At 64.3% G+C, this 55,258-nt stretch carries 56 protein-coding genes and 2 pseudogenes (2 of these 58 running past the window's edge); 29 read left to right on the forward strand and 29 right to left on the reverse strand.

Annotation, left to right across the window (positions count from 1 at the left end; genetic code table 11):
• Positions 1-175: the 3' end of a DUF922 domain-containing protein gene (locus FJW08_RS06840; RefSeq protein WP_246682240.1), read on the forward strand. 464 nt of this gene lie to the left of the window's left edge; only the last 175 of its 639 coding nucleotides appear in the window; its start codon lies beyond the left edge, outside the window; it ends in the stop codon at positions 173-175.
• Between the two features lie 53 nt (positions 176-228).
• Here the strand turns inward: FJW08_RS06840 and FJW08_RS06845 are convergent, their stop codons facing one another.
• Complete coding sequence (locus FJW08_RS06845; protein WP_140809851.1) at positions 229-1,764, reverse strand: acid phosphatase; 1,536 nt, start codon at positions 1,762-1,764, stop codon at positions 229-231.
• Between the two features lie 211 nt (positions 1,765-1,975).
• On the opposite strand from FJW08_RS06845, the gene FJW08_RS06850 reads away from it, so the two are divergent.
• From FJW08_RS06850 to FJW08_RS06860, 3 genes and pseudogenes are all read left to right on the forward strand, one after another.
• Positions 1,976-3,211: a cytochrome-c peroxidase gene (locus FJW08_RS06850; RefSeq protein ID WP_246682268.1), complete on the forward strand. Its 1,236-nt coding sequence runs from the start codon at positions 1,976-1,978 to the stop codon at positions 3,209-3,211.
• 205 nt (positions 3,212-3,416) lie between these two features.
• A complete protein-coding gene (locus tag FJW08_RS06855) occupies positions 3,417-5,819 on the forward strand; it encodes an EAL domain-containing protein (protein ID WP_246682242.1) in 2,403 nt (800 codons plus the stop codon).
• Between the two features lie 28 nt (positions 5,820-5,847).
• Positions 5,848-6,096 (forward strand): annotated as a pseudogene (locus FJW08_RS06860) (cytochrome-c peroxidase); the annotation flags it as partial.
• A gap of 245 nt (positions 6,097-6,341) precedes the next feature.
• Here the strand turns inward: FJW08_RS06860 and FJW08_RS06870 are convergent.
• Positions 6,342-7,046, reverse strand: a complete 705-nt coding sequence (locus tag FJW08_RS06870; protein WP_140809855.1) for an SDR family oxidoreductase — start codon at positions 7,044-7,046, stop codon at positions 6,342-6,344.
• Positions 7,047-7,171: 125 nt separating this feature from the next.
• Positions 7,172-7,789: an XRE family transcriptional regulator gene (locus FJW08_RS06875; protein WP_140809857.1), complete on the reverse strand. Its 618-nt coding sequence runs from the start codon at positions 7,787-7,789 to the stop codon at positions 7,172-7,174.
• A 136-nt stretch (positions 7,790-7,925) separates the two neighbouring features.
• On the opposite strand from FJW08_RS06875, the gene FJW08_RS06880 reads away from it, so the two are divergent.
• Positions 7,926-9,059, forward strand: coding sequence for an FAD-binding oxidoreductase (locus FJW08_RS06880; protein WP_140809859.1), 1,134 nt, complete (start codon positions 7,926-7,928; stop codon positions 9,057-9,059).
• 269 nt (positions 9,060-9,328) lie between these two features.
• Here the strand turns inward: FJW08_RS06880 and FJW08_RS06890 are convergent, their stop codons facing one another.
• Together FJW08_RS06890 and FJW08_RS06895 are read right to left on the reverse strand one after the other, a co-directional pair.
• Positions 9,329-9,892 (reverse strand): cytochrome b, encoded by a 564-nt coding sequence (locus tag FJW08_RS06890; RefSeq protein ID WP_140809861.1) that lies wholly within the window; start codon positions 9,890-9,892, stop codon positions 9,329-9,331.
• A gap of 243 nt (positions 9,893-10,135) precedes the next feature.
• The gene (locus FJW08_RS06895; RefSeq protein ID WP_246682244.1) at positions 10,136-10,651 is read right to left on the reverse strand and encodes a MarR family transcriptional regulator; all 516 of its coding nucleotides are present in this window, start codon (positions 10,649-10,651) and stop codon (positions 10,136-10,138) included.
• Between the two features lie 101 nt (positions 10,652-10,752).
• On the opposite strand from FJW08_RS06895, the gene FJW08_RS06900 reads away from it, so the two are divergent.
• The 3 genes from FJW08_RS06900 (at position 10,753) to FJW08_RS06910 (ending at position 14,178) form a co-directional block, all read left to right on the forward strand.
• Positions 10,753-11,568 carry a p-hydroxycinnamoyl CoA hydratase/lyase gene (locus FJW08_RS06900; protein ID WP_140809863.1) on the forward strand — a complete coding sequence of 272 codons (816 nt, stop codon included), beginning with the start codon at positions 10,753-10,755 and terminating at the stop codon, positions 11,566-11,568.
• Between the two features lie 38 nt (positions 11,569-11,606).
• Positions 11,607-13,109: an AMP-binding protein gene (locus FJW08_RS06905; RefSeq protein ID WP_246682246.1), complete on the forward strand. Its 1,503-nt coding sequence runs from the start codon at positions 11,607-11,609 to the stop codon at positions 13,107-13,109.
• A gap of 109 nt (positions 13,110-13,218) precedes the next feature.
• On the forward strand, positions 13,219-14,178 hold the full coding sequence (locus tag FJW08_RS06910) for an arginine deiminase family protein (protein WP_140809867.1): 960 nt from the start codon (positions 13,219-13,221) through the stop codon (positions 14,176-14,178).
• Positions 14,179-14,275: 97 nt separating this feature from the next.
• Here FJW08_RS06910 and FJW08_RS06915 read toward each other — a convergent pair whose 3' ends face one another.
• A complete protein-coding gene (locus tag FJW08_RS06915; protein ID WP_140809869.1) occupies positions 14,276-15,832 on the reverse strand; it encodes a CoF synthetase in 1,557 nt (518 codons plus the stop codon).
• Entirely contained in the window at positions 15,823-16,866 is a 1,044-nt protein-coding gene (locus FJW08_RS06920; RefSeq protein ID WP_140809871.1) for a hypothetical protein, read from the reverse strand. Before FJW08_RS06920 ends, FJW08_RS06915 begins: the two co-directional genes overlap by 10 nt.
• A gap of 374 nt (positions 16,867-17,240) precedes the next feature.
• On the opposite strand from FJW08_RS06920, the gene FJW08_RS06925 reads away from it, so the two are divergent.
• Positions 17,241-17,435 (forward strand): hypothetical protein, encoded by a 195-nt coding sequence (locus tag FJW08_RS06925; protein ID WP_181178825.1) that lies wholly within the window; start codon positions 17,241-17,243, stop codon positions 17,433-17,435.
• Between the two features lie 94 nt (positions 17,436-17,529).
• On the opposite strand, the gene FJW08_RS06930 is transcribed toward FJW08_RS06925, so the two are convergent.
• The gene (locus FJW08_RS06930; RefSeq protein WP_140809873.1) at positions 17,530-19,635 is read right to left on the reverse strand and encodes an EAL domain-containing protein; all 2,106 of its coding nucleotides are present in this window, start codon (positions 19,633-19,635) and stop codon (positions 17,530-17,532) included.
• A gap of 232 nt (positions 19,636-19,867) precedes the next feature.
• Between FJW08_RS06930 and FJW08_RS06935 the strand changes: the two genes are divergently transcribed.
• Positions 19,868-20,317, forward strand: coding sequence for an ester cyclase (locus tag FJW08_RS06935; protein ID WP_140809875.1), 450 nt, complete (start codon positions 19,868-19,870; stop codon positions 20,315-20,317).
• 60 nt (positions 20,318-20,377) lie between these two features.
• Here FJW08_RS06935 and FJW08_RS06940 read toward each other — a convergent pair whose 3' ends face one another.
• Positions 20,378-20,914, reverse strand: coding sequence for a hypothetical protein (locus FJW08_RS06940; protein WP_181182855.1), 537 nt, complete (start codon positions 20,912-20,914; stop codon positions 20,378-20,380).
• 112 nt (positions 20,915-21,026) lie between these two features.
• A complete protein-coding gene (locus FJW08_RS06945; RefSeq protein ID WP_140713753.1) occupies positions 21,027-21,353 on the reverse strand; it encodes a DUF1330 domain-containing protein in 327 nt (108 codons plus the stop codon).
• Between the two features lie 175 nt (positions 21,354-21,528).
• Between FJW08_RS06945 and FJW08_RS06950 the strand changes: the two genes are divergently transcribed.
• A complete protein-coding gene (locus tag FJW08_RS06950) occupies positions 21,529-22,221 on the forward strand; it encodes a helix-turn-helix domain-containing protein (RefSeq protein ID WP_140809877.1) in 693 nt (230 codons plus the stop codon).
• 123 nt (positions 22,222-22,344) lie between these two features.
• Here FJW08_RS06950 and FJW08_RS06955 read toward each other — a convergent pair whose 3' ends face one another.
• On the reverse strand, positions 22,345-22,527 hold the full coding sequence (locus FJW08_RS06955; protein ID WP_140809879.1) for a transcriptional regulator: 183 nt from the start codon (positions 22,525-22,527) through the stop codon (positions 22,345-22,347).
• Between the two features lie 598 nt (positions 22,528-23,125).
• Between FJW08_RS06955 and ada the strand changes: the two genes are divergently transcribed.
• The 4 genes from ada to FJW08_RS06980 all read left to right on the forward strand — a co-directional run bounded on the left by ada (position 23,126) and on the right by FJW08_RS06980 (position 26,088).
• A complete protein-coding gene (ada, locus tag FJW08_RS06960; RefSeq protein ID WP_140809881.1) occupies positions 23,126-24,253 on the forward strand; it encodes a bifunctional DNA-binding transcriptional regulator/O6-methylguanine-DNA methyltransferase Ada in 1,128 nt (375 codons plus the stop codon).
• 13 nt (positions 24,254-24,266) lie between these two features.
• Positions 24,267-24,494: a hypothetical protein gene (locus FJW08_RS06965; protein WP_140809883.1), complete on the forward strand. Its 228-nt coding sequence runs from the start codon at positions 24,267-24,269 to the stop codon at positions 24,492-24,494.
• 302 nt (positions 24,495-24,796) lie between these two features.
• On the forward strand, positions 24,797-25,348 hold the full coding sequence (locus tag FJW08_RS06975) for a methylated-DNA--[protein]-cysteine S-methyltransferase (RefSeq protein WP_140809885.1): 552 nt from the start codon (positions 24,797-24,799) through the stop codon (positions 25,346-25,348).
• A complete protein-coding gene (locus FJW08_RS06980; protein WP_140809887.1) occupies positions 25,345-26,088 on the forward strand; it encodes a 2OG-Fe(II) oxygenase in 744 nt (247 codons plus the stop codon). Before FJW08_RS06975 ends, FJW08_RS06980 begins: the two co-directional genes overlap by 4 nt.
• Positions 26,089-26,122: 34 nt before the next feature.
• On the opposite strand, the gene FJW08_RS06985 is transcribed toward FJW08_RS06980, so the two are convergent.
• The 6 genes from FJW08_RS06985 to FJW08_RS07010 all read right to left on the reverse strand — a co-directional run bounded on the left by FJW08_RS06985 (position 26,123) and on the right by FJW08_RS07010 (position 30,727).
• The gene (locus tag FJW08_RS06985; RefSeq protein WP_140809889.1) at positions 26,123-26,515 is read right to left on the reverse strand and encodes a hypothetical protein; all 393 of its coding nucleotides are present in this window, start codon (positions 26,513-26,515) and stop codon (positions 26,123-26,125) included.
• Between the two features lie 114 nt (positions 26,516-26,629).
• Positions 26,630-27,562 carry a sigma-70 family RNA polymerase sigma factor gene (locus FJW08_RS06990; protein WP_140809891.1) on the reverse strand — a complete coding sequence of 311 codons (933 nt, stop codon included), beginning with the start codon at positions 27,560-27,562 and terminating at the stop codon, positions 26,630-26,632.
• Complete coding sequence (locus FJW08_RS06995) at positions 27,559-28,095, reverse strand: dihydrofolate reductase family protein (protein ID WP_246682247.1); 537 nt, start codon at positions 28,093-28,095, stop codon at positions 27,559-27,561. The genes FJW08_RS06990 and FJW08_RS06995 overlap by 4 nt, the downstream gene beginning before the upstream one ends.
• Positions 28,092-29,030: an alpha/beta hydrolase gene (locus FJW08_RS07000; RefSeq protein ID WP_140809893.1), complete on the reverse strand. Its 939-nt coding sequence runs from the start codon at positions 29,028-29,030 to the stop codon at positions 28,092-28,094. Before FJW08_RS07000 ends, FJW08_RS06995 begins: the two co-directional genes overlap by 4 nt.
• Before the next feature lie 108 nt (positions 29,031-29,138).
• Positions 29,139-30,017: an SDR family oxidoreductase gene (locus FJW08_RS07005; RefSeq protein ID WP_140809895.1), complete on the reverse strand. Its 879-nt coding sequence runs from the start codon at positions 30,015-30,017 to the stop codon at positions 29,139-29,141.
• Positions 30,018-30,139: 122 nt separating this feature from the next.
• Positions 30,140-30,727: a dihydrofolate reductase family protein gene (locus FJW08_RS07010; protein WP_140809897.1), complete on the reverse strand. Its 588-nt coding sequence runs from the start codon at positions 30,725-30,727 to the stop codon at positions 30,140-30,142.
• A 109-nt stretch (positions 30,728-30,836) separates the two neighbouring features.
• Between FJW08_RS07010 and FJW08_RS07015 the strand changes: the two genes are divergently transcribed.
• The 3 genes from FJW08_RS07015 (at position 30,837) to FJW08_RS07025 (ending at position 33,395) form a co-directional block, all read left to right on the forward strand.
• Positions 30,837-31,253: a helix-turn-helix domain-containing protein gene (locus FJW08_RS07015; protein WP_140809899.1), complete on the forward strand. Its 417-nt coding sequence runs from the start codon at positions 30,837-30,839 to the stop codon at positions 31,251-31,253.
• A 112-nt stretch (positions 31,254-31,365) separates the two neighbouring features.
• Positions 31,366-32,613, forward strand: coding sequence for a DNA polymerase IV (gene dinB, locus FJW08_RS07020; protein WP_140809901.1), 1,248 nt, complete (start codon positions 31,366-31,368; stop codon positions 32,611-32,613).
• A gap of 398 nt (positions 32,614-33,011) precedes the next feature.
• Positions 33,012-33,395, forward strand: coding sequence for a YkvA family protein (locus FJW08_RS07025; protein WP_140809902.1), 384 nt, complete (start codon positions 33,012-33,014; stop codon positions 33,393-33,395).
• A gap of 62 nt (positions 33,396-33,457) precedes the next feature.
• Here FJW08_RS07025 and FJW08_RS07030 read toward each other — a convergent pair whose 3' ends face one another.
• On the reverse strand, positions 33,458-33,991 hold the full coding sequence (locus FJW08_RS07030) for a sterol desaturase family protein (protein ID WP_140762221.1): 534 nt from the start codon (positions 33,989-33,991) through the stop codon (positions 33,458-33,460).
• A gap of 182 nt (positions 33,992-34,173) precedes the next feature.
• On the opposite strand from FJW08_RS07030, the gene FJW08_RS07035 reads away from it, so the two are divergent.
• The 3 genes from FJW08_RS07035 (at position 34,174) to FJW08_RS07045 (ending at position 38,688) form a co-directional block, all read left to right on the forward strand.
• Positions 34,174-34,638, forward strand: a complete 465-nt coding sequence (locus tag FJW08_RS07035) for an NUDIX domain-containing protein (protein WP_140809903.1) — start codon at positions 34,174-34,176, stop codon at positions 34,636-34,638.
• 392 nt (positions 34,639-35,030) lie between these two features.
• Positions 35,031-35,879 (forward strand): class I SAM-dependent methyltransferase, encoded by an 849-nt coding sequence (locus FJW08_RS07040; RefSeq protein WP_246682249.1) that lies wholly within the window; start codon positions 35,031-35,033, stop codon positions 35,877-35,879.
• Between the two features lie 184 nt (positions 35,880-36,063).
• Positions 36,064-38,688 carry an EAL domain-containing protein gene (locus tag FJW08_RS07045; RefSeq protein WP_181182865.1) on the forward strand — a complete coding sequence of 875 codons (2,625 nt, stop codon included), beginning with the start codon at positions 36,064-36,066 and terminating at the stop codon, positions 38,686-38,688.
• Between the two features lie 134 nt (positions 38,689-38,822).
• Here FJW08_RS07045 and FJW08_RS07050 read toward each other — a convergent pair whose 3' ends face one another.
• The gene (locus tag FJW08_RS07050; RefSeq protein WP_246682250.1) at positions 38,823-39,782 is read right to left on the reverse strand and encodes a Gfo/Idh/MocA family oxidoreductase; all 960 of its coding nucleotides are present in this window, start codon (positions 39,780-39,782) and stop codon (positions 38,823-38,825) included.
• A gap of 13 nt (positions 39,783-39,795) precedes the next feature.
• Here FJW08_RS07050 and FJW08_RS07055 point away from each other — a divergent pair.
• Positions 39,796-39,999 (forward strand): annotated as a pseudogene (locus tag FJW08_RS07055) (ABC transporter permease); the annotation flags it as partial.
• Between the two features lie 215 nt (positions 40,000-40,214).
• Positions 40,215-40,601 carry a hypothetical protein gene (locus FJW08_RS07060; protein ID WP_140809905.1) on the forward strand — a complete coding sequence of 129 codons (387 nt, stop codon included), beginning with the start codon at positions 40,215-40,217 and terminating at the stop codon, positions 40,599-40,601.
• A gap of 79 nt (positions 40,602-40,680) precedes the next feature.
• Here the strand turns inward: FJW08_RS07060 and FJW08_RS07065 are convergent, their stop codons facing one another.
• The gene (locus tag FJW08_RS07065; RefSeq protein WP_140809906.1) at positions 40,681-41,283 is read right to left on the reverse strand and encodes a cupin domain-containing protein; all 603 of its coding nucleotides are present in this window, start codon (positions 41,281-41,283) and stop codon (positions 40,681-40,683) included.
• Positions 41,284-41,562: 279 nt separating this feature from the next.
• Positions 41,563-43,065, reverse strand: coding sequence for an ATP-binding protein (locus tag FJW08_RS07070; RefSeq protein ID WP_140809907.1), 1,503 nt, complete (start codon positions 43,063-43,065; stop codon positions 41,563-41,565).
• Between the two features lie 523 nt (positions 43,066-43,588).
• Between FJW08_RS07070 and FJW08_RS07075 the strand changes: the two genes are divergently transcribed.
• Positions 43,589-43,897: a hypothetical protein gene (locus tag FJW08_RS07075; protein WP_140762202.1), complete on the forward strand. Its 309-nt coding sequence runs from the start codon at positions 43,589-43,591 to the stop codon at positions 43,895-43,897.
• 15 nt (positions 43,898-43,912) lie between these two features.
• Here FJW08_RS07075 and FJW08_RS07080 read toward each other — a convergent pair whose 3' ends face one another.
• The 3 genes from FJW08_RS07080 to FJW08_RS07090 all read right to left on the reverse strand — a co-directional run bounded on the left by FJW08_RS07080 (position 43,913) and on the right by FJW08_RS07090 (position 46,757).
• Entirely contained in the window at positions 43,913-44,743 is an 831-nt protein-coding gene (locus FJW08_RS07080) for an aldo/keto reductase (RefSeq protein WP_140809908.1), read from the reverse strand.
• Between the two features lie 85 nt (positions 44,744-44,828).
• Positions 44,829-45,461 (reverse strand): PQQ-binding-like beta-propeller repeat protein, encoded by a 633-nt coding sequence (locus FJW08_RS07085; RefSeq protein WP_140809909.1) that lies wholly within the window; start codon positions 45,459-45,461, stop codon positions 44,829-44,831.
• A 75-nt stretch (positions 45,462-45,536) separates the two neighbouring features.
• A complete protein-coding gene (locus tag FJW08_RS07090) occupies positions 45,537-46,757 on the reverse strand; it encodes a helix-turn-helix domain-containing protein (protein ID WP_140809910.1) in 1,221 nt (406 codons plus the stop codon).
• 281 nt (positions 46,758-47,038) lie between these two features.
• On the opposite strand from FJW08_RS07090, the gene FJW08_RS07095 reads away from it, so the two are divergent.
• Both FJW08_RS07095 and FJW08_RS07100 read left to right on the forward strand, forming a co-directional pair.
• Positions 47,039-47,785, forward strand: a complete 747-nt coding sequence (locus tag FJW08_RS07095) for a thioredoxin family protein (protein ID WP_140809911.1) — start codon at positions 47,039-47,041, stop codon at positions 47,783-47,785.
• A gap of 97 nt (positions 47,786-47,882) precedes the next feature.
• Positions 47,883-48,146: a hypothetical protein gene (locus FJW08_RS07100; protein WP_140809912.1), complete on the forward strand. Its 264-nt coding sequence runs from the start codon at positions 47,883-47,885 to the stop codon at positions 48,144-48,146.
• 30 nt (positions 48,147-48,176) lie between these two features.
• Here FJW08_RS07100 and FJW08_RS07105 read toward each other — a convergent pair whose 3' ends face one another.
• Positions 48,177-49,175, reverse strand: a complete 999-nt coding sequence (locus FJW08_RS07105) for a bestrophin family ion channel (protein WP_140809913.1) — start codon at positions 49,173-49,175, stop codon at positions 48,177-48,179.
• Between the two features lie 421 nt (positions 49,176-49,596).
• On the opposite strand from FJW08_RS07105, the gene FJW08_RS07110 reads away from it, so the two are divergent.
• Positions 49,597-49,869, forward strand: coding sequence for a hypothetical protein (locus tag FJW08_RS07110; RefSeq protein WP_140809914.1), 273 nt, complete (start codon positions 49,597-49,599; stop codon positions 49,867-49,869).
• Positions 49,870-50,015: 146 nt separating this feature from the next.
• On the opposite strand, the gene FJW08_RS07115 is transcribed toward FJW08_RS07110, so the two are convergent.
• The 4 genes from FJW08_RS07115 to FJW08_RS07130 form a co-directional block, all read right to left on the reverse strand.
• Positions 50,016-51,401 (reverse strand): amidase family protein, encoded by a 1,386-nt coding sequence (locus FJW08_RS07115; RefSeq protein ID WP_140809915.1) that lies wholly within the window; start codon positions 51,399-51,401, stop codon positions 50,016-50,018.
• Between the two features lie 75 nt (positions 51,402-51,476).
• Positions 51,477-51,932, reverse strand: coding sequence for a carboxymuconolactone decarboxylase family protein (locus FJW08_RS07120; RefSeq protein WP_181182856.1), 456 nt, complete (start codon positions 51,930-51,932; stop codon positions 51,477-51,479).
• A 109-nt stretch (positions 51,933-52,041) separates the two neighbouring features.
• Positions 52,042-53,007 (reverse strand): RNA polymerase sigma factor, encoded by a 966-nt coding sequence (locus FJW08_RS07125; protein ID WP_140809916.1) that lies wholly within the window; start codon positions 53,005-53,007, stop codon positions 52,042-52,044.
• Positions 53,008-53,238: 231 nt separating this feature from the next.
• Complete coding sequence (locus FJW08_RS07130; RefSeq protein WP_140809917.1) at positions 53,239-53,859, reverse strand: TetR/AcrR family transcriptional regulator; 621 nt, start codon at positions 53,857-53,859, stop codon at positions 53,239-53,241.
• Between the two features lie 251 nt (positions 53,860-54,110).
• On the opposite strand from FJW08_RS07130, the gene FJW08_RS07135 reads away from it, so the two are divergent.
• Both FJW08_RS07135 and FJW08_RS07140 read left to right on the forward strand, forming a co-directional pair.
• A complete protein-coding gene (locus FJW08_RS07135) occupies positions 54,111-54,608 on the forward strand; it encodes a (2Fe-2S)-binding protein (protein ID WP_140809919.1) in 498 nt (165 codons plus the stop codon).
• Positions 54,605-55,258, forward strand: partial view of a xanthine dehydrogenase family protein subunit M gene (locus tag FJW08_RS07140; RefSeq protein ID WP_140809920.1) — the 5' portion only. Its footprint extends 405 nt past the window's final position; 654 of the gene's 1,059 nt are visible here — the first part of the coding sequence; the start codon lies at positions 54,605-54,607; its stop codon lies off the right edge, out of view. The genes FJW08_RS07135 and FJW08_RS07140 overlap by 4 nt, the downstream gene beginning before the upstream one ends.

A 55,258-nucleotide genomic window follows, 5' to 3' on the forward strand; every position in this document is an offset into this window, starting at 1 on the left:
CGGCCTGACCGTTGCCGATGATCCCAAATGCAGCAAGACCAGGGCCGAGGTGGTCCGTCGGCTCGACGCAATCTCGAAGGCGCGGGTGCAGGCAAGCCGCGATTTCGACCGCGTCGAACTCGGCCAGGGCGGCAATCTGCAGAAGCTCATTCTTGCGCTTGTCAATGGCGGCTGAGAAGGCCACCGCGCCCTGCGGCGCGGGCGGCATATCGGCGTTTCGCCCGGTCCCTATCGGCTCAGATCGAGCGCCGCTGAGAGATCGCCCATCGGCGGCTGGTCGTTGTTGCGCAGTGCCTTGTCGCGGGCGACGATGCCGGTCAGCACCGGCAGATCGAAGCGCGCGGTGATGAAGCGCAGGATCGACGTGGTGTCGTATTGCGTGTGGTCGACCGTGCCCATCTTGGCATAGGGCGAGATGATGAAGGCCGGGATGCGGTTGCCCGGGCCCCAGCGGTCGGCCTTGGGCGGCGCGACGTGATCCCAGAAGCCGCCATTCTCGTCATAGGTGACGACGACCAGCATGTGGCCCCATTGCGGGCTTTTCTCCAGATGCGAAACGACGTCGGCCAGATGCTGGTCGCCGCTGGCCACGTCGGCATAGCCGCCATGCTCGTTGAGATTGCCCTGCGGCTTGTAGAAGGCGACTTGCGGCAGCTTGCCGTCATCGATCGCCTTGATGAACTCGGCGCCGTCCAGGCCGCCATCCCTGAGATGCTCGGTGCGCGCGGCGGTCCCGGGCGCGTAAGCCGCGAAATAGTTGAACGGCTGGTGGTGGAACTGGAAGTTCGGCACCGGCGTCGCGTTCTTGCCGTCCAGCGTTGCCTGCCAGGCGCCGGCATACCAGGCCCAGCTCACCCCCTTCAGCGACAGGAGATCGCCGATGGTGATGTCGTGCTGCGGCGGCAGCGTGGTGGGCGCGGCCGGGTCGGCGAGCGCCTTGTCGCCGCCCTCGGCCGGCTTGTTGTGGCTCGGCTGGTAGGGTGGCTGCATGGTGTTGACGGCGTAGAAGTCGGGCGTGATGGCGCCGTCATTGACGAATTTCGGCGCGCCGCCGAGCGCCGAGGCCGGCGAATTGTCGGCAACCTTCAGTGTCACGCCGTCGGGCTCGACGACGGCGATCTGGTCCTTCACCGGGCTGGTGTCGGCGTTGGGATAGACCGGCGTACAGGCGCAGGCGAGCTGGAAATGGTTGAGGAACGAGCCACCGAAGGCGCCCTGGAAGAAATTGTCGGCCAGCACGTATTTCTTCGCCACCGCCCACATCGGCAGGATCGAACCATCATAATGACCCATGACCAGGCCGCCGGAATCGGCCCAGGCGACGAATTTGTCGTTCTTGCCGCCGTCGATCTGCATCTGCTCCTGATAGAAACGGTGCCACAGATCGTGGGTGATGACGTTGGTGCCCTCGTTGAAACCCTTGGGGTCGTCGATGGCGAAGGGGGCGTTGGCGAGATGCGCGGTCTGAGCCTCCGTCACCGCGGGCGTGACGCCCTTTCCGGTCAGCCCGCCCCAGACCGGCGGCAGTTCGGTGAGCGGCTTGCCGTCGCGGTCGAGCTGGCGCGCCTGGTCGGCCGAGACATTGGCCAGCCCGTTGGCGCCGGGGAAGCCGCCATAAAGGTTATCGAAGCTGCGGTTTTCGGCATAGATGACGACGACGGTGTCGATCTTGTCGAAGCCGGCAGGGGCAGCATTGGCCGCAGCGAGAGGAATGAGGGCCGAACCGGCCAGACAGAAGGAAGTGAGGAGCTTGAGCCTCGTCATGGAAAGACCTCGTGGCTTGACGGTGGCTGGAGGAACGCGGGGAACCATAGCGGCAGGTAACGTGGATGCCTTGTCACCTTTGTGACATCCGCCGCCTCGGCGAACACGGTTTCGTGAGCACTGGGGCCGGTCATCAATCCGTTGCACTGCATTCCTATTTCCCGGCCAAAGCGGACCATGCCCCATGAAGACGAGACGATGGGAAAGCCTGATGATCGCGATTGCCGCGATCTCGACCTTCGCACTTGCCGCGCTCGCGAATACGGCGGACGGCGTCCATCCCGGCCCGCTATCGCGCGCGCAGGCGTTCGCGCGCGCCGAGGCGCTCACCGCCTTGGGGCGAAAAATGTTCTTCGACCCGGCGCTGTCGGCCTCGGGCAAGCAGGCCTGCTCGTCCTGTCATGATCCGCGCCACGCTTTCGGTCCGGCCTCGGCATCTCCGGTCGAGATGGGAGGCCCGAACCTCGACCAGCCGGGCGTGCGCGCCGTGCCGTCGCTGCGCTATCTCCAGGCGGCACCTGCCTTCACCGAGCATTTCCACGATTCCGAGGACGAAGGCGACGAGAGCGTCGACAACGGTCCGACCGGTGGCCTGACCTGGGACGGCCGCGCCGACCATGGCAAGGATCAGGCGAAAATCCCCCTGCTCTCGCCCTTCGAGATGGCCAACAAGGATGAAGCAGCCGTCTCCGCCTCCCTGCGCAAGACCGCCTATGCCGATGACTTCAAGGCCGTGTTCGGGCAGGATGTCTTCGAGCGCCCGGGCGACGCCTTCACCGCCGCCGCCGAGGCGCTTGGCACGTTCGAGCAGAGTGCCGCCGATTTCTATCCCTATTCCAGCCGCTACGATGCCTTCCTTGCCGGCAAGGCGACGCTGTCGGCGCAGGAACTGCGTGGCCGCGAACTGTTCGAGGACGAGGCGAAAGGCAATTGCGCCTCCTGCCATCTCAGTGAACCCGCCAATGACGGCGAGCCGCCGCAATTCACCGATTTCGGGCTGATCGCCATCGCCGTGCCGCGTAATCCGGCGATCCCGGCCAACGCCGACCCCGCCTATGCCGATCTCGGCCTGTGCGGCCCGCTGCGCACCGATTTTCGCGGCCGCACCGATTATTGCGGCCTGTTCAAGACACCGACGCTGCGCAACGTCGCGCTGCGCAAGAGCTTCTTCCACAACGGCTATTTCCACACGCTGCGCGACGCCGTCGCCTTCTATGCCAGCCGCGACACCGACCCCGGCCGCTGGTATCCGAGGAATACCGACGGTACGATCGACAAATATGACGATTTGCCAAAGGCTTACTGGGGAAATCTCAACCAAGAATCGCCCTTCAATGGCAAGAAACCCGGCGACAAGCCGGCGCTGAACGACGCCGAAATCGACGATATCGTGGCGTTTCTGCAGACGCTCACCGATGCCGATCAGCGGACCGAGCCAGCGAATTGAACCCTTGGACCTCGCGCGGGCCGACGTGCCGGATTGGCCGCGCCCGCGAACCAGTTTCTGGACCTTGCCGGATTGCCGCGCGGGCCGGGAGGAACGGTAAAGAAGGACATTCGTCATTAGGGCTTCCTAAACTGCTCTGGGGTATCCCTTGCCAATCGATGGTAGGACGCCGATGAACGCATTCGGGCGAGCAGTCGGATTTGTGGTGATCCTTGTCACCGGCGCAGCAATGCTGGTGGCTTTGCACATCGATGCCCAGCGGGATTACGCGCTTGCCAGGGAACGTTATCTGGAAAACTCCCGGGCGGCATCGCGCGCGACCGCCAAGACCGTCGAAGACGCCTTGCGGTCCGTCTACGAAAATGTCCGGACCCTGACCTATCTGCCAAGCGTCAGGAACCTCGACCGGCACGGCACCAATCTGGGCGACGAAGGCCGTGCGACCATCCAGCAGATCTACAATAACCTCGCTAACAACGTCTCCATTTCCGAGGTCTACTTCCTGCCGCTGGATTTCGACCCGGACCGCTTCGACGCCGTGACCGGCAAGCTCGAGGAGCCGATCCTCCAGTTCGACCAGTTGATCGTGAATGCCAGGGCAAGGTCAGACGCCGCCGCGTACACAAAGCCCGTCAAGCTGGATGACAATTCGCTGATCCGTCCGCCCGAAGAAGTTGAAACCTATGAATACCATGAACTGGTCAAACAGCTTGCCTGGCTGAAGGCGAACTATCCCAATTCCAGCAACATCGACGGGCTGGATGTGCCGGTCATCGGCACGAAGGAACTCATCACCTGCGACAACACCGATTTCATCCATACCGGCAATGACGCTGATCGCTCCGGCTTCATTCTTTCGGTCCCGGTCTTCGGCCAGGATGGCAGACTGCGCGGCTCCGTCTCGGCGATCATGCTCACCTCGGCGTTGAGGAAACTGTTGCCGAGCAGCGATTATGTCATCGTCAATTCAGGCTACGGGTTCGAATCCGACCAGCACAAGATGTCGACGGCCCTGGCGGCTGATTCCCACGCTTTCACGGCTGCGGACCCCAATCTGATCTATTCCGAAGTCCTCCCGCTCTCGCTCAACGATCCTAGAAGTGCCTGGGGTCTCTGGGCCGGTTTTCCCAACAGCAGATTCGACGACAACATGGACGCCCAGGCCGTGCGGGAATTCGAACTGGCCGGCTACGCGGCGGTCGCGGTCGTCACGCTGCTGGCGGCGGCCTGCTGGTATGCGATCGGGCGCACGATGACGATGCAGGCCGATGCCGCCGAGACCCTGGAGCGGCGGGTCGAGGAACGCACCATCGAGATCCAGCACCTCGCCACGCACGACATCCTTACCGGCCTGCCCAACCGGGGTCTGTTGGCCGGCACGATGGACGAGGCGCTGAGAAGCCTCAGGGAGGGCGAGAAGCTGGCCGTCCATTGCGTCGATCTCGACCGTTTCAAACCGGTCAATGACACGCTCGGCCATCCGATCGGCGACCGGCTCCTCAGTGAAGTGGCGAGGCGCCTGCAGCAGCAGGCCGGTGAGACCGCCATGGTGGCAAGGATCGGCGGCGACGAATTCGTCATCCTCCAGCTCTTGCTCGATGGCAGTGACGAGGCCGGCGTTCTGGCGAGCCGGGTCATTCACGCCCTGGCCGGCGAATTCTTGATCCAGGGCCACAAGATCAACATTGGCAGCAGCATCGGCATCGCCGTCTTCCCGGACGATGGGCAAAGTTCGGAAATCCTCATCCGCAATGCCGACCTTGCCTTGTACAAGGCCAAGATGGAGGGCCGCGGGACCTGCAGGTCTTTCGAGGCAGGAATGGACGCAAGACTGCGGGAGCGGCGCCAGCTCGAGTCCGAGCTTGCTCTCGGCGTCGCGAACGAGCAGTTCGTCCTGCACTATCAACCGCTGCATGACGCACAGACCTCGGAACTGACGGGCTTCGAAGCGCTGGTGCGATGGGAGCATCCGCGCCTCGGCCTGCTCCAACCATCGGAGTTTATCCAGATGGCCGAGGAGACGGGCGTGATCGAGGCGCTTGGCGAGTGGATCTTGAGGCGTGCCTGCGTCGACGCCGCGAAGTGGCCCGCGACCATCAAGGTCGCGGTCAATCTCTCGCCGGCCCAGTTCAAACAGCAGACGCTGCCGCTTCAGGTTGCCTCGGCGCTCGTGGCCTCGGGCCTGCTGCCGTCACGGCTCGAGCTGGAAATCACCGAGTCGGTGCTGCTTGCGCACAATGAAAACACGATAACGACGCTCCACCGCCTGCAGGATCTGGGCATCAGCATAGCCATGGACGATTTCGGCACCGGCTATTCCTCGCTGAGCTATCTCAGGTCGTTTCCGTTCAACCGCATCAAGATCGACCGCAGCTTCGTCAGCCTGATGTGCGAGAGCAGCGAAAGCCGGGCGATCGTCAAGGCCGTCGCCGAACTCGGCGCGACGCTCGGCATGACCACGACCGCGGAAGGCGTCGAGACCGAGGACCAGTACAGGCTGGTCAAGGAAAATGGTTGCACGGATGTCCAAGGCTGGTTCTTCGGCCGCCCAATGCCGTGCTCCGAGGTTCATAGACTTTTCGAAAGGCCAAATGCCTTGAGCGCGTAGGCGATGCGGCGCGCCGGAGACACCGACACTGCGCGACGCCGTCGCCTTCTACGCCAGCCGCGACACCGACCCCGGCCGCTTGTACCCGAAAAACACCGACGGCACGGTCGACCAATATGACGATTTGCCAAAGGCTTACTCTCCGAACCTGAATCAAGACCCGCCCTTCGACGGCAAGAAAACCGGCGACAAGCCGGCGCTCGACGACGCCGAGATCGACGATATCGTGGCGTTTCTGCAGACGTTGACGGATGCGGATCAGGTGGGGGGCCACTGAAGCGTCGGGACAAGCATGGCACCCAAAACGAAACGCCGGCGGGCCAGCGCCCCCCTCTGTCCTGCCGGACATCTCCCCCTCGAGGGGGGGAGATCGGATGTCACCACGGCTTTCGCCAATTTTCAGTGTTGAAGAAAAGAGCCGGCGCCGAAGCTGCCAATCTCCCCCCTTGAGGGGGAGATGTCCGGCAGGACAGAGGGGGGCGCTGGCCCGCCGGCTTCTGCAAGGGATCGAGCCAATCCCGCTCACAGCGCCCGGATCACGCCCCCATCCACGCGGATATTCTGCCCCGTAATATATCCCGCCCCTTCGGAAGCCAGGAAGGCAATCGTCGCGGAGATCTCCTCACTCGTCCCGTAGCGCTGCATCGGCACGTTGTCGCGGCGCTCTTCGGTGGCGGGCAGGCTGTCGATCCAGCCGGGCAGCACATTGTTCATGCGCACATTGTCGGCCGCATAGGTGTTGGCGAAAATCTTGGTGTAGGCGGCAAGGCCGGCGCGGAACACGGCCGAGGTCGGGAACATCGCGTTCGGCTCGGCGACCCAGGCCGTCGAGATGTTGATGATGGCGCCGCCCTTCTGCTTGACCATCTGCGGCGCCACGATGCGCACCGGTCGGATGACGTTCATCAGGTAGACGTCCATGCCGGTATGCCACTGCTCGTCCGTGATCTCCAGGATCGGCGCGCGCGGGCCGTGGCCACCGCTGTTGACCAGCACGTCGATGCGGCCATAGCGCTCCAGTGTCAGGTCGGCGAGACGCTGCAGATCGTCGTTCGACTGGTTGGAGCCGGTGACGCCCAGCCCGCCAAGCTCCTTGGCCAGCGCCTCGCCCTTGCCGGACGAAGACAGGATCGCGACCTTGAACCCATCCGCCGCCAGGCGCTTCGCCGCCGCCGCCCCCATGCCGCTGCCGCCGGCCACGATGACGGCTGTCTTTTCTGAATTCATTGGGATTTCCTCATCGAGTTGGCGGGGCTTGCGGTTTCAGCGGTCCTATAGCCGGTTTCGCCGCGCAGTTCGAACCAGAAAGACTGAATCGAGCTGCAGAAAACTTGCGCGGTGAGCTGCGCCCCCTACCCCTCCACCGTCTCCAGCTCACTCAGCAGCGTGCCTTCCATGTCGGGCTCGTCGCCGGAACAGACGCACAGCATCTCGGCGTCGCCCTCGCCCACCGAGAGATAGGCGTGGCCCATGGTGGAATCGATGTAGACGCTCTCGCCCGCTTTCAGCCGCACCGGCGCGTACTGGTCGGTGTGCAATTCGATCTCGCCCTTGAGCACGATCAGGAATTCCTCGCCGGCGTGCCTCGTCAGCGGGCCGAATTCTTCCGGCGTGCGCGCGCGCGCATAGGCGTGGATCGGCACCATGCGTTTGCGCACGAGGTCGGTGGCGAGATACCGGTAGTCGTAGTTGCGGGTCAGCTGGCGCAGTGTGTTGGATTGCGAGATCACCGAGCGGCGGGTGCGCGCCGCCGGCTGCTTGCGGTCGCCGCTGAGCAGTTCCGTCACATGGATGCCGAGCCCCTCGCAAATCTGCAGGAGCTTGTCGTAGCTCAGCGACATCTGGTCGTTCTCGACCTTTGACAGCGTCGACACCGCGACGCCGGTGAGCGTACTGACCTCCTGCAAGGTCCAGCCATGTCTCTTTCTCAAGGCACGCAGACAATCACCGAGGTTCGGTTGCTCCGACATTGTCAGCTCCATGGCGCGGCGGTCGGGCCGCTTCTCCACTCTAGCTATTCGAACTCCCCGCCGTCATCAACAACACCAAGAATTTTCTTATACGCTAAATATTGACTGGATACGAAATTATTTTTACGACTGATGGATGCAGTCGAATTCTCCCACGAAGATCGTCGTCATCGGCGGCGGCATTGCCGGCCTCTCGCTTGCCGCCGAGGTGGCGGGCTGGGCCGATGTCATCCTTATCGAGCGTGAGCCGCATCTCGGCTACCACGCCAGCGGCCGCTCCGCCGCTCTGTTCACCGAGACCTATGGCAACCGCCTGGTGCGCGGGCTGACTCTGGCCAGCCGTCAGGCGATCGTCGCGGGCGGCTTCGTCGCCCACCGGCGTGGCGCGCTGCATGTCGGATGGATCGGCGACGACGCCGCCATCGACAAGCTGGCTCGTGAATTGCAGGCGCTGGTGCCGAGCGTGCGCCGCCTGTCGGCGGCCGAACTCCACGCACTGGTTCCCGTCATTGCCAGGGAAAACACTTGCGGCGGCGTCTATGAGCCGGACGCGGTGGATGTCGATACGGGCAAGATGCTGGGGTCCAGCGCCTCGGCGCTCAAGGCCGGAGGCGGCATCATCCGCACCGGCGAGGAGGTCCGCGCCATATCACGCGACGGCAGCGCTTTTCGGATTGAAACTAGCGCTGGCGTCTACTCGGCCGACATCGTCGTCAACGCCGCCGGCGCCTGGGTCGATGTCGTCGCCGGCATGGCGGGGCTACCGGGCCTCGGCTTCCAGCCGAAACGGCGCACCGCCTTCCTGTTCGACCCGCCCGCCGGGATGGACATCGCCGGCTGGCCGCTGGTGGTCGACCTGCACGAACAATTCTACTTCAAGCCCGATGCCGGCAGGCTGATCGGCTCGCTCGCCGACGAGACCGATTCCGAGCCTTGCGACGCCTGGCCGCAAGACATCGACGTCGCCATCGCCGTCGACCGCATCGAACAGGCGACGTCGATGCGCATCGGCCGTCCGTCGACGCCATGGGCGGGCCTGCGCACCTTCGCGCCCGACCGCACGCCGGTCGCCGGCTTCGACCCGCGCCTGCCCGGCTTTTTCTGGCTCGGCGGCCAGGGCGGCTACGGCTTCCAGGTCTCGCTGACGCTGGCCAGGCTGAGCGCGGCGCTGATACGCGGGCAGCCCATCCCCGGGGATGTTGCGGCACTCGGCGTCACCGCGACGGCACTGGCACCCGATCGCTTCCTGGCCCCGGCGTCGGCTCCATGAATTTCACGCCCTTGCCTCAACCCGTAAAATGTCATCAGGAGCGTTTGCGATGAAATCCACCGTTCCAGAGCGCCTATGCCGACCGCGCCTTCTATGGGCACCAGGGCAGCATTCCGGGCTACGTCGCCGTCAGGCTGCACGACCCGGAGGCGGACCTCACCATCGCCATGACCAGCAATGTCGGCTCCGGCAATCGCCTCTCCTTCCAGGCCAGCGGCCTGCACCCGGTGGTCGATCAGGCGATCCGCATCATTCTCGACTGACCGCGTTCAGCCGCCCTGCCCGGACGATGGATCGGGCAGGCCCGGCAGCATCTGGCTCAGCACCCGGTCGCGAAGGAAGATATGATGGAAGATGGCAGCGGCCGCGTGCAGGCCGGCGAGCCACATGATGATATCGCCAAGCGTGCCATGGATCTGCGCCAGCGGCGCGCCCCAGGAGCCGGAAAACGGACCGATCGCTCCCAACCCATAGACCGTGACCGGGTGGCCGCCGAACAAGGCGCCGACTATGGCTGTCGCCGGAACCGCGAACAGCAGAGCGTAGAGCGCCCAGTGCGTTGCTTTCGAAGCAATCTCCATCCAGCCAGGCATGGCCGGCGAATCGGGAATGCGATCGAAAAGGCGCCAGACCAGGCGAATGCCCAGCAAACAGAGAACCGAGAGGCCAAGCGACTCGTGCAGCAGCAATGTCGATGCCCTGGCCGTGGAATAGACGCGTTCGGGCGGCCCTCCGGCGGATACGAGGAAGGCGGCGAGCACCAGCAAAGCCGTCAGCCAATGGAGAACCTGGGCAACGCGTCCATAACGGGTTGTCGAGCCGGAAAGCGACATGCGAAAACTCCCAAAAAGGTGAGAAAAATCCTGGCGAGGATGAACGTGCAGCTATTTTCCCGGTTCCTCAAGTAACATCAGTTTACCGCCCATGTCGGTTGCGTCGCTGCCGCTGGCGGCGCTGCCTGACGAGACGAAGTCCCTAGAGCGGTTCAGTGTTTGTTGGAATCGCCGAACCGCTCTAACTCTTTGTTTTCACGCAATTCCCTAGGGAAACCGCTACGCACTTTTCCTGGAATTGCTCTAGCCTTCCTCCGTCCAGATCAGGCGCAGCAGGCGAAGCAGCGTTGCCCGCTCCTTGGCTGTCAGCCGGTGCAGGAACCGGTCTTCATGCCGGCGAACCTGTCGCCGCCATCCGGGCATGGCCTTCCTCGCGGCCGGTGTCAGGGTCAGCACCTGCACGCGCTTGTCGTCCGCATGGTCGTCGCGCTCGACCAGCCCCCGCCCTTCGAGCTCGGCAAGCAGCGGCGCCATGTTGGCGCTCTTCATGCCGAGCTGGCGGCAGAGTTCCGCGGCCCGGATACCTGGTTGTTCGTCGATCAGGGCCAGCATGCCGTAGGTAACCGGGCGCAGCGCCGCATCGGCGAGCTCTACGGCGAAATCACTCAAGGCTAAAGTCGAGGCACGCCTGAGATTGTAGCCGACCTGCGCGTCGAGCGCGTCTTCGGCCATCGCCCCTGGCACACCGGGATCGGGGTGCGCACTGGGATCGGCGTGAATTTCCGTCTCATCCATACTCGAACCGATCGCCGTGATCAAAGCCCTTGTCAAGCAAAAAAGACTATGCGACATAGCAAACTAGATAGCTATATCGCATAGCAATTTTCGCGACCGTCGCGCCGTATGGGAGGACACTGACCATGACCGAAGAGCCCGTTGCCTTCGATGTCGAGAACGGCATCGCCTGGGTGCGTTTCAACCGGCCAGACAAGCGCAATTGTATGAACCCCGCACTCAACCGGCGGATGATGGAGGTTCTGGACGAACTCGAATTCCGCGACGATGTCGGCGTGCTGGTGCTGTCGGGCGAAGGCAGCGCCTGGTCGGCGGGCATGGACCTCAAGGAGTATTTCCGAGAGACGGAAGCCAAGGGCCTCGGCGCCATCCGCAAGGCGCAGTCCGAAGCCTATGGCTGGTGGCGGCGCCTGCGCTGGTACCACAAGCCGACCATCGCCATGGTCAATGGCTGGTGTTTCGGCGGCGGCTATGGCCCGCTCTTTGCTTGCGACCTCGCCTACGCCGCCGATGAGGCCCGGTTCGCCTTGTCGGAGATCAACTGGGGCATACTGCCCGGCGGTGGCGCCACCAAGGTGGTGGTCGACCTCTTGTCGATGCGCGACGCCATGTACCATGCGCTGACCGGCGAACTCATCGACGGCAGGAAGGCCGCCGCCTGGAAGCTGGTCAATGAAAGCCTGCCGCTGGCCGACCTGAAGGCACGTGTCGCCGAGGTTGCAAACGTCCTTTTGAAGAAGAACCCGATTGCCCTGAAGGCGACCAAGGACGCCATCCGCCGCGTCGCCGAGATGACCTATGACAATGCCGAGGATTATCTCGTGCGGGCGCAGGAAGCGGCCAACTCCCATGACAATGACGGCCGCAAGGAAGGCATCCGCCAGTTCATCGACGAGAAGAGCTACAAGCCGGGTCTTGGCGCCTACGACAAGGCCAGATGACGCGATAAACCATCGACGCAATCTGGGAGGAGATGCGAATGCCGGCCTGGACGACATCGGATCCCGTGGCCTTGCACGCCGGGACGCAGCCGGACCGTCTTGCCTGCGTCGACCTAGCATCCGGCAGGCGCTGGACATACCGCGCATTCGACGAGGCCATCCAGCGCGCCGTCGGCGTCCTCGAAGCCGCCTATGGTATCGAACAGGGGCAACGGGTCGCCACGCTTGTCCGCAACAGCGCCGACCTGCTTGTCCTGCAGCAGGCCGCGATGCGGCTCGGCGCCATTTTCGTGCCGCTCAACTGGCGGCTCGCCGACGCCGAACGGCAGGCGATCCTTGCCGATTGCGGCCCGGTGTTGCTGCTGCATGACGCAGCGCTCGAAATGACGTTGCCGGCGGGCTGCCTATCGATCGAAGTCGCGACCTTCGCCAAGGCGGTCGAGGCTCAGGCGCCGGCACCGCGCCGTCCCCTGCCGGACGGCGATACGCCATCGATCATCCTCTACACATCGGGTACGTCGGGTCGGCCGAAGGGCGTCGTCGTCACGGAGCGCAACGCGTTGGCCACCGCAGTCAATTTCGGCGTGCTGGGGCGCGTCGGCAATGCCAGCGTCTTCCTCTGCGATGCACCGATGTTCCATGTCATCGGTCTCATCACCAGCCTGCGTCCGCCGCTGCTGCAAGGCGGCACGGTGCTGATCTCGCCCGGGTTCGACGCCGGTGTGACCAACCGCCGCCTGGCCGACCCCGGCCTCGGCATCACCCATTATTTCTGCGTGCCGCAGATGGCCAGGATGCTGCGTGAACACCCCGACTTCGCGCCGGCGCGCTGGACGTCCCTCACCGCCATCTTCACCGGCGGCGCGCCGAACCCGGCCATCGATATCGATTGGTGGCTGGCACAAGGGGTCCGCATGGTCGACGGCTTCGGCATGACGGAAGCCGGCACCGTGCTTGGCATGCCGGTCGAGGCCGAGCGGATAGCCCGCAAGGCCGGCTCGGCCGGCCTGCCGGCGCCGACGATCGGCCTGCGTTTCGTCGACGACGACGGCCGGGACGTCGCCGCCGGCGAACCGGGCGAGATATGGCTGTCCGGCCCCTCGATCACGCCGGGCTACTGGAACCGGCCGGAAGAGACGGCGCGCGCCTTCACCGCCGATGGCTGGTTCCGTACCGGTGACATCGCGCGGCGCGATGACGAAGGCTTCGTCACCCTCGTCGACCGTCGCAAGGACATGTTCATCTCCGGTGGCGAGAACGTCTATCCCGCCGAAATCGAAATGGTGCTGCTCGACCATCCCGACATCGCCGAAGCCGCCGTGATCGGCATCGCCGACGAGCGCTGGGGCGAAGTCGGCCGCGCCTTCGTCGTGGTCAAATCCGGCCGGGTCCTGGATCCGGCAGCTCTGGCAAGCCATTGCGGCGCCCGCATCGCCCGCTACAAGGTGCCGAAGCAGTTTCTGCTCACCGAGGCGCTGCCGCGCACCGCGTCCGGCAAGATCCAGAAACACATTTTGCGCGGGTGGACAGCCGGCGGATAGGCCTGACGCCGCGCCACCGTCGCCTGTCGCAAGATCGCCACGGCGTTCGCCTAACCTTTTATGAGGATATCGACGCTAGGGTCGGCGCGACACCAACGGAGGGGGCTCCTTGCTCACCGTCACCGAGGAAGATTTCTCCGAATACCATGTGCCGCCCAGACGCATGCTCATGCATCATCCCCGGCACGGCCTGTCATTGGAGAACCTGTCCAGGGAACGGCTGGCGGCGCTCAATTTCCTCGACCTTCCGCATGTCGACGAACTCTACGCCGAATATGACTCCTTCGCCGCGCTGATCGGAAGCCATGTCGACACCCTCTATCTCGATGACGTGCTTGCCGACCATGAGCCGTACCGGCTAGAAGCCGCCGGCAATCCGAACCTGATTTTCATGCGTGACAGCTCGGTGACCTTGCCGTGGTCGCCCTCGACATTCATTCCGACCCGGCCGGCTCTGCCGAGCCGCGCCCGCGAGGCTGAAATCGTCACCGCCGCCCTGCAAAGACTGGGCATGAAGCCGCTCACCCGTCTCGAGCATGACGAATATCTGGAGGGTGGCGACGTTCTGCCGGTAACCTTCGACGGCCGGCGCGTGTTGCTTGTCGGCTTTGGCGTGCGCACCACCAAGGCGGCCGCGATCAAGCTGGCGCTCGACCTCATCCCCCACCATGTCGACTATATCATCGGCCTCTCGCACGATCCCGAGTTGCTGCATCTCGACACCGGCTTCACCGTGCTGCCCAACAAGGTCATCCTGGCGGCGGCCGGCATGTTCGGCGCTGGCTTCCTCATCGACGAGGATCGCCGGCTGAGCCCGGTGAACCCGCTTGCCTATGCAGAGGCGCTGGGCTGTTCAATCGTTCGCTGCGACAAGGCCGATGCCATCGCCCATGAACGCTGCAACCTGTTGCCGCTGGGCAATCGCAGCTACCTCGCCTTCGACCTCCCGGCCGAACTCAAGGCCACGCTGGAAGCGGCCGCCGGCGTAACAATCCATCTCGTCAAGGGCACCGAGATCGCCAAGGCGACCGGCGGCGTCCATTGCCTGACTAGGCCATTGTACGCCTGACACGGGAAGCCGGCTGGCCGGCCGCTGATCGGCTCGTCGACCCCAAGTGCAGTCAGAGAAGTCACAGTCAGAGAGATCGCGGTCAGAGAGGTCGGCGTCAGAGCTTGTCGTATTTGATGTTCGAGGCGACATACTCGTTCTTCAGCCGTCGCTGGCCGCCTTCGAACGGACCGGTGTTGAAGGCAAACACCTTGAGCTCCGGCATGTTCTCCGGCGTTGCCGTGCGCTTCCAGGCGTTGAGGAAATCGCCGTTCATGGTGGCCAGCCTCTCGAACACCGTCTCCTGCAAGGTTTCGACCGGCAGCGGCAGTGTCGCCCCCTCGACCAGTTCGACAGCCACTTCCATGCGCTTGTTGTGGGCGGCGTCCTCATAAGAGATCAGGCGGAAGGTCGACAGCACCGGCGCCAGCACGTCGAGGCCGAACAGGATCTCGCGCAAACTGTCCGGCGTGACCTTGGCGCCGTAGTATTCGATCGACATGTCGGAGCGGCCGTAGATGAACAACAGCGGCAGATCGAGGATGCGACCGCTGTTTTTCAGCATGTCGCCATGTCCAGTGTCGCGCAGGATGCGCTTCAATTCGCCGAAGCGCAGCACATGGCCGCGATCGTGGATGTTGTAGCGGATCTTGGGCGATATGTTGTAGGGCCGCGAAATCGTCGCCACCAGTTCGCCCTTGGCGTTCTCCTCCAGATAATAGGCCAGCGGATTGTACTGGAAGACCATCGGCGTGACGCCGTAGCCGACACGGATGATGGCCTCGCGCAACCGTTCGTCGCCGAGCAGTGCGCGGCGCAAATTGATGGTGAGTTCGCTCTCGAGCGCGAGATTGACCTCGAGATCGGAGGCGCCGTAGCTGCCGACGACGCGGCGGAATTTCTTCAGGAGATAGTCGCGCAGGCTTTCCGAGATCCCCTCGCCGCCAAAGGCGGCATCGATGGTGAATTTGGACCAGTCGAGACGCGGATCGTCGACGAGCGTCTTCAGGAACGGCGGGTAGCCCATGACCACATAGCGGAAGCGCGGGCCGAACTCGTGGATCGTATTGACGATCTTGTCAAGGTTCGGGCCCGTCGACTTCAGGATCGTCGTATCAGTCAGGGAGATCGCGACGTTCATGCCGGTCGCCCACGCGCCGAGCGCGAAGGCGTTGAGGATGAACAGGGTCTCGTTCTCGCCAGTGATGCGCAGGAACGTCATCTGCATCATCTGCTTGGTGATCAGCCGTTCGGTCTTGCCCCGCACCCAGCTTGTCGGCATGCCGCTGCTGCCGGAGGATTCATCGACCATCACCCCCATCGACGGCAGCTTGCCACCCAGCAGCCGCTCTTCCTGAGGGTATTTCTTGACGTAGCTGTCCTTGTCCATTTCCGGAATGGACGTCAGGTCCGGCTTGGTGACGTGGTCGAGCATAATTTCGGGCTTGCCGCCCAGCCTGTCGATATAATCGCGATAGGCCGGGACCTTGGCGTAGGCATGATAGAAATTCGCCCAGGCGCGCCAGGCGCCGACGCCCCACCGCAGCCGCTCGAAACCCGGGATGAGCAGGATCTTGTAGGCATGCCGCGACGAGGCGAAGGCGCGCTCGACGACGTTGAAGAGCGCGACCAGCGCCAGGAAGAAAGGCCGCACCGCTTGCTTGATCAGCCGCATAGGATGATGTCCTCGAACGGGAGCCGGTAGCTCAGGGGTGGGGTTTGGCTCTTGCCGAGCCGCAGCAGCAGCCAGACCATGTCCGCGCCGCCTTTTTCATCCGGCATGCCGAAATAGCCGATCATGTTGGTGCGCGCCTCGTCCGAGGTGATCACCGAACCGTAAGGCTGCCAGTAGTAGCCATGGCGGGTGACGATCAGCCAGAGACGGAACATGGTGGTGCCGGCGTTGAACCAGTCCTCCATGGTCACGTAGGGACCGCGCAGCCAGCCGATGGTGCCGACGCCCTTCATGCTGCGGCCATAGACGAAACCGACAAGGCTTTTGATGCCGGGCAAGGTCCAGAAGCCGGGGCTGGTGAAGAAGCTTTTGAGCAGCCGGGCGGAGAAACCGAGACAGCGTGCCGACAGGCCGTCGCCGGTAATATCTTCCTCGCGCGTGCCGAAGCGCAGCCAGCGCACCAGCTCGTTGCGGATCGGCGCGTTCATCATGTCGTGAAAGAGTGCCTGGCGGTTGAGCTCGATCACCCAGTCGATGGCCTGGGCATCGCTGCGTGCCTCGAAGCGGTGGCCGGTGCGCCGCGCTTCGGCCTCCATGTCCAAAAGCAGCGCTTCGGGGATCGCCTGCCCGTCATAGGGAAGCCGGGAGGTGTGGCGATCGAGAATCAACTGGCTGTCGAAATCGGCCACGGGAGCCGCCGCCGGCCTCAGCGTCAGGCGTGAGATGATTTGCGGCGTCTCGGTATCGCCGCCGGGATACATCGCGGAGAAATCCGTGCGGCAATCGAGCTCGTAGCCCAGGCCATGCGCGGCGATGGCGCAAACCTGGGCGAAGATGCCCGCGGTCAGCCAGGTAAAGCGGCCATGCGGATCGGCCACCCATAAACCGCGGCGCGGCAGAAAGATGATGTCCGCCTCGCTGTCGCTGCGGATGCGCAGCCGGAAAGGTTGCGTGTTGTGAGGACTGGGGCAACTGACCGCGTAGCGGGCAATTTCCCGCCAAATGGCCGGTATCGTTACATCGCCTTCGGTCAAGGTATCGCCCTCCACGCGCGCCTTAGCAAGTAACAAACAAACAATACTGAAATGTGATTTCAGATGACTAACAAACGCTTATGCAAATGTACGGGATACTGCCGGTGTCAGGGTCGGGCACCCGCCTCGACCTTGAAGTCAGCTGAATCGCCGGGCAAAAAACCGCGGCGGCAGCGGCCACGATCTCCGCATTGTCCCTGGCCACCGAACCGCGCAAAGCCGTCGCGCCGTCACTCCTGACACGACGGCGCCGCCGTCAGCCGTGCCTCTTCACGGCATTCGCGGGCATTTGAATAAAAGGCGCCTGTGGATATTTACCCAGCGTTGCGCCAGGCCGGCCAAGATAACATTAGGGCGGGATCATGGAGGGACCATTGACCAGCGATTTTTCAGCCGCCCGTCTCCATCTCGAACGCGCCTACCATTATCTTCGCGGCAATGACGAGACGAGTCGTTCGACATGCGAGGCCCTCGACCTGTTGATCGAGATGGTGGCGGAAGCACAGCACAGGAAGCCGGAACCCGGGCTGCTGGAATTTCCGCGAGCGGCGGCGCGCCGGCACGGTTGAACAAAACGCGCCGTGTTCAACGGATTCAGGCCGCGCGCATCAAGTCTTCGTCTTCTTCACGCATGTCGCTTTGGAGCGACATGCATTTTGTCTGTCAGGACGCTCTGCGTCTCGATGCGTCGTCGGCCATTGGTGCCGCGCGCGCCACGATCCGCTCCAGCGGTTCGGGCCGGTGCAGCAGGAAGCCCTGGCCGAACTCGACGCCGATGTCGCCCAGCATGGCCACCGTGTCCTGCCGTTCGATCTTCTCGGCCACGACGGCGCAGCCGAGGCTGCGGGCGATGCTGGTGATGGCCAGCACGATCTCGCGGTCGAAGCGGCTTTCCGTGATATGCTCGATGAAGGAGCCGTCGATCTTGATGGCATCGACCGGAAAGCGCCTGAGATATTCAAACGAACTCATGCCGGCGCCGAAATCGTCTAGGCTGACCCTGCAGCGCCGCTCGCGCGCCTTGCGCACGAAGGTTTCGGCGGCATCGAAATTGGTGACGGCGGCGGTTTCGGTGATCTCGAAGCCGATGCCCGAATGCGGCGCCCCGGTTTCCTCGATGATGCTGTCGACGAAGTCCCACAGCCCAGGATCGCTCAGCGTCTGTGCCGACAGGTTGAAGCCGAGCGTGATCACGCCGGATTTCATCGCCGCGCTGTGCTGCGACAGCGCGGTGCGGATGATCCAGCGGTCGAGCCGGGCGGCAATGCCGAAGCGCTCCGCAGCCGGTATGAACTCGCCAGGCGGGATCAGCCGGCCGCCCTTTCCGGCAAGCCGCGCCAGCACCTCGACATGGCGGTTCTCTTCCCAGGGCCTGCCCAGCCGGTGGATTTCTTGGCCGAACAGTTTCAGCCTGCCATCATCCATGGCGTCCACCGTGTCGGCGGCGAGCCGTGCCGCGTTGAGGCCGCCCGAACCCGAGATGGCATCGGTCGAAAACAGCGCGAAGCGATCGCGCCCGGCGGCCTTGGCCGCGTAGCAGGCATCGTCGGCGCAGGCCAGCGCGTCGGCAACCGTGGTGACACGGTCGCGGACAATGGCGATGCCGATGCTGGCCGCCAGCCGGCGCGACGTCGCGGCAAGGCCAAGGTCGGCGTCGCGCACGGCCGCCAGGATGGCGCAGGCCAGCCGCTCGGCTTGCACGGTGTCGCAACCGGGCACCATCAGCGCGAACTCGTCGCCGCCGAGCCGCGCCGCATGCGCCGACGGCGGCAGGCAACGGCCAATACCCGCCGCGACGCTCTTCAGCGCCAGATCGCCCGCGGCATGGCCGGCGAAATCGTTGAGCGCCTTGAAGTAGTCGAGGTCGATGTAGAACACCGCAAGCGTCACGCCGGTGGCGATGTGGTCGGCGAGCAGCCTGTCGAAGGCGGCGCGGTTCCACAGTCCGGTCAATGCGTCGTGGCGGGCGGCGAAGGCAAGCTCCTGCTCGCGCAGCTTGTCCTCGGTGATGTCGCGCACCGTGCCGAGGACTTGACCGGAGGCACCGGCGGCGGCGATGAAACGCAGCAGCGATTCGACATGGCGGATCTGGCCGTCGCGCTTGATAATGCGGTACTGCGAGACGATGACGCCGTCGGTTTCCAACGGCACCCTGTGGGCGCGTTCGGCGGCGTCCTTGTCGTCGGGATGCAGGTAGCTGTGCCAGAGATCGGCCGTCACCTCGTCGGTTACCGCCACGAGGCCGAATATCTCCCTTGTGCGCGCGTCCCAATAGCTCTTTTTGGTGGCGATGTCGTAGTGCCAGATGCCACTGCCGCTGGCGGCGAGCGCCAGGCGAAACCGGATATTGACCTGTTCGAGCGCGGCTTCGGCGGCCTTCTGCTTCGAGATGTCGGTCTGCACGCCCATCAGCCTGAGCGGCTTGCCGTCGGCGTCGCGCTCGACGATGCCGCCGCGGTCGAGCACCCATATCCAACGGCCCTGCTTGTGCTTGAGCCTGAGTTCGGTCTCGATGGCGTCGGTCAGCCCGGCAATGTGGCGGTCGCCGCTGGCCAGCGCCCGTTCCCGGTCGTCGGGATGGGTCAGTTGCAGCCACAGGTCGCTGGCATTGGCAAGTTCGCCCTCCTCGTAACCCAGCATCCGGGCCCAGGTCGCCGAATAGAAGCAGTCGCCGGTGCTGAGATCCCAATCCCAGACGCCAAGATCGGCGCTCTCCAGGGCCTTGGCCCAGAACGCTCCGTTGCGACTTTTCTTGCCCTGATCCGCCATCGTCCGTTTCGCCTGCCCCACCCCGGCGGGCAATCTGCGGCAAAACCAGAGAAGAAACAGTTACCGGGGCAGCGAAGGGGCGGAGTGTCTACTCTCCCGGCGGCAATCGTGACTGCAGCCTTTCGATTGGCGGACAAGAACCGGAGTTTTGCGCGCCTCGAACGATCCTAGGAATGCCCGAGGTCACCAGCCAGTCCGGTGATCCCAAGGCAAACGAGAAGAGGATCCTCCCATGACCAAGCAGGAAGACAACAAGGCGGTCGTCGTCAAATGGTTCACCGACTTCTGGGGTGAAACCTGTGACCTCTCCGTTGTCGACGCCATCGCCGCGCCCGACATGCTGCTGAAATATTCGCTGCACGAGCCGCGCCGCGGCCGCGACGACATCAAGGCCTTCATGACCGATTTCCGTGCTGCCTTCCCGGATCTCAACTTCTGGGCCACCGCCGATCTCATCGCCGAGGGCGACTATGTCGTCGGCCAGTGGGAGGGCGGCGGCACGCATACCGGCCCGGCCTTCGGCGATTTCCTCGCCGGCTCGCTGCCCGCCGCCACCGGCCGCACCATGCGCTTCACCGGCACCACGGTGCTGAAGGTGATCGACGGCAGGATCGTCGAGGAAATCGGCCTCGACGACGGCGTCACCGCCCTCACCCAGCTCGGCCTGATCAAGGCCGCCTGAGAAACTTCGCGCAATATCGACGCTTCGGCCAGGCGGATTGGTGCCGCCTGGCCGTGCCGGTTACTGGGTTGGCGCCATCGCGTGCTCGCATGACACTTTGGGGTTCATGTCGGCGAACGTGCCGGTTGGGTTGCCTTTCCAGGCCCAGACATGCAGCTCGTAGAATTCACCCAGGCCATAGCGGTTGGGCGCGCTGTTGAAGTTGAACAGCTGCCCTTCGAGGGAGGCCGGCCCCTTCGAGGTGATGTACTCGACCGCCACCAGCTTCAGCGTGCCGTCGGCCATCGGCTCGTACATCACCGCTTCGGGACGGGCGATGTCTACCTTGTCGTCCTTCAGATACCCGCCATTGACATAGTGGATGCCCATGGCGCCGCCGGTGATGCCGCTGGCGCAGGGAATAGGCGCATAGCCTTCCGCCGTCGCGGCATTGACGTCGAGAAACCGGCTGTTGGCTGCCCGCACCTTCTCGGCCAGCGGACTGGCATCCGGCGCGCCCGCTGGCGCCTCCTGATGTGCCTGTGCGAAGGTCGTGCAGACGGCCAGCATGGCCCCCGCCATGAGAAGCCCGTTGCGAAAGTTCGATTTCATATCCATTCCGTTCCTGTTGAAAAAGCACGGCTGGCCGGCCGCCGACGATACGGCGGCGCGACGGGCAAGCGCCGTGGCTGTTGTTGCGTGGAGATCCCGAAAACCCGGCGAATGCCGGTCATCCCTTCGGCAGATACGGGATCGTTCCGGCCAGATCGGTGTCGTCGATCAGCTGGAAACGGCTGTCGCTGCCGTCCTGGCGGGCCGAAACGAAAGGCGCATAGGCCGGATCGTTGGTGAAGGCGCGCGCCGCGGCTTCCGACGGGAAAGCCATCAGGGCGATCAGCGTCGTGTCGAGCGGCTTGCCTTCGAGCGTCTTCACATTGCCGCTGCGCGACAGATATTTGCCGCCATGCTTGTGGACGAGGTCGTGCACCGAGGCGGCATAGGCCGGGACCCATTTCGGGTCCCTCATCTTGATGTCCGCGATAACGTAAGCAGTCATTGTGGTCTCCTGGTTGCGGCGCACAGGGGTATCCCGTGCACCGGCCAAGGGCTCGCATGGCAGGGCCCACGCCAGCCAGTCCGCGATCTGTACTGGGCCGGTACAGTTTCTGTACTCGCTGCTTCAATCATGAAGGACTAATGTTGCCCGCAGGTTCGAGGGAGAGGCACAAGTCATGACCCAGCACGGATACAAACAGTTCTGCCCGCTATCGATGGCCGCCGAGGTGCTGTGCACCCGCTGGACGATGGTGCTGATGCGCGAGCTCGTGGCGGGTTCGACCCGCTTCAACGACCTGCGCCGCGGCGTGCCCAAAATGTCGCCGACCCTTCTGTCGCAACGGCTGAAGGAGCTTGAACTGGCGGGGATCGTCGAGCGCAAGGAGGTCCAGGGAGAAAAAGGGATCTTCGACTACCGGCTGACCGAGGCCGGCCGCGATCTGCGTCCGGTCGTCGAGGCGATGGGGTTCTGGGGCCAGAAATGGGTCGAATCCCGCCTGTCCCTCAAGAACCTCGATCCGTCGCTGCTGATGTGGGACATGCGGCGCAACCTGAACCCCTCGCCGCTGCCGGAAGGACGCACGGTGATACAATTTCTGTATCAGGAACTCCCCGCCTCCAAGCGCTCATGGTGGCTGATCGTCGAAAAGCACGGGGAAGTCGATCTGTGCTGGTACGATCCGGGCTTCGACGTCGACCTCTATGTCTCGACCGACCTGCACACGATGACGGCGATCTGGATGGGAGTGCTCACCGTCGAAAAGGCCGGCGCGAAGGTCGCCCTGACGGGCGACCAGGCCATCGGCAGGAAGATGCAGGCCTGGCTCGGGCTCAGCCCGTTCGCGGTGGAACCCAAACGCGCGGCGTAGGAGCCAGTGCTGTCGTCAAGCGCGTGGAGAAGGCCTATTCGGTTGCCCGAGGCGATGATCCGATCACCTCGGCCGAAGCCTTTCGCGACAGGGTTGAACTATCGCATGTGCGAATGAATGGGTTCAACGGGATCGTGCCTGAATCGGGTAGTGCTTATCCTCGTAAGCCTCGATCAGGGTTGCGAGAACGTCGAAGCGATCGCCGTCGGAAGAGCCGATCTCCGGCTCATTCTCGAAGTATTTGGTGATTTCGGCGATCGCCCAATCGTAGTCGGCCTCGGTCTTAATGGGTCGAATGTCTTCCATCACACCTTCTCCGGATCAATCTTGTCATACTTTGCCGGAAGTGGGGGGGAAATTGGCTGTATCGCGGTTTGAAATCAGATCGTTGGCCAAAGCGCCCATTCAAGGCATCTCCTCTAAGGTCGCTATGTAGTGCACCCGGCTACCGCTGGCGTAGACGGTGAAACACTTGTTGCCCAAGCGGTCGCTTTTGACAGTGAGCGAGGTGGTGTATCGGGGAGCGTTTCGTGGCAATGGGGTCATGACGGGTGGCAGATGGCTAGCAGCCAGCCGTCCGAGAAGCAGAACTAATTGCCCTTCCGCCAGGGACTTCTCCGAGATGGAATCCTCCCATCGGTCGGGTGTCCCGTGGCGTACAATCTTCCAAACTCGCGCCATATCTCCCACCCATGCTTTCCGCTAAGCATCCAGCACTTTCGTCTATGCGGGCAAACCGGAATCGACGCCTTAGATATTTCGATTTCAAACTGCGACACTACTGGAAATTGTACAGCATTCCGATCGCCCCGCTTAACGCCACGAACATCGAACAAGCTTCCCTTCCTGACACTTGTCAGGAAACGGGTGGCGAGGCCCGGCTTTTGGCGGCTTCAATGCGCTTATGTTCATCACCCTGGCCAAACATCTGCAACCCGCGCCGCTGCCGGCGGCCGACGATCCGCGCTGGGTGCGCATCGTGGCGCGCGACAAGTCGGCCGACGGCGCATTCTGGTATTCGGTGGCGACGACCGGCGTCTATTGCCGGCCGTCCTGTCCGTCGCGGCGCGCCAACCCCGCCAATGTCCAGTTGCACGACACTTTACAACAGGCGAAGGCGACAGGTTTTCGCCCATGCCGGCGCTGCAATCCGGACGGCCCTTCGCTCGCGGCCGCTAACGCCGCGATGGTCGCCGATGCCTGCCGCAGGATCGAGCAGAGCGAGGTGGAACCCTCGCTCGCCGAACTGGCTGATGCCGCCGGCCGCAGCCCCAGCTATTTCCATCGCGTTTTCAAGGCGGTCACCGGGCTGACGCCGAAAGATTACGCGGCGGCCCGGCGTGCCGCCCGGGTCCGCCAGGGCCTGGAAGACGGCGTCAGCGTGACATCGGCGATCTACGATGCGGGCTTCAATTCGAGCGGGCGTTTCTACGAAAAATCGACCGGCATGCTCGGCATGACGCCGACGCGTTATCGCGCCGGCGGCGCCAACGAGGAGATCCGTTTCGCCGTCGGCGAAACCTCGCTCGGCACCATTCTCGTCGCCTCGAGCCGCAACGGCGTCGCCTCTATCCTGCTCGGCCAGGATCCCGACACGCTGGTGCGCGACCTGCAGGACCGTTTCCCCAAGGCGCGGCTGGTCGGCGGCGATAGCGACTACGAGGCGCTGGTCGCCCGCGTCGTCGGCTTCGTCGAGGCGCCGGCGCTCGGTCTCGACCTGCCGCTCGACCTGCGCGGCACCGCCTTCCAGCAGCGCGTCTGGCAGGCCTTGCGGGACATCCCGGCTGGCCGCACCGTCTCCTACGCGGAGATCGCCCAGCGTATTGGCGCGCCGAAGGCGACCCGCGCCATCGCCGCCGCCTGCGCCGCCAATCCCCTTGCAGTCGCCATCCCCTGCCACCGCGTGATCAGGAAGGACGGCGCCCTGTCGGGCTATGCCTGGGGCGCGGAGCGCAAACGCGCGCTGCTCGACCGCGAGGCCGGCGCGCCGGTGAAGGCAACCGACAGTGCCTGCCGGCCCTCGCGGGCCTGACGAGGACCCGGCAATGCGCGCGATGGCCAGGTCTTCCTCCACCGGTGCGAACAGCCAGATCGCCAACGGCGAGGCCGTCAACCGAGAGGACGCGAAGGCACTGGTGATGGCTGCCATGGGAGAGCTGGTCGAGGATGGCCAGGCCGAATGGGGCCGCACCGCGACCGGCGAGTTCGAGCTGCGGCTGGTGACCGGCGAGGTGTTCGTGCTGGGGGAGGTGTCCGTCACGCGTGTTGCGTAAATACACTCAGCACTCTACGGCGCCCCCCTCTGTCCTGCCGGACATCTCACCCACAAGGGGGGAGATCGGCGGCTTCAGCGCCGGCTTCTTTCTTGCAGCATCGGAGATTGGCGAAAGCCATAGTGACGGCCAATCTCCCCACCCGTGGGGGAGATGTCCGGCAGGACAGAGGGGGGCGCCGTAGAGCACTTACCCCGGCTCCCACCAGGCCCAGCGCCCGACATTTCAATTTGAAAGCAAGCACCGGAGTGAGGAACATCCGGCACATGGCTAGGGTTCAGGCACAACAAGGAGTGAAGGCAATGAACCACATGCAAGCCCATATGCCGGCGACAGCCGCCAGCGCCGCCCTCAACACCATCACCTATGCCGTCGGCCAATCCGCCCTTGGAGCCATCCTCGTGGCGCGCAGCCCCATCGGCGTCTGCGCCATCCTGATCGGCTCCGACGCCAATGCGCTGGAACAGGACCTCGCCGACCGCTTGCCCGGCAGGGTGCTGCTCGAAGACGAGGCCGGCTTGCGCGACGATCTCACGGCGATAGCGCGCTTCATCGAAACGCCCGGCGCCGGTCTCGACCTGCCGCTCGACATGCGCCACGGCACGCCCTTCCAGCAGCGCGTATGGGCGGTGCTGCGCACCATCCCGTGCGGCGCCACGGTCACCTACACCGCCCTTGCCCGGCGCCTCGGCATGCCGGACGGCGCCCGCGCCGTGGCGACGGCCTGTGCCGCCAACGCCATCGCGCTCGGCATTCCCTGCCACCGCGTATTGCGCGCCGACGGCTCGCTGTCCGGCTACCGCTGGGGGATCGAACGCAAGCGCGCCTTGCTGGAAAGGGAGGCTGCGATATGAACGCCGACGCCACGGTTGCCGCATCGCTGGTCGAAGCCGCCGAGACACGCATCGCCGCCTATGACTGGCCGGCGCTCACCGCCGAGCTCGACGGCTTCGGCTGCGCGGTGATGGAAAAGCTGCTCTCACCGCAAGAGTGCCGGCAGGTCGCTGGCCTCTACCCCCAGGAGCAGCATTTCCGCAGCCACGTCCACATGGCCAGGCACGGCTTCGGCAAGGGCGAATACCGTTATTTCCGCTATCCCTTGCCCGACCTCATCGGCGGCCTGCGCGGCGCGCTGTATCCGAGGCTTGCCGAGGTCGCCAACCGGTGGAACGAGCGCATGGGGATCGCCATGCGCTACCCCGGCACGCATGCCGCGTTTCTCGAACAATGCCATGCCGCAGGCCAGGCCAGGCCGACGCCGCTCTTGCTGCAATATGTGCCTGGCGACTTCAACTGCCTGCACCAGGACCTCTACGGCGACCTCGCCTTCCCGCTGCAGGTGGCGATCCTGCTTTCAGAGCCCGGCGAGGATTTCACCGGCGGCGAATTCGCGCTGACCGAACAGCGGCCGCGCATGCAGAGCCGGGTCGAAGTGGTGCCCTTGCGCCAGGGCGATGCGGTGGCTTTCGCCGTCCACAACCGGCCGGTGCAGGGAACCAAAGGCAATTATCGCGTCAATCTGCGCCACGGCGTCAGCCGCCTGCGCTCAGGCAAGCGCCATACCGTCGGCATCATCTTTCATGATGCGAAGTGAGGTGCGAGCAGGAGTCCCCGCCGGCCTCGGCGGGTCATTTCGCTGGAGCGCAATTGCCGACATCCCGCGTGTTGGGCTTGCCAGCCTTCAAATCCGAAAGCTGGGGTATGGCATCGTCATGTCCCCCGGCATGGCTTTCGTAGACCTTGCGATTCAGTGGGACCTGCGCGCCTGCGGAGGTAAACCCAATCATCTTGGTGCTGCCCACATAGGCCATCCCCACGTGCATTTTGCAGAAGAACTTCTTCTCGCCACTGGAAACGAACCAGCCCAGACTACCCGAGGCACCTCGCGTCAGCTTGCTGGTCTTGAAGCCCTTGCTTTGCAGGTTGGAGTAAGATTCGGCGTTGGACGGAAAAACCGACCCCAGAAGAAACAAAGCCGCTGAAGCAGCCCCCATCCAATACGGCAATCTCCCGATGGCCATGCGCGCCGCTCCCTGTTTAGTCCGCGTCTATCCTGCTCCGAATACGGCCACGTTGCGCCTTTGGTGTCAAACCTCACATGGATGTTTTCGGAAGGTCTTCGACGCCCAGCTTCCTTATCCGTCGGCAGCCACCATCTCCAGGATCCAGGGACAGGCATAATAGTCGGCAATGCTCTTGACGACGCCGCCATCGGCATGGATCCGCACCAGATACGCCGGCCGCCAGACATCGCCATATTGCCTGTCGACGACCAGCACGATCTCCTCTTCGAACACGCCTGGCCGCATGCGCCAGGGCAGCTCGCCGCGCTCATATTCCACGAAGTAGGGCGAGGCCGAGAGCAGGCCGCTGTAGCAGTCCGAAACCTGCAGCCGCGCATCGGCGCTGGTCAGTGCCCGCACCCCGTCCCAGTCCCTGGCATTGAAGAGCGAGACATAGCGATCGAGCAGCCGCTCCAGTTCAGGATCATGCGGCGGCGGCGCGACCGGTTGCGCGGGCAAGGCGGCGAGCTTGGCGCGACCGCGAGTGAGCGCCGACTTGACGCCGCCTGGTGTCGAACCGACCAAATCGGCGATCTCCTCAAGCGAATGGTCGAAGACGTCCTTGAGCAGCACGCAGGCGCGCTCCTTCGGTGGCAGATGCACGACCAGGCGCTCGATGGCGCGGCCGGCGCCCGGACCGGCCGGCTCCACCGGCAGCACGATGTCGTCGCCGGCATAGAAGGCTTCGGCCGCCTGCCGCGTGCGGCGGTTGCGTATGAAATCGATGCACCTGTTATGCGCGATGCGAAACAGCCACGGCCGCAGCGCCTGCGCATCGTCGAGCAGCTCGATCTTGCGATAGGCCTCGAACAGCGCTTCCTGCATGATGTCCTCGCCATCCAGCGCCGAGCCGGTCATGCGCGCGCAATAGCGATGCAGCCTGGCGCGCAGATGCGAAACCGTCTCCAGGAACGCGGCGTAGCGCAGGTCGAACACACGGTCGGGCTCAGGCCAGGCCCGCATGCCTTGTGTCGTGTCGGGGGATTTGCGTATCTGCTGGTTCATCGCGGCACATAGGTCAGGGTCACCACGCCATTGGCAAAACGCTGCGTGCCGACCAGTTCGAGATCGATCGGCCCGACATCGTCGAAGGCGCGCTTGCCGTGCCCGACCCATGTCGGCACGATCGATAGATGATACTCGTCCACCAGCCCTGCGGAAAGCAAGGTGCGGTCGAGTTGCGACACGCCATATTTCAGGATGTCGCCGCCCGGCTGGCGCTTCAGTGCCGCGAGCGCCTCGGCGACGTTGCTCTCTATGAGCGAGGCATTCCACGTCACCGTCTCCAGCGTCGTCGAGGCGACCAGCTTCTTCAGGCCGTTGATGCGGTCCATGTACGGCCCCTTGATCTCGGGCCAGCGCGCGAAGAACATCTCGTAGGTGACGCGGCCAAGCAGGAAGAACTCGACGTTCGAAAGCGCCTGCAAGGCATGGTCCACATTCTCTCCGACGAAGAAAGGCGAGGCCCAGGTCATCGGCCCCTCGATGACGCCATCCAGCGAGACGAAACTCGACACGATCAGCCGCCGCACGCTCACGCCGCCTTTTCGCTGGTCTTTTCACCGGCAGCCGGCAGTCCCATTCTCGGCCGTACCCAGGCGGCGAAGCGGGCAATGGCATCGTCGGCCTCCGGCGCCCGCCCCGCCATCATCTGGAAGGAATGCAGCATGCCGTCAAAGACATCGAGCCGCGTCTCGACGCCCGCCTGCCTCGCCCGCTCGGCGAACATGAGGCTTTCGTCGACCAGCGTCTCATCGGCTCCAGCCTGCAGGAAGACGGGTGGAAAACCGGAGAGATCGGCGTAAAGCGGGCTGACCTCGGGATCGCGCCGATCGGCATTGCCGATGAAATTGGCCGCCAGCCAGTCGACGGCTTCCTTGGCAAAGGCCGGATCCTTTTCACGGTTGGTCTCGTAGCTGGCAGCGGTCATCGCCATGTCGAACCAGCCGGAGATGATCAGCGCGGCGACCGGCAGCGGCCGTCCCTGCGCACGCAGCCGCTGCAGGACGCCATAGGTCAGCACCGCGCCGCAGGAGTCGCCGGCGATCACGACACGTCCGGGGTCGAAGCCCTGGTCGGCGAGCCAGTTCCAGGCCGACATCGCCGCCTTGAGCTGGGCCGGGTGCTTGGCCTGATGCGCCAGCGGATAGTCGTAGAGCAGCGCCTGGCAGCCCACGGCCTTGGCGAGATGGCCGACCATCTTGCGGTGGGTGTAGATCGAGCCGCCGATGAAGCCGCCGCCATGCGCATAAAGCAGCACCCGCTGCTCGTCGGCGCCTTTGGGCACGACCCACATCGCCGCCACGCCGCCGGCATCGACCTCGATATAGTCGACGCCGCGCGGCTCGCCGGTCAGCGCCGTCCAGTGGATATCGTTGTGGTCGATGATCGCCTGCGGGCTGGTCAGCTTGCCCGCATTGGCCGCGATCGCGGCGTAATGGTTCCTATTTGCCTCGCTCTCGATGCTCGCCATGATATTCTCCCGGGATTGCGGGTCGCGGAAGGCGCGACCTTCGGAAGGCAGAGACGTACGGGCAGGCAAAAAGGATACGTGGCGGTGGGCGCTTTTTTGCGGACGCGCTCAGCCTCCGCCAAATATGGCAGCATGCCGCCGGGCGAATTCGACGAACGGCGTCGGCCGCACGCCGAACATCTCATGCGTCGCCAGATGCACGCGCGATTTCGGCCGCCGCAGCCGCTCGGCCAGTTGCTCGTCCAGCGCATCGGCGAAGGTGAGAGAAATGCCGCTGGCCAGCAGATTGCGCCGGCGCTCCCGCGGGCTGATATCGACATAGCGGACCGGCTTGCCGATCGCCTGCGAAATCCGCGCCGCGATGTCGCTCATGGTCAGCGCCTCAGGTCCGGTCATGTCAAGGCTCTCGCCTTCGTGGCCACTGTCGCGCAGCAGACGGACGGCGACCTTGGCGATGTCCTCGACATCAACCGGCGACAGCTCGGTGTCACCAAGCGCCAGATGGAAGGCGCCTTCGGCTGCAATGGTCGGCGCGTCGCGCAAATAGACCTGCATGAACTGGCTGGGGCGAAGGTGGGTCCACGCCATTCCGGCGGCTTCGAGATAGCGCTCGATGTCCTCATGCATGCGCGTGAAGCGGAACTTCGTCGCGTCATAGCCGATGTTGGATTCGGCACCGGAAAACTTCACCACATGCGCGACGCCGGCCTGCCTGCAAGCGTCGATGAAACGGCACTGCGTCTCGACCATGTCTTGCGCCGCGGTCGAAATCATCAGCACGCGATCGATGCCGTCGAGTGCCGCGCCAAGCGTCTCCGCCCGGTTCATATCGCCCTCGACCAGTTCGACGCCGGCCAGTCCGCCGAGCCCTGCCGCGGATGCCCGGTCCAGATCGCGAACCAGCGCCCTCACTTGATGCTTCTGCCGCGCGAACTCGCGCATGATTGCCTTGCCGTTCAGGCCGGTGGCGCCTGTCACCAGGATCATGGTCTGTCTCTCCATTCAGCGTTGATGCGGCCGCCCTTCCAGCGACCGCACCTTGAAGACGAAGAGAAGCGGGCAAAGGATTCCAGCCAAACGGCTTTTATCGGCGCGAGGCTATGCGCCGATCAGCCCGCCGGCGCATAGCGGCTGACCACCATGCCGCAGGCATAGGCCTTCGAACCGAGCAGCCGCAGGTTTCGGAACCCGCCCTGGTCAAAGATGCGGCGGCCCGCGCCCAGCACGGCAGGATTGACGAACAGCTGCAACTCGTCGACCAGCCCTGCCGCGATCAGCGCCGAGGCGAAGCCGGCGCCGCCGAAGACGGCCATGTCGCCGCCCTCGCCCGCCTTCAATGCGTTGACCTCGCGCGACAGGTCGCCGCTTACCACCGTCGTACGCTCCCATCGCGAGGCCTCGAGCCTGTCGCTCGGCACCACCTTGCGCGCCTCGACGACACGCCGGGCGAAGGCATAGAACGGATCGGCCGGATATTTCCTCGCCGCATTGCCCCAATGGGTGAGATAGCCCTCCTCGGCCATCTTGCGGCTGAGCAGGATGGTGTCGATGCCGGCGAACACGGCGTTGAAATCCTGTTTCAGTTCAGCGTCCCAGCCATTGTCGTCGCCCCATTCCCAGAGTTGCCACGGGTGGTCAGCATCGGCGCCGACGAAACCGTCGACCGACATCTGCATCTGCAGGATGAGCTTCTTCATCAGGTTGTCCTCGTCAGGTTTGGCCGGAAACGATTTACTTTCGGAACCATTTGACCCGCGGGAAAAATGATGTCAATAGTAAAATGATTTAAAAATGGAACCATAGGGAATGTCGACGCGCGAAAGATCCGGTTGCCCGATCAACCTGTCGCTGGAACTGCTCGGCGACCGCTGGACGCTGCTCATCATCCGCGACCTGATCTTCGCCGGCAAAAGGCATTTTCGCGAGTTCCTGCAATCCGATGAAGGCATCTCCTCGCGCACATTGGCCGAGCGGCTGCAGACACTGCAGGATGAAGGCATCATCACCCGCAGCGGCGACCCGAGCCACGGGTTGAAGGCAATCTACCGGCTGACCGAGGCCGGCATCGACCTCTTGCCGGTGCTGGCCACGCTCGGCGCCTGGGGCAGCAGGCACCGCAAGGCCGACGGTCAACTTGCCCGCATCGCCAACGAACTGGCGGCCGGCGGCGAGCCGGCGCTGGAACGGATGAAGGTGGCGCTGCGGGCGGAGCATATCGTCTAGGCTCCTCCTCGCCTGTGGACAAGGACGAGCCTCGGTGCTTCGCGTTGACAACGATCCGCATTTGTTCTCTATATGTTCTTATCTATCAGCAATCGCGGATGAGCGGAACAGGATGGAAACGACGGCCACCATCCTGCATGCCGATCTCGACGCCTTCTATGCCTCGGTCGAGCAGTTGCTCGACCCGACATTGCGCGGCAAGCCGATCGCGGTTGGCGGCGGCGTGGTGCTCGCTGCCTCTTATGAGGCCCGTGCCTTCGGCGTGCGCGGCAGCATGCCGGGGCGCAAGGCGCGCGAACTTTGCCCGCGATTGATCTTCGTCGGCGGCAATTTCAGCCACTACCAGCGGCTGGGCGACGCGGCGATCAAGGTGCTCGACGATTTCACGCCGGTAGTCGAGCGCATCTCCATCGACGAGGCCTTTGCCGATGTCGCCGGCTGCACTCATCTGTTCGGCTCCCCCCGGGAGATCGCGACGGCGATCCGCCGCCGTGTGCGGGCAGAACTCGGTCTGCCGATCTCGATCGGCGTGGCGCGCACCAAGCATCTGGCCAAGATCGCCTCGCAGGTCGCCAAGCCCGACGGGCTGGTGGTGGTCGACCCCGGTACCGAGCTTGCCTTCCTGCACGACTTGCCGGTCTCGCTGATGTGGGGCGTCGGGCCGGCGAACAGGGCGCGGCTGGCCGAGATCGGCGTCGAGACCATCGGCGAACTGGCCCGGACGCACAGCGGCGCGCTGACGCGGCTGCTTGGGCCCGCAGCCGGCGAAAAGCTCGCGGCCCTGTCGTGGAACCGCGATCCGCGCAAGCTGGAAACGCAGCGACGGGCGCATTCGGCCGGCGCGCAATCGGCGCTCGGGCAAAAACCGGCCGTGGCGCGGGTGATCGTGCCGACACTGCTGCATCTGGCCGACCGCGTCGCCAGCCGGCTGCGCGCCAGGAACCGCCCCGGCCGCACGGTGACGGTGCGCGTGCGCTTTGCCGATCTCAGCGCCGTTACGCGCTCGATCACGCTGGAGCAGCCGATCTCGGCGACCATCATGCTGGCCGAGATCGCGGGGGATTTGGTGCGCGGCGTGCTCGTCGATCATCCACGGGAGAAGACGATCTCGCTGCTGGCGATCTCGGTCTCGCACCTGGAGGAGAGCGTCGAACTGCAGCTTGACCTGCCGCTCGGCCTTGCCGACGAGAAGCGCCGCCCGGGCAGCCAAAAAGGGCTCGCCCGTTTCGGCGCCGACCGCGCCATCGACAAGATCCGCGAGCGCTTCGGCAAGCAGGCGGTCGGCTACGGCACGGTGGCGCTGGAGGCGGCGCGCTCGGTGCCCGATGAATTCAGGGAGTTGGCGGAAAAGGAACTGTGAGCGGAGGAGCCTCAGCCCCTCGCCGCTACTTTCCGGTTCAACGTCCGGAGCTAACCGGCGCGGCGGTCACGGCGGACAGCAATTCGCGCTTCACCAGCACCGGCTTTTGATAGATTTTCTTCACGGCAATTCCCCAAGCCCGAGCGGCTGGTGCAGTAACATCCAGCAGGCATGGCTTGTCAAGAACGCGAAATTGGGTAGCAGGTCAGTTTGCAGATCGCGGACATCGTTGCAATGATCGAAGCTATGCATGTCGCCCGGAAGTGTTTTCGGTTCCGGGACAACGACATGCATAAAATCAGAAGCTTACAGCAGATCGGGCGAATCCTATCCGCCGCGACATGCTGTAAGGAGCGGAGACGCTGATCGTTAGCGGGTCTTATAAGGAGAGTTGCCGCGTGACTGTCCTTGACAAGGCAAAGCAGTGGGCGAGGGCCATCAAGCGCGATGTGGTGGCCTTGTGGCTGGCCGCCCGCGACCCTCGCGTTCCCTGGTACGCCAAAGTTGCCGCCGGCGCAGTCGCCGCCTACGCGCTCAGTCCTATCGATCTGATACCCGATTTCATTCCCATACTTGGATATTTGGACGATCTGATCATCGTACCACTCGGCATCCTGCTTGCGGTGAAGTTGATCCCCGCCGATCTGATGGCGGAGTTTCGCGCGGAGGCCATTCGCCGATCCAAACCGACCAGCCGCGGCGGTCTCGCATTCATCGTCGGAATCTGGGTTCTGACGGCCGCCGCGCTCATCTGGTTATTCTGGCCAGGGCGCTCGGCCTAGATTTTATCGCTCGACTGCCCGCGGACCGCAAATGATGTTGGTGGCCGGTCGAAAGCCCCACGTCAAAGCCGCGCGGTGCCGAAAACCCGATCCCAGAATATCGACGTCACGCCGAAATTGGCGTTGTCGTCGAGATGGTGGTGCACCGCGTGGCGGCGCTTGAGCGTATAGAGATAGCTCGGATGGGTCGGATGCCAGTGATGGATCATGTGGTGGACGCTGACGTACCAGAGATAGCCCAGCATCAACCCGCAGCTCACCGCGCTGGCGGTCGCGAAATCCGACACCATCCAGACAGGCAGGAACGCCACCAGCGCATGCACGCCCAGGCTGAGCCAGGTGGGCGTGCCCACCGGACTGCGCTCCTCGACATGGTGACGGTCATGCAGGTCCCGGATCCAGGGGACGTGGTGCAGCACGAACCGGTGCAGGACGTATTCGATCAGCGTCCACAGGCCAAGGCACATCAGCGCCGTGCCGATCCAGTCCGGCGCGCTTTCCTCTCCGGCCTCGATCAACCCGGCCACGCCCAATATGGCAATCACCAGGGGATAGACCACGAAGTCGCTGTAGTAGCCGATCAGACCCAGCTGCATTCGGACGCCTCACCTGACTTTCGACGCCGCCCCAAAAACGATGCTATCAGATTGCCGGACTCGCGCATGAGGTGCAATGCAGATGCGACTGACATAGCGTCGCAATTTCCCGGTGCAAGGGCGGAAATGATCGACGCGGGATCGGCCGGCTTCGCACCTCTGCCGCAAACGGACATGCAAACATGGCAAAACGCAGCGCGGGCCTGCTGATCCATCGCCGTAGCGGGGGTGACATCCAGGTGCTGCTGGTGCATCCCGGCGGCCCGTTCTGGGCGAAGAAGGACGATGGCGCCTGGTCGATCCCGAAGGGCCTTGTCGACGAGGGTGAGGACCAACTGGCGGCGGCACGACGCGAGACCGAGGAAGAGCTCGGCGTGAAGGTCGAAGGCCCCTTCGCGCGCCTTGGCGACTACCGGCAACCGGGCGGCAAGACCGTCACCGCATGGTCCGTCGAGGCCGACATCGATGTGGCCGCCATCAGGAGCAACATTTTCACCATGGAATGGCCGCCGCGATCCGGAAGGATGAAGGAATTCCCGGAGGTCGACAGAGCCGGCTGGTTCACATTGGCTGAAGCCGAGGTGAAGATGCTTGCGGGGCAACGCCCGATGGTGGTGGATTTGGCGGAACGGCTGGGGGCGGCATGATGCGGTCGCGATAAAGCTGCCAACCACCCCTACAGCATGTCGCGGCGAATATGATTCGCCCGACCTGCTGTAAGCTTCTGATTTTATGCATGTCGTTATCCCGAAACCGAGGACACTTCCGGGCGACATGCATTAGGAGCGGGGAGATTGGCTGTCGTTCCTCAAACTTCGTCGTCGTCCACGCCGCATCCCAGTGCGCCATCGGCATGCGCGATACGTACCGGCGTAAGTGGCGCCGGGCACCGCATCTGCGATGACCGCGCCAGTTACCCCTGCCAGTTGCGACACATCGCAAGGCCCTGGGATTGACGTGCACGCCCGCTCGCTGCAATCTACGTTAACCAGCTGTTTACCATGCCGCGGCTGAGATTGGGGGACAGTTGGAACCGTTCATGGACACGAACCTCCTGAATTGGGACGATCGGGCCGAACTGCACGCGACCGACAGAACCGGCAGCTATCGTATCGAGAACGTGCTGGCTGGTGGATCCAATCTCTATGAGCTGGAAACGCGCGAGATCGGTGACTTATTCGGCAAGGACATCGTCCATCTGCAGTGCCACATCGGGATCGACACGATCAGCCTCAGGAATCTCGGCGCGGGCAGTGTGACCGGCCTGGACTTTTCACCAAGGGCGATCGCCGCGGCGCGAGTTTTCGCCTCCAAGGCGGGCAGCGACGTTCGCTTCGTCGAAGCGCCGCTGTACGAGGCTGTCGAAGCGCTCGACCGGACTTATGACATCGTCTACGTTACCTGGGGATCGGTGAACTGGCTTGACGATGTCGTCCGTTGGGCCCGGGTGGTTGCCGATCTTCTGCGGCCCGGCGGCCGGCTCTATATGGCCGAGGGCCATCCCTTGATGTTCCAGTGCAATCGCAAGGCTGCTGCGCTCGAATTGAAGGACGATTGGCGAACGCCGGTAGCGCGACCTCTCGTCTGGAACGAAGAGCTGACCTACACCGGCGATGAGCGCACCTTGAAGCATCCTCGCTACTATGAATGGATTCATCCGATCAGCGACGTGGTGAACGCCTTGATCGCTGCGGGCCTGACGCTTGATTTCCTCAATGAGCACGACACAGTTTCCTGGCAGCACTTTTCATTCGCGGTAAGGGCCGGCAAGGATATGTACGGCCTGCCGGAAAACGCCCCCAAGATTCCAATGGCCTATTCAATCGGGGCAACCAAGCGCGGCGTCGGAACGTATCGGATCGCCCAGAAGAAAGTCGATAGCCACTAGTTTCGCCATGTGGCGAAATCTGGTGCGGTCCGCGCGCGGTGTCCGAAGGCGCAAAAATTTTAAGGACTGTGAAGGCTAAAATTAAGTTATAGCGAACTAATATTCCCTTGATGAGGCTTCAAAGAGCCTGACTAACACAGGGAATCTTGTTTTATTGGCTGTTTTCGCCGACATGTCCGGCCGCATGAAGGGGGCCGTCTTTTCCCCGGCGAGGATTCCGGTGGCGATCGCGGTTGTGGTCATTGCCGTTTGCGCGGCGTTCGCTGACCATCAAAACAAAGTCGTTGCGGACCAGGCCGCCCGCGCGGATGTCCTCGCCGAAGTCAATGTCGTTCGCGCCAGGCTCGAAGGGAACATCAACGGCAACCTCCAGCTGGCGCGAGGACTGGTCGCGGCAGTCACAACCGAACCCTACATGGGGCAGCAACGTTTCGCTGAGCTTGCCAGCAGATTGTTCAACGAAGAGTCTCAACTTCGCAATATTGCCGGCGCGCCCGACCTGGTCATTTCCTTGATGTATCCGATGGCCGGCAACGAGAAAGCCATTGGTCTCGATTACCGCAAGAACGACCAGCAGCGTGCGGCTGCCTTGCGTGCGCGTGACGAGCGCAAGCTTGTTCTCGCGGGCCCGGTCGATCTGCAGCAGGGAGGACAAGGCTTCATCGGCCGGTTTCCGGTATTCGTAAAGAGTGCGGGAAATACCGACCGGTTCTGGGGAATCGTTTCCGCGGTCGTCGACGTGCAACGCCTCTACCAGGCGAGCGGACTGCTCGACAAGAATCTCGGGATTGAGGTCGCGCTCATCGGCGATGACTCCCCCGGAGCAAAGGGAGTCCGGTTCTTCGGTGACGAACGGGTCGTCAAAGGCGATCCGGTGACGGTCGACATTCTTGTCCCGTCAGGCTCCTGGCGGATCGCGGCGATTCCCAAGGGCGGTTGGCCCGCCACGCCCGCCAACGCCTGGCGGCTCCGGGCGATCATGGCGGCGGCAGCGGCACTGATTTTGTTTCCCTTCCTGGCGGCGGGCCGCCTGATCAATGAAAGGCAGCGAAACTACTGGGAACTAAATCGGCTGTCGCGACGGCTGGAACTTGCCCTGGAGGCCTCGGCCATTGGCGTTTGGGAACACGACCTCGAAACCAACCATCTTGCTTGGGACGACCGCGTCAACGAAATATATGGCAGGGAGGCTGATGGCGGACCGCGCGGATATACCGACTGGGCCGGGGCCATTCATCCCGACGATCTGCCTCAGGCGCTTACAGACTTCGACAATGCCGTGACCGGGCGAGGCACATATTCATCGGAATACCGGGTTGTTCGTCCAGACGGCGAAATTCGCCATGTCCGGTCCAGGGCGATCTTTTACGAGACCGCGAACAATTCGCCCCGAATGGTGGGGGCCGAATGGGACGTGACGTCAGATGTAATGCTGAACACCGATCTGGTTCGCGCAAAACAGCTGGCCGAGTCGAAAAATGCGGAACTCGAAGCTGCCAAGGCGCGCACAGAACATGTCGCCATGCACGATTCGCTGACGGATTTGCCCAATCGGCGCTACCTGGACCAGGTGCTGAATGATTACGCGGCAAAGGCCAGGCTGAACGGCGGCCATGCCGCACTGCTTCACGTCGATTTGGACCGCTTCAAGCACATCAACGATACGCTCGGCCACGCGGCGGGCGACGCGATGCTGGTGCATGCCGCATCCGTTCTCAAGTCCAACGTCGGCGATCGAGGTTTCGTCGCTCGGGTTGGAGGAGACGAATTCGTCGTGCTCTGCACGGTAGGCGGTGAAGATGCCCAGGCGGCCGCGCTTGCGGACCGCATTATCGAAGAGATGCGCAGGCCCGTTTATTACCACGGTCACCAGTGCCGTTTTGGCGTCAGCGTCGGAATTGCAATCGACGATGGTACGGGCGCCGAAACCAGACAGTTGCTGGTAAATGCCGATATCGCCCTTTACCGGGCAAAGAGACGTGGCCGCAACCGGTTTGAATTCTTCACTGGCGAGTTGCAAAGCGAAATCGTCAACACGAAGAGAATTGCCGACGAAATTCTCGCCGGCCTCGAACAAAATCAATTCATCGCGTTCTACCAGCCTCAATTTAGCGCCAGGACGCAGGAGATCGTGGGAGTTGAAGCGCTGGCTCGGTGGAACCACCCTGAGAAGGGTATTCTGACACCCGACGTTTTCCTGAAGACCGCCGAAGAACTGAACGTCGTCTCGATAATAGACCAGAAAATCCTCCAGCAATCGCTTTTGGATTTCGAAGCATGGTCCGCGCAGAAGATTGGCGTTCCGCGCGTGTCAGTCAACGTTTCGGCACGGCGCCTTCACGATGAGCAACTCATAGCGAGTTTGCGAGATCTCGACATCAGGAAGGGAACGTTTTCCTTTGAGCTCGTCGAATCCATCTTCCTCGACGACAACGATGACCTGGTCACGTGGAACCTCGAGCAGATCAAGCAACTCGGTATCGACATCGAGATCGACGATTTCGGCACCGGCTACGCCTCAATCGTCAGTCTGCTCAAATTGCAGCCTCGCCGCCTGAAGATAGACCGCCAGTTGGTGGATCCAATCGTGAATTCACCCCAGCAGAGGCAAGTCGTGTCTTCGATCATCGAAATCGGCAAATCCCTCGGCATCGAGATCGTAGCAGAGGGTGTCGAGACGATGGAGCACGCCCGTCTGCTTAAAGCGCTTGGCTGCGACATTCTGCAAGGCTACGCCTTCGCGCAGCCCTTGGATTCCGACGGGCTGAGCAGATTCGTTCGATCTCGTCGGTTGTCCGTCGCCGGCTGATTCCGTTCGAATTCCCAATGCATGTCGCCCGGAAGTGTCCTCGGCTCCGGGATAACGACATGCATAAAATCAGAAGCTTACAGCAGGTCGGGCGAATCCTATTCGCCGCGACATGCTGTAGGCTTGGCGTGACCTCACCTGAACAGGGCAGCCGTCCACGCTCCACCCGCCGCGTTCGACTCCACCGCCGCGGCGACGAACTTCACGCCGCGCGCGCCGTCGACCACGTCGGGCACCTGCGCCGCGCGGGCTGGATCGACCGCGCCTCCCGAGCGGTGGGCGCGGATGATGTCGGCGGCGTCGCGGTAGAAATTGGCGAAGGCCTCGATATAGCCTTCCGGATGTGCCGCCGGCATGCGCGACACGCGGCGGGCTTCAGCCGTCGAGCCATGGCCGCCGCGCACCAGCGTGCGGGTTTCCTCGCCATGGACGGAAAAGCGCAGTTCCTCCGGCCGCGCGCCCGACCATTCGAGCCCGGCTCTGTCGCCATAGATGCGCACGGAGAGATCGTTGTAGTGGCCGGGCGATGTCTGGCTGGCCAGGATCGTACCGCGCGCGCCATCGGTCCAGCGCACCAGCACATGCGCATTGTCATCGAGCCGGCGTCCGGGCACGGCGGTGAACAGGTCGGCCGAGACAGCCTCGGCCTCGCGGCCGGAAATGAAGCTTGCCAGGTTGAAGGCGTGCACGCCGATGTCGGCCAGCACCGCCGACTGCCCTGCCCTCGCCGGATCGGTGCGCCACTCCGCCTGCTTCTGGCCGTCGGCGTCGATCGGCTTGGTCAGCCAGTCCTGGATGTAGGCCCCATGCACCGACACGATCCGGCCGAGCTCGCCCGTCATCACCATTTCGCGCGCCTGGCGCACCATGGCGTAGCCGGTGTTGTTGAGCGTGACGACGAAGCGGCGCTTTTTCGCCTTCGCGAGCACCACCAGCGCTTTGGCGTCACCGAGCGTCGTCGACAGCGGCTTGTCGCAGATCACGTCGATGCCGGCTTCGAGGAAGGCGGTGGCGATCGGCGCGTGCAGATGGTTGGGCGTGACGATGACGACCGCCTCGATGCCATCCGGCCGCGCGGCTTCGCCCTTTGCCATGGCGCTAGTCGGCATAGCTGCCGCCGTCATCGGCGGCACCTCCATCTTCGGCGGCCGCGGCGGCTACACCGGCACCATCATCGGCGCCCTGATCCTCACCGTGCTGACGACGCTCTTGACCATCCTGCAGATGCCTGAGGGCGCGAGAAGGATCTTGTTCGGGCTGATCGTGCTGTTCGTGACGGCGGCGTATTTGCGGATCCTCGAGGAGCGGTAGAAGCATCTCGAAGTCCAGTGGTTACGACGAAGGATTTTGGGTTAAGCTGGCGCATTCCTGCCCTGCTAGAGAGGCACCCTTATGGTCGCACGTCCGCGTGGAGGATAAAGCAACGGATCTGTCGCAGGCGGTCTTGAGGACGACGATCTCGTCTTGCGTTTATTTATCAGGAGGCGGTGAGAGGTCTCACGCATCAGAAGACCGTTGTCGAGAACATGAACACCCGCGCCGGGAGTCTTATCTTTGCCACCGCATTCGCAAACTCGTTGCTGGGCGGCGCGGCCCTTTCCAACGAACTTGGGGTTTGGGACTGGACCGCGGTGACCCTGCTGTTCAGCATCGGCGGCCTGATCGTCTTCATGCTTTGGCCCTACCATCAGTACACATTCCGCTTCGATCCAGAAGAGCTGCTCCATCAGTATGTCGATGGCGACAAGCCGACGACAATGTCGGCCATGCACCGCGCGCTGGCCCTCCGCATCAAGGCGGACATGGCCAGCAACTGGCGGATTATCCAGCGGCTCCGGGTGGCGTTGCAGTTCGCGCTGCTCTTCCTGTTGCTCGATATCCTGGCTTGGCTTCTGGCGATCGCGGGCGTTTGAGAGCGTTCCACCGACGTGATGACTATTGCGTCGATCTGCTTGGGCGCCAATGAGCTTTGCTCTCCTGGGCTTCGGCGACTCAGTCTTTCTTCCACGCCGCCAGCAGCGGGCCTTTGCTTCCATAGACGGGGTCCTTGCCCGGACGACCTACCCTGGGGATCGTCACCACCGCCTTGGCGTGATCGGCGGCGGTCGTGCATTCGTCATAGGTGCCGGACGGCGGATAGGCGCCAACCACGAGAAAGTCGTCGGAGGCGAAGATGCGCTGGTGCCCGGTTCCGGCCGGAAGAACCGCGACATCGCCGGCCTTCAGCGCCAGCGTTCGTCCCTTCTTGCCGCCGAACCGGACTTTCGCCGTGCCGCGCGCCACGCCCAGCACTTCGTGGATGCGCGAATGGTAGTGGAGATAGTCGTAGATGCCGTTGCGCCAACTGTCCCCCCATCCGTTGGCCGAGAAAAGCTCCTCCATGACGGCGGCGGGATCGAACTCCTCCGGCAGCGTGACGGCACCGCGATAAACCATCAGCGGCCAGGACGGATGGTTGGGCACCAGCCCATCGTCCCCAAACCTGAACTCGTTCGATTTTCGTGGCCTGACAAGATCGGCCGCCTGTTGCCTGTCCGGTCTTGCGGCACCGGTCACCTGTTCGGCAGCGTTCTTGATGCTTTGCAGGATGCTCATGACGTCGCCTCGTCTCGGGGAACCCAATGCTGACTTAACCTGCGTGGCCGTCGCTTGGTTCCCCGCAGGCTCAGTGCCCGCGAAGCCGGAACCGATCGCCGCACATCAGACGGACCGGCTCATCATCCCATCGGAATGGCGGGCGGTCGACGGTGTCATCCAGTAAGGGTGGCGTTCTCGCACGGCTGGCCTTCACCGAAATCCGATAAGCGACCGCACCCGGCCGGTCTTGCAGGGTGCCCGCCTGATCAGCCCGAGGTTGAACGTTTCATGGCGCCCTCACAGCGCCAGACTTCCCTGCTCCGCCCCTTCGGCGTTGGGGTCGCCGGGCGCGGTTGCCCAGGCGAGTTCGACCAGCGTCACCGTGCGCCGGCCGGCGCCGTCGAGCTGGCAGACGATGAGGCCCTGCTCCTCGATATAGGTCAGCAGCCGCCGGGCGCGGCGCATGGAGTGCGAGCCATAGGCGCGGGCGATCGCGGCGTCGCTCGGGCACGGCCAGCCCTCCTTCGCCGCGCGCGCGATCATCATGAACACGCCCTGCATGTCCTCCGGCAGCAGCGAGGCGCGCACCGAAACATCCCGCCACGCATCATCCTCGGCCATGTCGGACCCCACCCCGGCGCGGGCGCGTGTTAGCATGCGCCGGAATTCCTGGAGATCTGGCACCACCGAAGCCAGCCCCTCGATGCGGCAGCGCACGACGAACTCCTGGTAGAGAACGCCGATGACGCGAAATCCCGCATCGGGCTCGACCAGGATGGCGCGCAGGATGCGGTCCATCCGCTCGCGCCGTTCGGCCAGATCCTCGGCGCTGATCGGCGGCTCGACCGGTTCGGGGCGGATGTCGCGCGGCGCCGATTTCGCCGCCATCAGTTGCTCCAGCAGGTCCGGCGACGCCACCCGGCGCGGCGCGCGCATCGTCTCCGGCGGCGGGGCGGCCAGGATGATGGCGCGGGCATCCTCGAGCGCCGCCTGCGGCAGCGGCATCAGCCTGGGCGTGCCGTTGCGCGGGCTGGTGTCGGTCGGGCCGATGCGAAGGCCGAGCGGGCGGCGCGACAGTGCCGGCCCCAGCGCCATGAACTGCCCGCGCTCCAGATCGCGAAAGGCCTCCGCCTGCCGCCGCTCCATGCCCAGGAGATCGGCGGCGCGCGCCATGTCGATATCGAGAAAGGTGCGGCCCATGAGGAAGTTGGAGGCTTCCGCCGCGACGTTCTTGGCGAGCTTGGCCAGCCGCTGCGTGGCGATGATGCCGGCGAGCCCCCGCTTGCGGCCACGGCACATCAGATTGGTCATGGCGCCGAGCGAGAGCTTGCGCGCCTCGTCCGACACCTCGCCGGCCACCGCCGGCGCGAACAGCTGCGCCTCGTCGACGACCACCAGCATCGGGTACCAGTGGTCGCGCGCGACCTCGAACAGCCCGCCGAGGAAGGCGGCGGCGCGCCGCATCTGGTTCTCGGCATCGAGCCCTTCGAGGTTGAGCACGGTCGAAACACGATGGATGCGCGCCCGCTCGCCGGCCGCCTGCAGGCCGCGCTCGGTATGCTCCTCGGCATCGATCACCAGATGGCCGTAGCGTTCGCCCAGCGAAACGAAGTCGCCTTCCGGGTCGATGATGGTCTGCTGCACCCAGGGCGCGCTCTGTTCGAGCAGCCGTCGCAAGAGATGTGACTTGCCGGAGCCCGAATTGCCCTGCACCAGAAGGCGGGTCGCCAGCAACTCCTCGAGATCGAGGTTCGCCGGGGTGCCCGCCGTCGTGTTTCCCATCTCGATCGCAACGGTCATGCCAGACTCATCAACTCCTTCGCAGACGGGCTTACCAACCCGATCGCGGCCCGTCGAGCGGCGCGGAGCCTGCGATTCGCGTTGCGCACAGCCGATAGAACGATGACGTGGCCACGATGGACGACCGGAAACCGGCGGGCCGCCTGCCGTTTACAGCCGCGGCCCTGTGGATAGTAACCACCTGTTCACCATGGGCCGGTGTTCCAATTGCGGACACCAGGCATCCGCCTAACCTGACCCTGCATCGCGCCCCAATGTGATGCACCCAACGCCCCCAAATGGCGACCGGCGTCTTCAAGTTCTTCTGTGTATGCGCCGGTCGTCAGCACGTCACGTCATCGCATCCTGCCGTGATACCGGCGGCAACTGCGGTGCGGCTGGTGCAATCCGACAATCATACATGCCCCGCGGACCGGGCGGAACGAGCAGCCCCATCGAAACAGGATGGGCGTGCAAAGTTTGGGTTGACCGCCTCCGATGGCGAGGCGACACTTCATCCCACAGCAAGGCAGGAGGAAAAACGATGGATGAGCCCGACCGCTGGCGCCACATGTCCAGCGCGCCGAAAGACGGCAGCCGGATACTCGTTACGGTCCGCCCGTCCGAACAAGGGCCAGCGGAAGTCGACCTCGCCTACTGGTCACGCGCCGATCAGTTCGGTGACGAAGGCTGGCGTGCCTCCGATTCCTCGCCGGGCCGCGTCGTCGAATATGTCGAGCCGGAACTGAAATGCTGGATGCCGATGCCCTCGGCCAATCTCAGCCGGGGCGCCTCGATGCCGGCGCCATGGGAAGGCGACGACGCGCAACAGCTGGACGGCTCGGGGATTTAGGGCGGCCTCGTCCTCTCAGAACAAAAACGCTGCCGTCGCCGGGTTCGGCCCGTTACGGCCGTCGGCCGAATCCATGCCGCTGATCGTCTCCAGGTCCTGCGCGTCCAGTTCGAAATCGAAGACGTCGAAATTGGCCGCGATACGGTCCTGGCGCACAGACTTCGGGATGACGATCAGCCCTTGCTGGAGATGCCAGCGGATCATCGTCTGCGCGGCGGACTTGCCGTGTTTGCGGGCAATGCCTGATATGGTCGGGTCGCTCAGCAAGCGGCCGCTGCCCAGCGGGCTCCAGCTTTCCGTATGGATGTCGTGCCGGGCGTGAAACTCCCTGAGCGCGCGCTGCTGGAAGCGCGGATGTAGCTCGATCTGGTTGACGACGGGTGTCACGCCCGTCTCGCCGATGATGCGTTCAAGATGGTCAGGATTGAAATTCGAGACGCCGATCGACTTGATGCGGCCAGCCTGCTTCAGCTCGACGAGCGTCCTCCACGCCTCGACATATTTGTCGTGGCTGGGCACCGGCCAATGGATCAGGAACAGGTCGAGCTGCTCGACGCCGAGCTTCTGCATCGTGCCGTCGAAGGCACGAAGCGCCGCATCGCGCTGGTGGGCGCCGTTGCGCAGCTTCGAGGTGATGAACAGCGCGCTTCGCGGCACGCCGGCGGCACGGATCGCCGCGCCGACCCCTTCCTCGTTCTGATAGCCCTCGGCGGTATCGATCAGCCGGCAACCGGCCTCGATCGCCCAGCCCACCACTTGCGCGGTGATGTCGTGATCGACCTGCCACACGCCAAGGCCAAGCTGGGGAATGGCGGCGCCGTCGTTCAACGTGATCTGTTCGGGCATGGTCTGGTCCTTTTGCGGGGATGGTCCAGCCTATCTAGGCTCGACATCGCGCAGCGGCCAGTCGGTGGGGGAAAATTCGTGTCCCTCACTTTGGTCGGCGCACCGCCCGCACCACGCCGGCGTTTCCGCTGCCGCAGAAGAGGCGGTCGCGGCCATCGGATTCCAGCCCCGAGACGCCCATGCCGGCAGGCATGTCGAGCTTCTCCAGAACCTTGCCTGTCCGTGGGTCGATGCGGCGCAGATCGCTTTCGTCGCCCTCCCAGGTGGCATGCCACAACTCGCCGTCGACCCAGGTCACCCCGGTGACGAAACGGTTGGATTCGATGGTGCGCAGGATCGCCCCGGTCTCGGGATCGACCTGGTGGATCTTGCGCTCCCGGTGCTGTCCGACCCAGAGCGCGCCCTCTGCCCAGGTGAGCCCGGAATCGCCGCCATTGCCGGGTGCCGGAATGGTGGAAAGCACCTCCCCCGTGTCGGGATCGATCTTCTGGATGCGGTCCTTGGCGAGCTGGAAGAAATGCCGGCCGTCATAGGCGGTGCCGGCATGTGCCGCGACATCGATCGAGCGCAACGCCTGACCGCTCTCCGGATCGAAGGCGTTCAGCCTGTCGCCCGAGGCAAACCAGACGTTCTTGCCGTCAAAGCTCACCCCGGCCACCGTATTGGCACCGGGAAAGGGTCCGTATTCCCTCAAAATTTCGGCCGCTGAATGTTTCATGTCTTTTTTCCTTGAGCACTGGAAGCGCAGGTAACAGCCGTTTGCAGGCCGGCCTCACCTGAATATCGGCACACCTTAGCCGTTCGGCAGCGGCGCCGGGAGTAACAAGGTGGTCGTGAAACCCGCCACCGGCGGCGTCATCCAGCGGCGCGCCCGGCCATGGCCGAAGGACTGCACCTTGCCGGCCTCGGCAAGCGGCTCGAGCGCCCGCTGGACGCTGCGCTGGCCGGTTCCAAGCGCCATCGCCAAGGCCGAGCTCGACCAGGCCTCGCCGTCGGCCAGCAAGGCCAGCACGGCCGCGTGCCGCTCCTCGATCGGCCGCGCCAGCACCATCACCGCGCGCACATGGCGCGGCCCCAGCGTGAAGCCATGCTTGGTGGCGCTGATGCCGGCCAGTGCGCGAAGCTCGGCGCGCAGCCGCCCGATCTCGACGCGCAGGCGCGCGCGGTGCGATTCATCGGCATGCCTGCCGCCGAAGGCCCGCGCCACGAGTTCCCCCCGCGACACGTCCCCGGGCCAGGCTTCGGCGAGCGACCGTGCCAGCGAAAACAGCACCGGCCGGCTCGCCAGCGAGATCGTGACCCCGCTGCTGCGCACGGCGTAGCGGAAAGCATCGACGACCAGCGCCGGCGATCCCTGCAATGCCTCGACCTCTTCGAGCAGCAGCGGCTGCTCCCTGCCCTGCACGATCAGCCGCGCAGCGGGTGTCTCCAGCGCCAGCCATGCGCTGTCGACCTCCGCGATGAGGCCGGGAATGCCGGCCTTGCGGGCGGCATGGCGTGCCCACTCCAGCGCCGCGCGCGCCGGCCTGGTCCGCAGGCGCCGCATGGCGATGCCGGCGACGGCGAGCTCGTGCGCGGCCCTGGCTGCCGGCGGGAGCGGCGCCGGGTCGAGCCCGGCCAGCACATGTTCGGCCTCGTCGAGGCGGCCGATCAGCAGCAACCGCCGCACCTTGAGATGGCCGGCATGCGCCGCGTTCAACCGGTCGCCATGCTTTTCCAGCGTCGTGCGGGCCGCGTCGAGCGCCTTGGCCGGCCAACCGAGATCACGCGAGACCAGCGCGATCTCGGCCTCGGCGACGACGCATCTGGCCCGCGCGACGGCCTCTTTCGGGGAGAAGGCGCGCACGGCCCGCCGCAGCAAGAGCTTGGCGCGATCGAAGTCGCCGAGCTGCGCCATGGCGATGCCGCGCAGCGCCAGCGCCGGCGCGTCCTCGCGCAGGGCGACGCGGTCGAGCGCGCCGAGCGGATCGCCCGCCGCCAGCGCCAGCGCCGCCGAGGTGATCAGCGAGTCCATTCAAATCCCGTCACACTTGTAACTCCCGCCTCGGCACCGAGCCGCCCTAACTTAAGTCAGTACCGTCAACCAGCAAGCCGGCAATGACGGCACGCAAGGGAGAACCAGAAAATGCCTGCCTCCACCGACCTCGACACAGCCAATGATACGGCCAAGCACGCCGCACGCCACCCCTGCTGCGCCGGACCGGATCTCTCGGATCCCGCCGCGCCTGCGGCACCCCGGCATACCCAGGCAACACCACACCGCAACGACGCCACGACTGGCCAAGGAGAAGACCAATGACCATGACGATGAAGACCCCGCCGATCGTTTCACGGCAGGATTGGGAAGCCGCGCACCAAAAGATGCTGGTGAAGGAAAAGGCGACGATGCGGGCCAGGGACGCGCTATCGGCCGAACGCCGGCGCATGCCATGGACGGAAGTGGACAAGGCTTACGTCTTCGAGGGCCCCGACGGCAAGGTGAGCCTGCTCGACCTGTTCGACGGCCGCCGCCAGCTGATCGTCTACCGCGCCTTCTTCGAGCCCGGCGTCTATGGCTGGCCGGAGCACGCCTGCCGCGGTTGCTCGCTCGGCGCCGACCAGGTCGGCCACCTCGCCCATCTCAACGCCCGCAACACCACGCTTGCCTATGCCTCGCGCGCCCCGCAGGCCGACATTGCGCGGCTGAAGCAACGGATGGGCTGGGAGATGCCCTGGTACACGATCACCGACAGCTTCGACAAGGATTTCGGCGTCGACGAATGGCACGGCCACAACGTGTTCATCCATGATGGCGACCGCATCTTCCGCACCTATTTCATCAACAACCGCGGCGACGAGGCGTTGGGTACTGTCTGGAGCTATCTCGACGTCACGCCGCTCGGCCGCCAGGAGACCTGGGAGGACTCGCCCGAAGGCTACCCGCAGACCCCGCTCTACAGCTGGTGGAACTGGCACGACAATTACGAAGCCGGAGCCGACAAGAAATGGGCCGAAGTGTCCGCCGCCGGCGAGGCCGCCTTCCGCGACAAGGCCAACCAGTAGCCGGCGCAAGACTGTCCAGCCTGGGTTCCCCTCCCGCCTCCGGCAGGGCCGAGGAACCCAGGTCCCGACGGGTCGCAACCACCAAGGGAATAAGACCATGAGCGATATCCATTCCGGCATCGGCAGCGCCGAAAATGCCGCCCCTCGTGGCATCGCCGACTGGCTGTGTCTCGCCGCGGCGCCCACCTTCGCGGTGATGGCGCTGGTCTCCTGTCTTCAGGGTGGCGACGGGACCATGCTCTGCATGGGCGCTAATCCCTCGCCGCTGGCCGGCCCGATCCTGACCGGAATGCCCGCCATGTATCTGCTGATGAGCGCTTTCCACCTGGCGCCCTGGCTGCGGGCGATCTCCCGCCGGTAGGCGCTTGAGAACGCATAGCCTGCTCACACCTCACATGGCGATGTCGTTGACCGGCAGCAAGGGCTTGGGAAGGTCGCTCTCGCCGAGCCCGGCGCGCATCTCGATCTCGATGTCGCGGCAGATTTGCGAGATCGGCACATCGTTGGCGTTGCCCTCGAAGGGGTTGGCGCTGCTCTCGCCGACCTGGTCGAGGGACATGTAAGCCCAGCCCAGCAGCGTGCTGAACGGGATCGTCAGCCAGATGGCGATGGAGCCGAGCATGCCGTCCAGTTTGCCCATGTCGGCGAACACCGGAACCACGCCGAACGGCAGCAGCGTGCAGAAGATCATCACGAACATGGAACTGACGATGGCGTATTGCCGGGGATAGGGATTGTTCTTGATGCGGTCGCAGCGCGCCTGCTGGTCGTGGAAGTCGCGGATCAGCTTCGTCAGTTCGACATAGACCTGCGCCGGGACCTTGGCGTCCTTGAGCAGTCCATTGACCTGGACCGACTGCATTTCGAGCAAGACTATCGCCGGACGAGGCGATTTCAGCACATCAACGGTCTGGTCGCCCAGCAGCGGGCGCAAGTCGTCGGCGATCGAGCCCTTGTCCTCCTGGATGTGGTAACGCCGCCGGTATTCGATGTTGGCGGCCTTCCCCATCGATTCCCACGGCATCGGCCGCCGCAGCGCGTATCGCAGCGCCGTCATCCAGGCGATGTGGCGGTAGACGAGCTGCCGAGCCGTCGGCGCATCGAGGAAGTCCCGGCAGAAATTGGACCACATCCGGCTGCTGGCCGTGATCTGCGTGAAAGCCTGCAGCGCCTCACCGCTGCGGGTGAACACCTGCGAATTCTTGAAGCCTGCGACCAGCGACACCGTGGTGCCGAGCACCAGCACCACCGACCATGGCACGGAGAACCCGGCAATGCCTGGCAGGCGGTAAGCCGCCACGGCCAGCCCGCTCACCACCACCATGTAGAGGACGCTGCGCCGCGACCAGAGCGCGAAATCGACCACCTTGTAGGAACGGCCTACATACATTGAATGCCCTCGAAAACGTGGATAGCGGACAAATCGAGCTATCCTGCCGTGACGCCTGGCGCAATTCCAGGAAACGCTCCGCCGCTCTAGCATGCCGCATGTCCGGGATGAATGGCCGTTCTTGGTAGAGCGCCGCACAAGGCCGGCGCATGTGGTCGCGCGCCGTCCGGGTCCTCGGGCTCCGGCCCGGTGGCCTTGAGCGGACCGTCCTTGGCGATCTCGATCGCCGACTGCGGGCCGGGATCGACCGCGGCGATCGACGACAACCCTTCCAGCCGGCATTCGCGAGGGCGCCTCGCCGCTCACTGGCCCCAGCAATTGCTAATTGACAGGTCGAAGGAAACGGCGCTCACTCGCTCGCGAAGGTGGATCGCTGCGAAAGGCGGGATCTCGACCGTCGGCGTCACCTCGGGAGGATGCCATGCCGACAGTCATTGCCCACCACAACATCACCAAAGATGCCAAGCACTGGCTCAATTCACCCAAGCGGGCGGAGCTTTTCGGTGCGCTCGGGGTAACCAACATCCGCACATTCATCGATCCCCAGAACCCGACCCGGGTGGCGGTGATGATGGACGTTCCCGATATGGCTAAGTTGGCGGGAATGATGCAGAGCAAGGCTGCCGCCGATGCGATGGCCCATGACGGCGTGGTGCCGGAATCCCTCGTGGTCCTGGTCGAAGCGAAGAAATAATCGCTTCGCAACAGTGTCGAGAGGAAGTCTTGGCATCGTTGCGGTTGGGATAGGGCCGGTCCGGCACGGCGACGCGGCTTGACCTTCAAGCACGCGGACACGACACCGTGACCGCGGCGGCGCGGACCGCCGCACGCCGCGACCGTTCACAGTCCAGGCGGCCTGACAAAGCCGTCGGTGAGCCTGGCCAGTGCCCGAGCAATGGCAAGCAGTCTCAGGTCCGCGTGGCGGCGGCCGACGAGCTGGACGCCGATCGGCAGGCCCTCACGGTCGAGGCCGATCGGGATGACTGCGACCGGATGGCCGGTCAGGTTGAAGCGGCAAGCGTGGCTCAGCGCGGCCCAGTACGGCGTTTCGACGCCGTCGACCGGGATCGGCACGCCCATCTCTCGGTGGAGGAAGGCGGTGCACATCGTCACCGGGCAGACGAGCACGTCCCAGTCGTCGAAGAAGCGCTCCCAGGCGAAGATGAATTCATCGCGCTGATTGAGCGCCTCGATATAGGCCGACAGCGACGGCGAAGCGTCGCGCGGCAGCTGGAAGACCTGCGAGTACCAGGTGATCAGGTCCGAGAACAGCGCCCGCTCGGCAGCGAAATCATGCGACGGCAAGGCCTGCCCCACGCGCGCGCCGCCGGCCTCGATGACGGCGGCGAAGCCGGCGATCGCATCGGCGATGTCGAGCGCGACCGGCACCCGGGGAAAAGTCGGCGCCCAGGCGACCCTCAGCCGGTCGAGCGGCGGCTCCGGCGCTTCTTCCAGCGCGACCGGCGGAACCTCCGTATCGAGGCCGTCGGCGCCGGCGATGATGCGGTGAGCGAGGATGAGATCGTCGACATCGCGGGCCATCGGCCCGATGCCTAACAGCAGGCGGAAGCTGCGCGGCATGTCGGGCGGATCGCCATAGCTGCCGGTGATCGGCACCGTCGCCTCCGTCGGCTTGAAGCCATAGATGCCGCAGAAATGCGCCGGTACCCGGATCGAGCCGCCGGCGTCGCTGCCGATCTCCAGCGGCACCAGCCCGACGGCGACCGCGGCCGCGGCGCCGCCGCTGGAGCCGCCCGGCGTGCGTGCGACATCCCAGGGATTGAGTGTGCGGCCGAAGATCGGGTTCCAGGTCTGCAGGTCGCGGAGCCTGGGCGGAACATTGGTCTTGCCGATGATGATGGCGCCGGCCTTGCGCAATCTGGCGGCAATGGTGCTGTCCGTTGTCGGAATGTGATCGGCCCAGGCCGTCAGGCCGACCGTGGTGCGCATGCCCGCGGTGGCGTGGCCGTCCTTCAGGGTAATCGGCACGCCATGCAGCGGGCCGACGGCATCGCCGCGCGCGATCGCCATATCGGCGGCCTTCGCCCCGGCGCGGGCCGCCGCCTCGTCGAGAGTGACGATGGCGTTGATGAGCGGATTGACCAGGGCGATACGGGCCAGCTGCGCCTCCATGGCCTCGCCGGCGCTGATCCGCCGTTCGCGGATCGCCGCCGCCAGACGGGTGGCGGTCATGAAGGTGGAGTCGTTGGCGAGGGCGTCGTTCATGTCCTTATCTCCCTGAGGAGGGAACTGGGGAATAGGGAGCGCGGATCGACCACATTCCCTATTCCCCCAATTCCCCTATTCCCCGCCCATCTCCTTCTTGAAAGTGTCGAAATCGACCTGCATGCCATTGAAGATGGTGCTCCAGTGGCGCGTCAACGCCGACATGGCGACCGCCTCCTGGATCTCCTGGTCGGTGGCGCCGGCCTTCCTGGCGGCCTGCGTGTCCGACCAGATGCAGTAGCTGCACGGGATCTGCGCGGCGACCGCCAGTGAGATCAGCGACTTCACCTTCGGCGACAGCGCTGTGTTATCGCTGAGCTCAATGGCCTTGACCTCAGCCCAGGCGCCGGGCAGGCCGGCCTTCGGGAACTGCTTCACGAAGCTCGGCACGCCGCCCATGGTCGACTGGATGTCCTTGAGGGTGGCGTCGTAATCGTCAGCATGGGCGGGAGCCAGGGCCGGAATGGCGAGGACCGAGCCGAGAACCATGGCGCGGGCGAGATTGTTGCGAATGCGGCTGACGGCAGACATGATATTCCTCCTTTGCGGTGGGTTGGCGCGCCGGAAGCCGGCCGCGTGACCCAGAAAGGATGAAGCGGCCAACCGGAAAGTTCGCCGCCGCCGGATTTTCACGAAGACGTTATTCCTCCGAGCGGGCCGGCCGTGCGGAATTGTAGATGCGCATGCCGCGCACTTGGTGCTCGCCATGGAACAGGACGAAGGCAAAGCCCGGCGGGCAGTGGAACGGATCTTCCGGCGGATTGAGGAAATTGCCTTCGAGCACGGTGACATTGCCGCTGGCCAGCGCCCGCACCGGCTCGGCGCGCACGCCATCGCCGGTGTCCTCGTCGACGATCTCGGCAAACAGATGACGCCCGAGGCGCCGCGGTCCCCCCGCCAAGCCGATTTCGAGGTCGTCGGCGTAATGGGCCAGGAAGCGGTCCCTGCCACCGCCATAGAGCGAGCGGAATTCCGCGACATAGAAAGCAAGACGCTCCGCCACCAGCTTCTGGTGATCCCTGTCAGACAGGACAGCCGATGCCAGCAAGAGCTCCGAAAGCCTGACTTTGGCGTCGGACAGCCGGCTGCGTACCGTGCCGACAGGCACGCCCAGGATGGCTGCAATCTCCTCATAGCTCGGCGAGCTGCCGAAATAACGCAACATGACGGTGGCGCGTTGCATCTCCGGCAGCCGGCCAAGCGCTGCCCACACCCAATCCCGCAGGTCGCGGCTTTCGATCCGGCTTTCGATGCGCTCCTCGTCCGCGAGCTCGCGGAAAACACGGTCGGTTTCGGCCGGCTTGGCGCAGGGCCGGCGCCGGCGCAGCGCCATCAGGCAGTGGTTCCTGAGGATGGAATGCAGCCAGCCGCCGACCGCGGCGGGATCGCGTAGGCCATCCAGCCGCGTGAGAGCGGTAACGAAAGTTTCGTGGACCGCGTCCTCGGCATCGCTGGTGTAGCCTAGCATCGACAAGGCGATGGCATAGAGCTGCGGCCGGTAGCGTTCCAACAGCAGGCCGAGACTGGGTGCCTCGCCACCGCGCGCCGCCATCACCAGCTCCGCGTCGGGCTTGCTGCCCTCACGATGAAAATTGGGCTGCCCCATGGCTGCATTCCTTGACGCGATCTTATCACAAATGGACAGGATGCGGTGAGGGGTCGGAAAGTTCGGCGGGGAAGGCTGGCGCGTCGGATTCCTCGCCAGGAAACGTGGTCGAATTATGCCGGGCCGGAGCTCAGATGCTGGATGCCGCTGCTTGCGGCCAGCCCATGGCTAGAACGAATCCGGCGTGCAAGCCCGATTGCGCCGCGCCGATGCCGATCGTCCGAACTGTTCTCATTCCGGCCGCTTCACGGCCCCGAACCGCAACCCGTCCATCAACAGCTTCACCAGCCGGCGCGAGCGGTCGCGCCATTCGGGCGTGTCGGGTGCCGAGTAGATGCCACCGAGCGCATGCAGCACGTCGGAGGCATCGACGTCGCCGCGGATCGTGCCGTCGGCGACCGCCGCCTCGACCAGTTGCCGCAAGGCTTGCGACACGCGTCCCGACGTGTCGGAAAACAGCGTCGAATTGGTGGTGAACAGGATGCGCAGGCTGGTCGCCAGGCCGCGCTTGGTGGCGATGTAGTCGACGAAGCGGTGCATCCATTCTTCCAGCGCGACATCGGAGGGATGTTTTGCGGTAAGCTCGCCGGCGGCGGCGCACAGCGCCTCCGCCTCGCGGCGATAGACCACCTCGACCAGATGCTCGCGCGTCGGGAAATGCCGGTAGAGCGTGCCGATGCCGACGCCCGCGCGCCGCGCTATCTCCTCCAGCGAGGCGTCGATGCCGCGCTCGGCGAAGACCGAAGCCGCGACCTCGACCAGCCGATCGCGGTTGCGCCGCGCATCCGCGCGCAACGGCTTTTCGGCGGCGGCGGGTTTTTGGTCGCCAGTTGTGACGGGCTCAAAAGCCAATTTTTTTCTCCACCAGGGATATGGGGGCTTGAACCATGCCTGGCCAGCCCCCACGTAAATAAACGGAGGCACCTCCGCTTTTAGTGGAGAACCTCTATCATATAATCGGGAGCCCGGTATGTCACGTCTTTCGAAGCCGCAAGCTGTCACCTTCCCAACCCGCGTCGGATTGGCTGTCGCCTGACCTTGTCCTTCCCTGCCAGAGCACCAATTCATTCCCCTCAGCGTCAAGCAACTGGAGCCAGACGCCCATGACCACCCTTCCCCTCTCGCTTACCGTCAACGGACACCACCATGAACTCGAGGTCGACACCCGCGTCACCTTGCTCGACCTGCTGCGCGAGCGGCTCGAGCTCACCGGCACCAAGAAGGGCTGCGACCGCGGCCAGTGCGGCGCCTGCACGGTCCTGGTCGACGGCAAACGCATAAACTCCTGCCTAGCGCTGGCGGTCAGCCATGACGGCGCCGAGGTGCTGACCATCGAAGGTGTCGCGCACGGTGAAGAACTGCATCCGGTGCAGGCCGCCTTCATCGCCCATGACGGCTTCCAGTGCGGCTTCTGCACGCCCGGCCAGATCATGAGCACGCTCGGGCTGATCGCCGAGGGACAGGCTGGCGACGATCCCGAGCGCATCCGCGAGGGACTGAGCGGCAACATATGCCGCTGCGCCGCCTATGGCGGCATCGTGGAGGCCGTCCTGGAAGCCCAGCAACAACTTGCCAGAACCGACCGGAGGACCGCGGCATGAGAGACTTCGATTACGTCAGGCCCGCCACCATCTCCGACGCCATTGCGGCGGCGGCCGAGCCGGGTTCGTCCTATCTCGCCGGTGGCACCAATCTGCTCGACTTGATGAAGGGTGGCATTACCGCCCCCGAACGGATCGTCGACATTACCCGCCTGCCGGAACTCAATCGCATCGAAACGCTCGATGATGGCGGCTTGCGCATCGGCGCGCTGGTCCGCAATGCCGATCTCGCACACGATCCGGCCTTCGCCAAGGCCTCTCCGGCGGTGGCCGAAGCGCTGCTTTCGGGCGCCTCGGCGCAGCTTCGCAATGCCGCCACTGTCGGCGGCAATCTGTTGCAGCGCACGCGGTGCAGTTACTTCCATGACACCGCCAGCGCCTGCAACAGGCGCGAACCCGGTTCCGGCTGCTCCGCACTGGGCGGCGAGAACCGCCTGCACGCCATTCTGGGTTGGAGCGATGCCTGCATCGCCACCCATCCCTCCGATTTCTGCGTGCCGCTGGTCGCGCTGGACGCCGTGGTCGAGATCGAGGGCAAGGAAGGCCGGCGCCATGTGACGCTGGAGGAATTCCACCGGCTTCCAGGCGACACGCCGCGGCGCGAGACCGTGCTGCAGCCGGGCGAGCTGATCGTTGCCGTGCGCCTGCCG

The organism is Mesorhizobium sp. B3-2-1, from assembly GCF_006439515.1.
Lineage (GTDB): Bacteria > Pseudomonadota > Alphaproteobacteria > Rhizobiales > Rhizobiaceae > Mesorhizobium.

Bases quoted from the DNA above. Each gene is read 5' to 3' on its own strand.
- FJW08_RS07080 (WP_140809908.1), bottom strand. From the start codon at position 44,743: ATGCCCGAACAGATCACGTTGAACGACGGCGCCGCCATTCCCCAGCTT.
- FJW08_RS06975 (WP_140809885.1), top strand. From the start codon at position 24,797: ATGAACCACATGCAAGCCCATATGCCGGCGACAGCCGCCAGCGCCGCC.
- FJW08_RS07015 (WP_140809899.1), top strand. From the start codon at position 30,837: ATGTCGACGCGCGAAAGATCCGGTTGCCCGATCAACCTGTCGCTGGAA.
- FJW08_RS06965 (WP_140809883.1), top strand. From the start codon at position 24,267: ATGCGCGCGATGGCCAGGTCTTCCTCCACCGGTGCGAACAGCCAGATC.
- FJW08_RS07040 (WP_246682249.1), top strand. From the start codon at position 35,031: ATGGACACGAACCTCCTGAATTGGGACGATCGGGCCGAACTGCACGCG.
- FJW08_RS06845 (WP_140809851.1), bottom strand. From the start codon at position 1,764: ATGACGAGGCTCAAGCTCCTCACTTCCTTCTGTCTGGCCGGTTCGGCC.
- FJW08_RS07125 (WP_140809916.1), bottom strand. From the start codon at position 53,007: ATGGGGCAGCCCAATTTTCATCGTGAGGGCAGCAAGCCCGACGCGGAG.
- FJW08_RS07065 (WP_140809906.1), bottom strand. From the start codon at position 41,283: ATGAGCATCCTGCAAAGCATCAAGAACGCTGCCGAACAGGTGACCGGT.
- FJW08_RS07070 (WP_140809907.1), bottom strand. From the start codon at position 43,065: ATGACCGTTGCGATCGAGATGGGAAACACGACGGCGGGCACCCCGGCG.
- FJW08_RS07085 (WP_140809909.1), bottom strand. From the start codon at position 45,461: ATGAAACATTCAGCGGCCGAAATTTTGAGGGAATACGGACCCTTTCCC.
- FJW08_RS06945 (WP_140713753.1), bottom strand. From the start codon at position 21,353: ATGACTGCTTACGTTATCGCGGACATCAAGATGAGGGACCCGAAATGG.
- FJW08_RS07135 (WP_140809919.1), top strand. From the start codon at position 54,111: ATGACCACCCTTCCCCTCTCGCTTACCGTCAACGGACACCACCATGAA.
- FJW08_RS07100 (WP_140809912.1), top strand. From the start codon at position 47,883: ATGAGCGATATCCATTCCGGCATCGGCAGCGCCGAAAATGCCGCCCCT.
- FJW08_RS07105 (WP_140809913.1), bottom strand. From the start codon at position 49,175: ATGTATGTAGGCCGTTCCTACAAGGTGGTCGATTTCGCGCTCTGGTCG.
- FJW08_RS06985 (WP_140809889.1), bottom strand. From the start codon at position 26,515: ATGGCCATCGGGAGATTGCCGTATTGGATGGGGGCTGCTTCAGCGGCT.
- FJW08_RS06930 (WP_140809873.1), bottom strand. From the start codon at position 19,635: ATGGCGGATCAGGGCAAGAAAAGTCGCAACGGAGCGTTCTGGGCCAAG.
- FJW08_RS07060 (WP_140809905.1), top strand. From the start codon at position 40,215: ATGAACACCCGCGCCGGGAGTCTTATCTTTGCCACCGCATTCGCAAAC.
- FJW08_RS07075 (WP_140762202.1), top strand. From the start codon at position 43,589: ATGGATGAGCCCGACCGCTGGCGCCACATGTCCAGCGCGCCGAAAGAC.
- FJW08_RS07005 (WP_140809895.1), bottom strand. From the start codon at position 30,017: ATGATCCTGGTGACAGGCGCCACCGGCCTGAACGGCAAGGCAATCATG.
- FJW08_RS07000 (WP_140809893.1), bottom strand. From the start codon at position 29,030: ATGGCGAGCATCGAGAGCGAGGCAAATAGGAACCATTACGCCGCGATC.
- FJW08_RS07010 (WP_140809897.1), bottom strand. From the start codon at position 30,727: ATGAAGAAGCTCATCCTGCAGATGCAGATGTCGGTCGACGGTTTCGTC.
- FJW08_RS06980 (WP_140809887.1), top strand. From the start codon at position 25,345: ATGAACGCCGACGCCACGGTTGCCGCATCGCTGGTCGAAGCCGCCGAG.
- FJW08_RS06990 (WP_140809891.1), bottom strand. From the start codon at position 27,562: ATGAACCAGCAGATACGCAAATCCCCCGACACGACACAAGGCATGCGG.
- FJW08_RS06875 (WP_140809857.1), bottom strand. From the start codon at position 7,789: ATGTCGGAGCAACCGAACCTCGGTGATTGTCTGCGTGCCTTGAGAAAG.
- FJW08_RS06880 (WP_140809859.1), top strand. From the start codon at position 7,926: ATGCAGTCGAATTCTCCCACGAAGATCGTCGTCATCGGCGGCGGCATT.
- FJW08_RS06940 (WP_181182855.1), bottom strand. From the start codon at position 20,914: ATGGATATGAAATCGAACTTTCGCAACGGGCTTCTCATGGCGGGGGCC.
- ada (WP_140809881.1), top strand. From the start codon at position 23,126: ATGTTCATCACCCTGGCCAAACATCTGCAACCCGCGCCGCTGCCGGCG.
- FJW08_RS07035 (WP_140809903.1), top strand. From the start codon at position 34,174: ATGGCAAAACGCAGCGCGGGCCTGCTGATCCATCGCCGTAGCGGGGGT.
- FJW08_RS06905 (WP_246682246.1), top strand. From the start codon at position 11,607: ATGCCGGCCTGGACGACATCGGATCCCGTGGCCTTGCACGCCGGGACG.
- FJW08_RS07120 (WP_181182856.1), bottom strand. From the start codon at position 51,932: ATGTCTGCCGTCAGCCGCATTCGCAACAATCTCGCCCGCGCCATGGTT.
- FJW08_RS06870 (WP_140809855.1), bottom strand. From the start codon at position 7,046: ATGAATTCAGAAAAGACAGCCGTCATCGTGGCCGGCGGCAGCGGCATG.
- FJW08_RS07095 (WP_140809911.1), top strand. From the start codon at position 47,039: ATGACCATGACGATGAAGACCCCGCCGATCGTTTCACGGCAGGATTGG.
- FJW08_RS07045 (WP_181182865.1), top strand. From the start codon at position 36,064: ATGAAGGGGGCCGTCTTTTCCCCGGCGAGGATTCCGGTGGCGATCGCG.
- FJW08_RS06955 (WP_140809879.1), bottom strand. From the start codon at position 22,527: ATGGAAGACATTCGACCCATTAAGACCGAGGCCGACTACGATTGGGCG.
- FJW08_RS06935 (WP_140809875.1), top strand. From the start codon at position 19,868: ATGACCAAGCAGGAAGACAACAAGGCGGTCGTCGTCAAATGGTTCACC.
- FJW08_RS07030 (WP_140762221.1), bottom strand. From the start codon at position 33,991: ATGCAGCTGGGTCTGATCGGCTACTACAGCGACTTCGTGGTCTATCCC.
- FJW08_RS06915 (WP_140809869.1), bottom strand. From the start codon at position 15,832: ATGCGGCTGATCAAGCAAGCGGTGCGGCCTTTCTTCCTGGCGCTGGTC.
- dinB (WP_140809901.1), top strand. From the start codon at position 31,366: ATGGAAACGACGGCCACCATCCTGCATGCCGATCTCGACGCCTTCTAT.
- FJW08_RS06900 (WP_140809863.1), top strand. From the start codon at position 10,753: ATGACCGAAGAGCCCGTTGCCTTCGATGTCGAGAACGGCATCGCCTGG.
- FJW08_RS06850 (WP_246682268.1), top strand. From the start codon at position 1,976: ATGATCGCGATTGCCGCGATCTCGACCTTCGCACTTGCCGCGCTCGCG.
- FJW08_RS06890 (WP_140809861.1), bottom strand. From the start codon at position 9,892: ATGTCGCTTTCCGGCTCGACAACCCGTTATGGACGCGTTGCCCAGGTT.
- FJW08_RS06950 (WP_140809877.1), top strand. From the start codon at position 21,529: ATGACCCAGCACGGATACAAACAGTTCTGCCCGCTATCGATGGCCGCC.
- FJW08_RS07090 (WP_140809910.1), bottom strand. From the start codon at position 46,757: ATGGACTCGCTGATCACCTCGGCGGCGCTGGCGCTGGCGGCGGGCGAT.
- FJW08_RS07050 (WP_246682250.1), bottom strand. From the start codon at position 39,782: ATGGCAAAGGGCGAAGCCGCGCGGCCGGATGGCATCGAGGCGGTCGTC.
- FJW08_RS07110 (WP_140809914.1), top strand. From the start codon at position 49,597: ATGCCGACAGTCATTGCCCACCACAACATCACCAAAGATGCCAAGCAC.
- FJW08_RS07115 (WP_140809915.1), bottom strand. From the start codon at position 51,401: ATGAACGACGCCCTCGCCAACGACTCCACCTTCATGACCGCCACCCGT.